54 protein-coding genes, 1 tRNA gene and 2 pseudogenes (1 of these 57 running past the window's edge) are annotated in these 55,629 nt (G+C 70.1%); 20 read left to right on the top strand and 37 right to left on the bottom strand.

What is annotated here, in order from left to right:
* From ABD366_RS21135 to ABD366_RS21125, 3 genes are all read right to left on the bottom strand, one after another.
* Window positions 1-421 carry the beginning of an SRPBCC family protein gene (locus ABD366_RS21135; protein ID WP_324769987.1) on the bottom strand. The gene continues 422 nt to the left of window position 1, outside the view, so 421 of the gene's 843 nt are visible here — the first part of the coding sequence; it begins with the start codon at window positions 419-421; its stop codon lies beyond the left edge, outside the window.
* Window positions 422-827: 406 nt separating this feature from the next.
* Entirely contained in the window at window positions 828-2,366 is a 1,539-nt protein-coding gene (locus tag ABD366_RS21130; RefSeq protein WP_344442246.1) for a polyamine aminopropyltransferase, read from the bottom strand.
* 99 nt (window positions 2,367-2,465) lie between these two features.
* Window positions 2,466-2,990, bottom strand: a complete 525-nt coding sequence (locus ABD366_RS21125) for a DUF2617 family protein (protein ID WP_324775223.1) — start codon at window positions 2,988-2,990, stop codon at window positions 2,466-2,468.
* A gap of 295 nt (window positions 2,991-3,285) precedes the next feature.
* Here ABD366_RS21125 and ABD366_RS21120 point away from each other — a divergent pair, with 295 nt between their 5' ends.
* The 5 genes from ABD366_RS21120 (at window position 3,286) to ABD366_RS21100 (ending at window position 9,789) form a co-directional block, all read left to right on the top strand.
* Window positions 3,286-3,459 (top strand): hypothetical protein, encoded by a 174-nt coding sequence (locus ABD366_RS21120; protein WP_324775221.1) that lies wholly within the window; start codon window positions 3,286-3,288, stop codon window positions 3,457-3,459.
* Window positions 3,460-3,896: 437 nt separating this feature from the next.
* Entirely contained in the window at window positions 3,897-5,057 is a 1,161-nt protein-coding gene (locus ABD366_RS21115) for a pyridoxal phosphate-dependent aminotransferase (protein ID WP_324775219.1), read from the top strand.
* Window positions 5,058-5,301: 244 nt separating this feature from the next.
* The gene (locus ABD366_RS21110; RefSeq protein WP_324775217.1) at window positions 5,302-7,218 is read left to right on the top strand and encodes a cobalamin-dependent protein; all 1,917 of its coding nucleotides are present in this window, start codon (window positions 5,302-5,304) and stop codon (window positions 7,216-7,218) included.
* A complete protein-coding gene (locus tag ABD366_RS21105) occupies window positions 7,205-8,986 on the top strand; it encodes a non-ribosomal peptide synthetase (RefSeq protein ID WP_324775215.1) in 1,782 nt (593 codons plus the stop codon). Before ABD366_RS21110 ends, ABD366_RS21105 begins: the two co-directional genes overlap by 14 nt.
* On the top strand, window positions 8,983-9,789 hold the full coding sequence (locus tag ABD366_RS21100; protein ID WP_324775213.1) for a thioesterase II family protein: 807 nt from the start codon (window positions 8,983-8,985) through the stop codon (window positions 9,787-9,789). Before ABD366_RS21105 ends, ABD366_RS21100 begins: the two co-directional genes overlap by 4 nt.
* A 61-nt stretch (window positions 9,790-9,850) precedes the next feature.
* Here the strand turns inward: ABD366_RS21100 and ABD366_RS21095 are convergent, their stop codons facing one another.
* Complete coding sequence (locus ABD366_RS21095) at window positions 9,851-11,068, bottom strand: cytochrome P450 family protein (RefSeq protein WP_324775211.1); 1,218 nt, start codon at window positions 11,066-11,068, stop codon at window positions 9,851-9,853.
* Between the two features lie 39 nt (window positions 11,069-11,107).
* A complete protein-coding gene (locus tag ABD366_RS21090; RefSeq protein WP_324775209.1) occupies window positions 11,108-12,037 on the bottom strand; it encodes a DMT family transporter in 930 nt (309 codons plus the stop codon).
* A gap of 160 nt (window positions 12,038-12,197) precedes the next feature.
* On the opposite strand from ABD366_RS21090, the gene ABD366_RS21085 reads away from it, so the two are divergent.
* Window positions 12,198-12,650, top strand: a complete 453-nt coding sequence (locus tag ABD366_RS21085; protein ID WP_324775207.1) for an Lrp/AsnC family transcriptional regulator — start codon at window positions 12,198-12,200, stop codon at window positions 12,648-12,650.
* Here the strand turns inward: ABD366_RS21085 and ABD366_RS21080 are convergent.
* The 9 genes from ABD366_RS21080 to ABD366_RS21040 all read right to left on the bottom strand — a co-directional run bounded on the left by ABD366_RS21080 (window position 12,634) and on the right by ABD366_RS21040 (window position 19,812).
* A complete protein-coding gene (locus ABD366_RS21080; RefSeq protein ID WP_324775205.1) occupies window positions 12,634-13,710 on the bottom strand; it encodes a histidinol-phosphate transaminase in 1,077 nt (358 codons plus the stop codon). The genes ABD366_RS21085 and ABD366_RS21080 overlap by 17 nt on opposite strands.
* A 33-nt stretch (window positions 13,711-13,743) precedes the next feature.
* Window positions 13,744-14,730 (bottom strand): ornithine cyclodeaminase family protein, encoded by a 987-nt coding sequence (locus ABD366_RS21075; protein WP_324775203.1) that lies wholly within the window; start codon window positions 14,728-14,730, stop codon window positions 13,744-13,746.
* A 25-nt stretch (window positions 14,731-14,755) separates the two neighbouring features.
* Window positions 14,756-15,349: a prephenate dehydratase domain-containing protein gene (locus tag ABD366_RS21070; protein WP_324775201.1), complete on the bottom strand. Its 594-nt coding sequence runs from the start codon at window positions 15,347-15,349 to the stop codon at window positions 14,756-14,758.
* Window positions 15,350-15,375: 26 nt separating this feature from the next.
* On the bottom strand, window positions 15,376-16,353 hold the full coding sequence (locus ABD366_RS21065; protein WP_324775199.1) for a branched-chain amino acid transaminase: 978 nt from the start codon (window positions 16,351-16,353) through the stop codon (window positions 15,376-15,378).
* Window positions 16,350-17,771: a phenylacetate--CoA ligase family protein gene (locus tag ABD366_RS21060; RefSeq protein ID WP_324775197.1), complete on the bottom strand. Its 1,422-nt coding sequence runs from the start codon at window positions 17,769-17,771 to the stop codon at window positions 16,350-16,352. The genes ABD366_RS21065 and ABD366_RS21060 overlap by 4 nt, the downstream gene beginning before the upstream one ends.
* A gap of 25 nt (window positions 17,772-17,796) precedes the next feature.
* Window positions 17,797-18,213 carry a DUF2000 domain-containing protein gene (locus ABD366_RS21055; RefSeq protein ID WP_324775231.1) on the bottom strand — a complete coding sequence of 139 codons (417 nt, stop codon included), beginning with the start codon at window positions 18,211-18,213 and terminating at the stop codon, window positions 17,797-17,799.
* A 92-nt stretch (window positions 18,214-18,305) separates the two neighbouring features.
* A complete protein-coding gene (locus ABD366_RS21050; RefSeq protein ID WP_324775195.1) occupies window positions 18,306-18,599 on the bottom strand; it encodes a Dabb family protein in 294 nt (97 codons plus the stop codon).
* Window positions 18,596-19,504: a menaquinone biosynthesis protein gene (locus tag ABD366_RS21045; protein WP_324775193.1), complete on the bottom strand. Its 909-nt coding sequence runs from the start codon at window positions 19,502-19,504 to the stop codon at window positions 18,596-18,598. The genes ABD366_RS21050 and ABD366_RS21045 overlap by 4 nt, the downstream gene beginning before the upstream one ends.
* Window positions 19,501-19,812 (bottom strand): chorismate mutase, encoded by a 312-nt coding sequence (locus tag ABD366_RS21040; RefSeq protein ID WP_324775191.1) that lies wholly within the window; start codon window positions 19,810-19,812, stop codon window positions 19,501-19,503. Before ABD366_RS21040 ends, ABD366_RS21045 begins: the two co-directional genes overlap by 4 nt.
* A 280-nt stretch (window positions 19,813-20,092) precedes the next feature.
* Here ABD366_RS21040 and ABD366_RS21035 point away from each other — a divergent pair, with 280 nt between their 5' ends.
* Complete coding sequence (locus ABD366_RS21035; RefSeq protein WP_324775189.1) at window positions 20,093-21,286, top strand: hypothetical protein; 1,194 nt, start codon at window positions 20,093-20,095, stop codon at window positions 21,284-21,286.
* 10 nt (window positions 21,287-21,296) lie between these two features.
* Here ABD366_RS21035 and ABD366_RS21030 read toward each other — a convergent pair whose 3' ends face one another.
* Window positions 21,297-21,830 (bottom strand): YbjN domain-containing protein, encoded by a 534-nt coding sequence (locus ABD366_RS21030; protein WP_324775186.1) that lies wholly within the window; start codon window positions 21,828-21,830, stop codon window positions 21,297-21,299.
* Window positions 21,831-22,012: 182 nt separating this feature from the next.
* Entirely contained in the window at window positions 22,013-24,610 is a 2,598-nt protein-coding gene (gene clpB / locus ABD366_RS21025) for an ATP-dependent chaperone ClpB (RefSeq protein WP_324775229.1), read from the bottom strand.
* Between the two features lie 127 nt (window positions 24,611-24,737).
* On the opposite strand from clpB, the gene ABD366_RS21020 reads away from it, so the two are divergent.
* On the top strand, window positions 24,738-25,163 hold the full coding sequence (locus tag ABD366_RS21020) for a pyridoxamine 5'-phosphate oxidase family protein (RefSeq protein WP_324775184.1): 426 nt from the start codon (window positions 24,738-24,740) through the stop codon (window positions 25,161-25,163).
* A gap of 112 nt (window positions 25,164-25,275) precedes the next feature.
* Here the strand turns inward: ABD366_RS21020 and ABD366_RS21015 are convergent, their stop codons facing one another.
* Together ABD366_RS21015 and ABD366_RS21010 are read right to left on the bottom strand one after the other, a co-directional pair.
* Window positions 25,276-25,620 (bottom strand): hypothetical protein, encoded by a 345-nt coding sequence (locus ABD366_RS21015; RefSeq protein WP_324775182.1) that lies wholly within the window; start codon window positions 25,618-25,620, stop codon window positions 25,276-25,278.
* On the bottom strand, window positions 25,617-25,958 hold the full coding sequence (locus ABD366_RS21010) for a hypothetical protein (protein WP_324775180.1): 342 nt from the start codon (window positions 25,956-25,958) through the stop codon (window positions 25,617-25,619). The genes ABD366_RS21015 and ABD366_RS21010 overlap by 4 nt, the downstream gene beginning before the upstream one ends.
* A gap of 131 nt (window positions 25,959-26,089) precedes the next feature.
* On the opposite strand from ABD366_RS21010, the gene ABD366_RS21005 reads away from it, so the two are divergent.
* Window positions 26,090-27,073, top strand: a complete 984-nt coding sequence (locus ABD366_RS21005) for a helix-turn-helix transcriptional regulator (RefSeq protein WP_324775178.1) — start codon at window positions 26,090-26,092, stop codon at window positions 27,071-27,073.
* Window positions 27,074-27,116: 43 nt separating this feature from the next.
* Window positions 27,117-28,094, top strand: coding sequence for a helix-turn-helix transcriptional regulator (locus tag ABD366_RS21000; RefSeq protein WP_324775176.1), 978 nt, complete (start codon window positions 27,117-27,119; stop codon window positions 28,092-28,094).
* Between the two features lie 57 nt (window positions 28,095-28,151).
* Here ABD366_RS21000 and ABD366_RS20995 read toward each other — a convergent pair whose 3' ends face one another.
* The 3 genes from ABD366_RS20995 to ABD366_RS20985 all read right to left on the bottom strand — a co-directional run bounded on the left by ABD366_RS20995 (window position 28,152) and on the right by ABD366_RS20985 (window position 30,735).
* A complete protein-coding gene (locus ABD366_RS20995; protein WP_324775174.1) occupies window positions 28,152-29,273 on the bottom strand; it encodes a sugar ABC transporter substrate-binding protein in 1,122 nt (373 codons plus the stop codon).
* A gap of 193 nt (window positions 29,274-29,466) precedes the next feature.
* Entirely contained in the window at window positions 29,467-29,847 is a 381-nt protein-coding gene (locus tag ABD366_RS20990) for a nuclear transport factor 2 family protein (protein WP_324775172.1), read from the bottom strand.
* A 468-nt stretch (window positions 29,848-30,315) separates the two neighbouring features.
* Window positions 30,316-30,735 carry an ATP-binding protein gene (locus ABD366_RS20985; RefSeq protein WP_324775170.1) on the bottom strand — a complete coding sequence of 140 codons (420 nt, stop codon included), beginning with the start codon at window positions 30,733-30,735 and terminating at the stop codon, window positions 30,316-30,318.
* A gap of 167 nt (window positions 30,736-30,902) precedes the next feature.
* Between ABD366_RS20985 and ABD366_RS20980 the strand changes: the two genes are divergently transcribed.
* The gene (locus ABD366_RS20980; RefSeq protein WP_324775168.1) at window positions 30,903-31,751 is read left to right on the top strand and encodes a helix-turn-helix domain-containing protein; all 849 of its coding nucleotides are present in this window, start codon (window positions 30,903-30,905) and stop codon (window positions 31,749-31,751) included.
* On the top strand, window positions 31,748-31,975 hold the full coding sequence (locus ABD366_RS20975) for a DUF397 domain-containing protein (RefSeq protein WP_324775166.1): 228 nt from the start codon (window positions 31,748-31,750) through the stop codon (window positions 31,973-31,975). Before ABD366_RS20980 ends, ABD366_RS20975 begins: the two co-directional genes overlap by 4 nt.
* Here the strand turns inward: ABD366_RS20975 and ABD366_RS20970 are convergent.
* The 6 genes from ABD366_RS20970 to dnaK form a co-directional block, all read right to left on the bottom strand.
* Window positions 31,942-32,460, bottom strand: coding sequence for a GNAT family N-acetyltransferase (locus tag ABD366_RS20970; RefSeq protein ID WP_324775164.1), 519 nt, complete (start codon window positions 32,458-32,460; stop codon window positions 31,942-31,944). The genes ABD366_RS20975 and ABD366_RS20970 overlap by 34 nt on opposite strands.
* A 47-nt stretch (window positions 32,461-32,507) precedes the next feature.
* Window positions 32,508-33,371 carry a hypothetical protein gene (locus ABD366_RS20965; protein WP_324775162.1) on the bottom strand — a complete coding sequence of 288 codons (864 nt, stop codon included), beginning with the start codon at window positions 33,369-33,371 and terminating at the stop codon, window positions 32,508-32,510.
* 119 nt (window positions 33,372-33,490) lie between these two features.
* The gene (locus ABD366_RS20960; protein ID WP_324775160.1) at window positions 33,491-33,943 is read right to left on the bottom strand and encodes a heat shock protein transcriptional repressor HspR; all 453 of its coding nucleotides are present in this window, start codon (window positions 33,941-33,943) and stop codon (window positions 33,491-33,493) included.
* 5 nt (window positions 33,944-33,948) lie between these two features.
* Window positions 33,949-35,142, bottom strand: a complete 1,194-nt coding sequence (dnaJ, locus tag ABD366_RS20955; RefSeq protein WP_324775158.1) for a molecular chaperone DnaJ — start codon at window positions 35,140-35,142, stop codon at window positions 33,949-33,951.
* A 48-nt stretch (window positions 35,143-35,190) separates the two neighbouring features.
* Window positions 35,191-35,886, bottom strand: coding sequence for a nucleotide exchange factor GrpE (grpE, locus tag ABD366_RS20950; RefSeq protein WP_324775156.1), 696 nt, complete (start codon window positions 35,884-35,886; stop codon window positions 35,191-35,193).
* Entirely contained in the window at window positions 35,886-37,757 is a 1,872-nt protein-coding gene (dnaK, locus tag ABD366_RS20945; protein ID WP_324775154.1) for a molecular chaperone DnaK, read from the bottom strand. The genes grpE and dnaK overlap by 1 nt, the downstream gene beginning before the upstream one ends.
* Window positions 37,758-37,982: 225 nt before the next feature.
* Between dnaK and ABD366_RS20940 the strand changes: the two genes are divergently transcribed.
* Window positions 37,983-38,822 (top strand): glycosyltransferase family 2 protein, encoded by an 840-nt coding sequence (locus tag ABD366_RS20940; protein WP_324775227.1) that lies wholly within the window; start codon window positions 37,983-37,985, stop codon window positions 38,820-38,822.
* A 77-nt stretch (window positions 38,823-38,899) separates the two neighbouring features.
* On the opposite strand, the gene ABD366_RS20935 is transcribed toward ABD366_RS20940, so the two are convergent.
* From ABD366_RS20935 to ABD366_RS20920, 4 genes are all read right to left on the bottom strand, one after another.
* Window positions 38,900-40,042, bottom strand: a complete 1,143-nt coding sequence (locus tag ABD366_RS20935) for a glycosyltransferase family 4 protein (RefSeq protein WP_324775152.1) — start codon at window positions 40,040-40,042, stop codon at window positions 38,900-38,902.
* Window positions 40,039-40,455 (bottom strand): class I SAM-dependent methyltransferase, encoded by a 417-nt coding sequence (locus ABD366_RS20930; RefSeq protein ID WP_324775150.1) that lies wholly within the window; start codon window positions 40,453-40,455, stop codon window positions 40,039-40,041. The genes ABD366_RS20935 and ABD366_RS20930 overlap by 4 nt, the downstream gene beginning before the upstream one ends.
* Before the next feature lie 172 nt (window positions 40,456-40,627).
* A complete protein-coding gene (locus tag ABD366_RS20925; protein WP_344442239.1) occupies window positions 40,628-41,674 on the bottom strand; it encodes an MraY family glycosyltransferase in 1,047 nt (348 codons plus the stop codon).
* A 2-nt stretch (window positions 41,675-41,676) separates the two neighbouring features.
* Window positions 41,677-42,570 (bottom strand): NAD-dependent epimerase/dehydratase family protein, encoded by an 894-nt coding sequence (locus tag ABD366_RS20920; RefSeq protein ID WP_324771271.1) that lies wholly within the window; start codon window positions 42,568-42,570, stop codon window positions 41,677-41,679.
* A 330-nt stretch (window positions 42,571-42,900) separates the two neighbouring features.
* Here ABD366_RS20920 and ABD366_RS20915 point away from each other — a divergent pair, with 330 nt between their 5' ends.
* The 3 genes from ABD366_RS20915 (at window position 42,901) to ABD366_RS20905 (ending at window position 47,644) form a co-directional block, all read left to right on the top strand.
* Window positions 42,901-45,183 (top strand): (Fe-S)-binding protein, encoded by a 2,283-nt coding sequence (locus ABD366_RS20915; RefSeq protein WP_324771270.1) that lies wholly within the window; start codon window positions 42,901-42,903, stop codon window positions 45,181-45,183.
* Window positions 45,184-45,395: 212 nt separating this feature from the next.
* The gene (locus ABD366_RS20910; RefSeq protein WP_324771269.1) at window positions 45,396-46,667 is read left to right on the top strand and encodes an FG-GAP repeat domain-containing protein; all 1,272 of its coding nucleotides are present in this window, start codon (window positions 45,396-45,398) and stop codon (window positions 46,665-46,667) included.
* Between the two features lie 164 nt (window positions 46,668-46,831).
* Complete coding sequence (locus tag ABD366_RS20905; protein WP_324771268.1) at window positions 46,832-47,644, top strand: Yip1 family protein; 813 nt, start codon at window positions 46,832-46,834, stop codon at window positions 47,642-47,644.
* Between the two features lie 57 nt (window positions 47,645-47,701).
* Here ABD366_RS20905 and ABD366_RS20900 read toward each other — a convergent pair whose 3' ends face one another.
* The 3 genes from ABD366_RS20900 to dcd form a co-directional block, all read right to left on the bottom strand.
* Window positions 47,702-49,243 (bottom strand): FG-GAP-like repeat-containing protein, encoded by a 1,542-nt coding sequence (locus ABD366_RS20900; protein WP_324771267.1) that lies wholly within the window; start codon window positions 49,241-49,243, stop codon window positions 47,702-47,704.
* Window positions 49,244-49,419: 176 nt separating this feature from the next.
* Window positions 49,420-49,953, bottom strand: a complete 534-nt coding sequence (locus tag ABD366_RS20895; RefSeq protein WP_324771266.1) for a phosphoribosyltransferase — start codon at window positions 49,951-49,953, stop codon at window positions 49,420-49,422.
* A gap of 11 nt (window positions 49,954-49,964) precedes the next feature.
* Complete coding sequence (dcd, locus tag ABD366_RS20890) at window positions 49,965-50,540, bottom strand: dCTP deaminase (protein WP_324771265.1); 576 nt, start codon at window positions 50,538-50,540, stop codon at window positions 49,965-49,967.
* A 568-nt stretch (window positions 50,541-51,108) separates the two neighbouring features.
* Here dcd and ABD366_RS20885 point away from each other — a divergent pair.
* The 4 genes from ABD366_RS20885 to ABD366_RS20870 all read left to right on the top strand — a co-directional run bounded on the left by ABD366_RS20885 (window position 51,109) and on the right by ABD366_RS20870 (window position 53,356).
* A tRNA-Gly gene (locus tag ABD366_RS20885) sits at window positions 51,109-51,182 on the top strand.
* A gap of 183 nt (window positions 51,183-51,365) precedes the next feature.
* Entirely contained in the window at window positions 51,366-51,932 is a 567-nt protein-coding gene (locus ABD366_RS20880; protein WP_324771264.1) for a Uma2 family endonuclease, read from the top strand.
* Window positions 51,933-52,186: 254 nt separating this feature from the next.
* On the top strand, window positions 52,187-52,642 hold the full coding sequence (locus ABD366_RS20875; protein WP_324771263.1) for a hypothetical protein: 456 nt from the start codon (window positions 52,187-52,189) through the stop codon (window positions 52,640-52,642).
* 498 nt (window positions 52,643-53,140) lie between these two features.
* Window positions 53,141-53,356: a DUF6243 family protein gene (locus tag ABD366_RS20870; RefSeq protein ID WP_324771262.1), complete on the top strand. Its 216-nt coding sequence runs from the start codon at window positions 53,141-53,143 to the stop codon at window positions 53,354-53,356.
* 690 nt (window positions 53,357-54,046) lie between these two features.
* On the opposite strand, the pseudogene ABD366_RS20865 reads toward ABD366_RS20870, so the two are convergent.
* From ABD366_RS20865 to ABD366_RS20855, 3 genes and pseudogenes are all read right to left on the bottom strand, one after another.
* Window positions 54,047-54,199 (bottom strand): annotated as a pseudogene (locus tag ABD366_RS20865) (YdcF family protein); the annotation flags it as partial.
* A gap of 148 nt (window positions 54,200-54,347) precedes the next feature.
* Window positions 54,348-54,560: pseudogene (locus tag ABD366_RS20860) on the bottom strand (ATP-binding protein); the annotation flags it as partial.
* Window positions 54,561-54,822: 262 nt separating this feature from the next.
* The gene (locus ABD366_RS20855; RefSeq protein WP_324771260.1) at window positions 54,823-55,563 is read right to left on the bottom strand and encodes a GntR family transcriptional regulator; all 741 of its coding nucleotides are present in this window, start codon (window positions 55,561-55,563) and stop codon (window positions 54,823-54,825) included.
* Window positions 55,564-55,629 lie beyond the last annotated feature (66 nt).

The following is a 55,629-nucleotide window of genomic DNA, read 5'->3' as shown; positions in this document are numbered from 1 at the left end:
GCTCCTGGCCGGCCGCGCCGAGATTCCCGGCGAAACGGTTCAGCAGCCGGTTGGCCGCCGAGACCACGGCCTCCTGCGGAAGATCGGCCACACGGCCGTCACCCGAGGCGGTGCCGGTGAAGGTGAGCGCGGAGCCGCCGTCGGCCGCGGTGACCCGGGCGGTCAGCGCGAACTTCACGCCGCCCGTGCCGCGGGCCTCGGTCCCCTCGCCGGTCACCGTGTACGAGCCGTCGGGCGCCTCTGCGACGCGGACGCTGCCGCGGTACGTGATGGTGTGCCCGTCGATACGTACCTTGAGGCGGCCTCCCTCACCCGACGCGTCGCGCTGGAACCCGGGCAGGGCCCGGGCCACGCGTAGGGGGTCGCAGAGGACCGCCCGTAGGGACTCCGCCGGAACCGGAACGAACACCTCATGCTCCATACCACCCGAGCGTAGCGACTCCGTCGGTTTCGGGGGTCCCTCTTGGGCGGAGCGGCTTCGGTTTCGTTCGCCCGGGGGCGGGTGGCGCTGCCGGTTTCGTCGCGGGGCGCGGGCCCGGTGGGGCTTCTCGCGCAGTTCCCCGCGCCCCTTGACGGGTTGTTCTGCGGGTGCGGCGCCATCGTGGTTGCTCGCGCAGTTCCCCGCGCCCCTGAGATGCGCACTGCGTGCGCCATCTCATGGAGCGGCGGCGAAGCCGCATGCTTCGGGGGCGCGGGGAACTGCGCGACCAGCCACCGCCGGGCCCGCGGGCGACGAACCACCCCTCGGGGCGGCGAAGCCGCATGTCTATAGGGGCGCGGGGAACTGCGTGGCCGGCCGGCGCCGGGACCGGCGGTGATGGGGACGGTCAGCCCCCGTAGCGCGGATGCACAAGCGTCGACGGGGTGGCGGGCCGGCCCGGTCGGAGTACGCGGGCCGCGTCGATGCGCGGCTCCCCCCACCCCCCCACCACAAACCCCGCCGCACCCCCACCCCCCCGATACGCCACCACCCGCAACCCCGCCCCCCGCACCGTCGACACAACCGTCCGGAACCGGTCCGACGGGACGTCACCGCCGTGCACCACCACCCGCCCGGACCCCCCGAGCACCCGCCCCACCAGCCCGTAGAACTCCTGCGAGTACAGCCTCGTACTGTCCGCGCGGCCGGGGTCCGGCAGATCGCAGATCACCACGTCGTAGCGGAGGGCCCGGGAGGCCGCCTCCCGGAGTCCGTCGAACACGTCCCCGGTCGCCACCCGCACCCGCGGATCACTCAGCGCCCCCCGGTTCAGCGCGCGCAGCCCCGGATCGGTCCGGGCGAGCCGCACGACCCCGGGATCGGTGTCGATGACGTCCACCCGGCGGACCCCGGGACGGCGGAGCACCTCGCGCACGGCGAGCCCGTCGCCCCCGCCGAGGACGAGGACCCGCGCGTGCGGGCCGCCGCGCATCGCGGGCCCGACGAGCGCCGCGTGGTAGCGGGCCTCGTCCCGGCCGCTGATCCGCAGCCGCCCGTCGAGGTACAGGTCGAGGGGGCCGTGCCTGCCCCCGGTGAGGACGACCTCCTGCACCGCGGTCCGCTCGGCGACCCGCACGTGCGCCCCGAACATGGCCTCCCGCGCGGCCCGCTCGAAGTCGTCGACGAGGACCCAGGCGGCGGCGAGCAGGCTCAGCACCGTGACGTTGGCGACGAGCAGCAGCCAGCGGCCCCGTACGCTCAGATCCCGCCGGAGCAGGCCGAGTACGAGCGCGCCTCCCGCCACCGCGTTGACCGCGCCGGTCAGCAGCGCGCCGGTCAGCTGGCCGAGCATGGGCAGCAGCAGGAAGGGGAAGGCGAGGCCGCCCACCAGCGCGCCCACGTAGTCCGCGGCGAAGAGGTCGGCGACCGCGCCGCCCGCGTCCTGGCGTCTGATCCGCTGGATGAGGACCATCAGCAGGGGCACCTCGGCGCCGATCAGGATGCCGATGCCGAGCGCGAAGGCCACCAGGAGCCAGCGCGAACCGTCGGACCACGCCCCGTCCCGGCCGCCGGTCCAGGCGAACACCGCGTAGAGCGCTATCGCGCTACAGCCGCCGACGAGCGCGAGCGCGGCCTCGACCAGGCCGAACCCGACGGCGGCGCGCGGCCGCAGCCGCTTGGCGGCGAGCGAGCCGAGCCCCATCGCGAAGACCATGACGGACAGCACGACGGAGGCCTGGGTGACCGAGTCGCCGATGAAGTACGTGGCGAGCGCGACCAGTTCGAGCTCGTAGACGAGCCCGCAGGCCGCGCAGACGAAGACGCAGACGAGCACGAGGGCCCGGCCCGTGCCCGGTTTCACCGGGAGGGGCGCCCGGCCGCGCTCGCCCACGGGCCGGGTCACTCCGGGTCCCGCGGGCGGGGCGGACACGTGCGGTTCGATCACGACTGGAACGCTACGTCACCGTTCGACCCCGCCTCGTCACCCACACGTGTGGAACCGGCGCATCCCGCGCATACTTCCGCCGTGTCCGCCGGGGGCGGTCTACAGCGCGACGGCGACCGGCGCCCGTACGCCCACCCTGCTGCGGGTGGCGACGAGTTGGCCGTCCTGCGGATAGGCGTGCCAGGTACGCCACTGCACCTGGCCCTCGTGGTACTGGGCGAGCATCGCCGTGAAGGCGTGCGGGCTGCCCGGGAAGACGCCCGCCAGCCCGTTGGGATGGTCGGCGACCAGGGCCAGCAACTCCTGTGCTCGTGCGCCGAACTGGCTGTCCGTCAGGTGTTCGACGCGGGCGGCGAATTCGTACTCCCAGTCGCCGACGCGCTTGGCGACGCCGAGGGGGAGCGGGGTGCTGCTGCCGGGGATACAGGCGACGGTCTCCGAGCAGCTGCCGTGCTCCTCCTGGAGAAGCACCTGGTGGGAGGCGCCGAGAAGCCTCAACTGGAGGGTCGCCCCGGCGAGTTCGAGGTCGAGGGTGGCGAGGGCGGGGAGCGGCTCGCGGCCCAGGGTCCAGGCCAGATCGGCCGCGCTCGTGTCGGAGTAGGCGGTGTTCAGGGTCGTGAGCATGGGTCGGCTCCACTAGCACGCAAAGGGAGAGGGGGCCGGCTACGCCAATGGGACCGGCTCGTGCCCACGCGAACGCGTTGAGTACGTAGTACGAGGGCTGAGTTGACGGTTAGAAGGGAATCATGGGCGGCGACGCCCTCACAGCGTTTTTACCCAACTTCGGAGGGTTTCCATCCCCCCGAGGGCTCCACAGTTCAACTGTTCAACTGCCGCCGTCACCTTTCGCGCCCAACTCCCCACTGCCGGGTGTCAAGGGGAACGTGCGTGCGTGCGGTCCGCGCGGACCGACTGCCCCGTGTCAGTCGCCTCCGAGCGGGCCGCACGTCCCGGACCCCGGGCCCGGCGTCAGCTGCCGCCGCCGCACCCGCCTCCGCCCCCGCAGGAGCTGCTGCTGCTGCCGCCCCCGCAGGAGGAGGACGAGCCGCCGCACGAGGAATTGCCGCCGCACGACGAGTGGTGCCCATGGTGATGTCCGGACGAACCGGATGAACCGGAGTAACCGGATGAACCCGTGGTGCCGCCGACCCCGCCGGCCCACCAGCTGCTGCTCCTGCCGCTGCTCCTGCTGCCCCGCCTGCCGCGGGAGCCGCTCCTGTTCGACGTACGCGGGTGGCCGCTCCCGCCCGCCCTGGCCGTTCCGACGACGATGGCGACGACCAGGACCACGAAGACCACGATGAAGACGACCTCCATCACCGGCCCTCCTTCCTCTTCCCCCGATTACCCCCGAGTCCCCCGAGGGGCGCCCCGAGCGGGCGTGCCAGGGGGATGCCCTCGCCCGTACGCGGCCAAAGCAGAGTTGAGCAACTCCAGAGGTTCGGCGCGGGCCCTCGGCGGAGGAGGAGCCCGCGTCCGACAGGATGGGACGTTCACGAGCGGCACCGAGCGCGAGGAGATGGTGGGCACATGAACGACAGGCCTCTGCTGAACCGCAGGCTGGACGGGTTCGGGACGACGATCTTCGCGGAGATGTCGGCCCTGGCGGTGCGGACCGGGGCGATCAATCTCGGGCAGGGCTTCCCGGACACCGACGGCCCGCAGGAGGTGCGCGAGGCTGCCGTACGGGCGCTGCGCGACGGCCGGGGCAACCAGTACCCGCCCGGCCCCGGCGTCCCCGAACTGCGCACGGCCGTCACCGAGCACCAGCAGCGCTTCTACGGACTGGCCTTCGACCCCGACACCGAGGTCCTGGTCACCGCCGGCGCGACCGAGGCCATCGCCGCCACGATGCTCGCGCTCCTGGAGCCCGGCGACGAGGTCATCGCCTTCGAGCCCTACTACGACTCGTACGCGGCCTGCATCAGCATGGCCGGCGCCACCCGCGTCCCGCTGACGCTGCGCGCCCCCGACTTCCGCCCGGATCTCGACGCGCTGCGCGACGCGGTGACCGACCGGACCCGTCTGCTGCTGCTCAACTCCCCGCACAACCCGACGGGCATGGTGCTGACGCGGGTGGAGCTGACGGCCATCGCCGAGCTTGCGGTCGAGCGCGATCTGATCGTGGTGACGGACGAGGTGTACGAGCACCTGACCTACGACGGCGCCGAGCACATCCCGCTCATCTCCCTGCCCGGCATGCGCGACCGTACGGTCGCCATCTCCTCCGCGGGCAAGACCTACTCCTTCACGGGCTGGAAGGTCGGCTGGATCACCGGTTCCGCGCCGCTGGTCGGGGCGGTCCGCACGGCGAAGCAGTTCCTGACGTACGTGTCGTCCGGCCCGTTCCAGTACGCGGTCGCCGAGGCGCTGCGGCTGCCGGACGCCTACTTCACCGGGTTCCGCGAGGGCATGCGGGCCAAGCGCGACATCCTCGCCGACGGGCTCACGGCGGCGGGCTTCGAGGTCTTCCGCCCGCAGGGCACGTACTTCATCACGACCGACATCGCCGGTCTCGGGGAGAAGGACGCGCCGGCCTTCTGCCGTGGCCTCCCGGAGCGGTGCGGTGTGGTCGCCGTCCCGAACTCCGTCTTCTACGACGATCCGCAGGCCGGCCGCAGCCAGGTGCGCTTCGCCTTCTGCAAGAGGGACGACGTCCTGCGGGAGGCCGCGGTCCGCCTCCAGCGGTAGCCCGTCGAGCCGGCCGGCCGACGATCTCCTCGAGAAAGCCCCGTCGGCAACGAACGAAGTTCATCCTGAATCGCTTCGCTCTCCGGACATCGAACTAAATTCGGCACTCCACCGAATGTTCCGTTCATCCTCTAGCATGGCGCGCGGCAGTCCGGCCAACTGCCTGGAATTCCCGATTCCACTCTCCCGAGAGGCGAGCGAAGTGAAGAAGGTTCTGCTCGTTGAGTTATCCGTTTTCGAGCGCATGACCCCCTTGGCCTCCGGCTATCTCCAGGCGTATGCCACAACGGATTCCGTGGTGCGCGACGCGTATCTGTTCGAGCGGTACACGACGGTCGCGAAGACGCCACGGGACGAAATAGCCCGGGACCTTCTCAGGTCGGACGCCGAGGTGTACGGCTTCAGTTGCTACGTGTGGAACATGGGTTTGGTGCGGTTCCTCATAAAGGCGCTCAGGCAGGCGAAGCCGGACGCGCACATCATTCTCGGCGGCCCTCAGGTGATGTCGCAGGCCCAGCGCTATCTGGACAGCACCGACGAGCGGACCGTCATCTGCAACGGTGAAGGGGAGATCACCTTCACCCAGTACCTGCGGGCGCTGACCGAATCGAGTCCGCGTCTCGACGAGGTCGACGGACTCAGCTTCTACCGCGACCGCGAACTGGTGACGACCACGAAGCAGTCCAGGATCAAGAACCTGGACGACGTGCCCTCGCCGTTCCTGACGGGGGTCTTCGACTCCGCCTACAGCATCGCCATCCTGGAGACGAACCGCGGCTGCCCCTACCACTGCGGGTTCTGCTTCTGGGGCGCCGCGACCAACGACCGGGTGCACCGGTTCGACGAGGAGCGGGTCCGCGAAGAGATCAAGTGGACGGCGGAGAACGAGATACTTTTCCTCTTCATCGCCGACGCGAACTGGGGAATGCTCAGCCGGGACATCGACATCTCCCGCCACATCACGGACTGCGCACTGGAGCACGGGGCCCCGAACGTCGTCTACTTCTCCGCCGCGAAGAACAAGCCGCACGCGGTCACGGAGATCACCAGCATCTTCCAGAACGCCAACCTCATCGCCTCCCAGCCCGTCTCGCTGCAGACCCTGGAGCCGAAAAGCCTCGATCTGATCGCCCGCTCCAACATCAAACTGAGCGCGTTCGCCGAGATCCAGGAAGACCTGCGCGAGAAGCAGATCAGTTCCTACATCGAACTGATCTGGCCACTGCCGGGGGAAACCCTGGACTCCTTCCGGCGCGGTATCGGCACCCTGTGCGAGAACGAGGCGCAGACCGTGATCGCGTATCCGCATCTGCTCCTCAACAACACCCCCATTTTCCACAGCGCGGAGAAAATGGGGATCGTGAGCAGGGCGGCCGGAGGCGGTGCCGCCGAGGCCGAGGTCGTCATCGGCACGAAAGAGGTCTCCGTACCGGAATTCGTCGAAGGCATGTATTACTTCTATGCCTTCCACGCGCTGCACAACACGCGCAGCCTCCGGGCCGTGAGCCGCTACCTCGTGAAGCAGCGGGGAATGCGCTACCAGGACATCTTCGCCGCCTTCGCCGCGTACCTGCGGCAACAGGGGGAGGACGACCCCGTCCTCGGGTACGCGGAGCGCTCCATCCGCGAGGCGGACTACTACGACGTGAACAACTACGGCTACTACATCCACTCCGTACTGCACGAGCACCGGGAGGTCTTCACCGGGCACGTGCGGCGTTTCGCGGAGAGCCAGACGTGGTGGGCCGACAGCAAGGTACGGGCCCTGTTCGAGATCGACATGCTGAACCGGCCCTACATGTACAGCAACACGCCCATGGACGTGAGCGCCGAGGACTTCCAGGAACTCCGGCTGCTGGGGAACGGGCCCCGTAGCCACACCGTCCAGGTCCCGGCGGAGTATCTGGCCGATCTGGCCGACGCCGTCCAGGTCCAGGGAATGCCGGCGGACGGCGTGTTCAAGGTCGAGCACAAGCGGCTCCAGTACCCCTTCATGCCGACGCAGAGCCGCGACCACAGCGGCTCCTACTGCCACGGAATGATCGAGAAGGTCGGGAACGTCATGCCGTTCTGGCTCCCGGCCGACACCGGCCGGCCGCTCGACACCGACCGGGACGCGTCCTTCGGCGAGAAAGGAATCCACGCCCATGCCGCGCTCTGACACAGGTTCGCTCTGCGATCTCTTCGCGGAGCACGTCGTGCGCAGTCCCGACGCGCCCGCCGTGGCCTACGGCCCCACCGCCCTGACGTACCGGCAGCTCGATCGGGTGACCAACTCGCTCGCCGCCCGGCTGCGGGAGCTCGGCGTGCAGACCGACCGGCTGGTCGCGATCCGGGCCGAGCGCAGCGTGAGCCTCGTCGTGGGCATGCTCGCCACCGTCAAGGCCGGCGGCGCCTATCTGACGCTGGACCCGGCGCTTCCCGCCGCCCGCTCACGCACGGTCCTGGAGGAGTCCAAGCCGGTGGCGCTCCTCGCGGAGGCCGGCGGCGAGGACCCCAGCGGCCTCGGCATCCCGGTGCTCACGGTCGCCGGGCACCTCGGGGACGCGGTGTGGGACAGCGCCGCGCACGACGCCCGCGTGGACGGCGGCGCGACCCCCGACGACCTCGCCTACGTGGTCTACACGTCGGGGTCGTCCGGTACGCCGAAGGGCATCTGCGTCACGCACTTCAACGTGGCCCAGCGCACGCGGGACGTCGACTACCTCCGGTTCGACCCGGGGGACCGGGTGGCGCAGATCTCGAACGCGTCCTTCGACGCCGCCACGATCGAGGTGTGGGGGGCGTTGCTCAACGGCGCCGAGCTCATCGGCTTCGACCGCGACACCATCCTCTCGCCCGGTCTGCTGGCGAGAGCCCTGCGCGAGCGGCGGATCGACACCATGGTCGTGGCGACCCCGCTCTTCAACCAGCTGGCGGCGGACGACCCGGCGACGTTCGCCACGGTCTCCCAGGTGCTCGTCGGCGGCGACGTCATGGGCGTGAGCCAGGCCAACGCCGTCGCCGCGCTGCCGAATTGCACGCTGCTCAACGGTTACGGTCCGGCCGAATGCACGACGCTCGCCACCGCGCACCACGTCACGCCGATGCCCCCGGACCAGCTGCGCGTACCGATCGGCCGCCCCATCTCGAACACCACGTGCTACGTCCTCGACGAGGCGCTGCGACCCCGGCCGGCCGGGGTGCCCGGCGAGCTCTACATCGGCGGCGACGCCGTGGCGCGCGGCTACCTGGACCGTCCGGACCTGACGGACGAGCGGTTCCTCCCCGACCCCTTCGCGACCGAGCCCGGGATGCGGATGTACGCGACCGGCGACCAGGTCCTCCAACTGCCGGACGGCACACTGGACTTCCTCGGCCGGACCGACTTCCAGGTGAAGGTCCGCGGTTTCCGGGTCGAGACGAACGAGGTCGACGCGACGCTTCTCCAGCACCCCGCGGTCGCGGAAGCGGTGACGGTGGCCGACACCGACGCGCAGACCGGGGACAAGTCGCTCGTCAGTTACTACGTGACGACCGCCGCCGGGACGGCGCCGGAGACGGACGATGTGCTGTCGTTCCTGCGGGACCGGCTGCCCGAGTACATGGTCCCGGCCCGGCTGATCCGCCTCCCCGAGCTGCCGAAGAACGCCAACATGAAGATCGACCGGGCGCGGCTCCCGGCCCCGGAGAAGCCCTCGCCGGTGACGGCCGGGGCCGCCACCGGGGAGCTGGACGACGAGATCACCGCCCTCATCGGGCAGCTCCTGAACGTGCCGCACTTCGGCCGTGAGGAGAACTTCTTCGACGCCGGCGGCCAGTCGATGCTCGCGATCCGGCTGCTCACCCAGGTGGGCCGGCGCTTCGACGTGGCCATGACGCTGGCGGAGTTCTTCGAGGACCCCACGGCGCGCGGCATCGCCGACCACATCAGGGAAGCGCGTTCATGACGGGGACGACCGGCGAGACGTGGGCGACCGACGAGACGTGGTTCCCGCCGTGCAGGCCGGTATCGGCTCCCCCGCTCGTGCTCGACGCGGACGCGGTCCAGCTGTTCTGCCTGCCGCACGCGGGGGCCGGTGCCTCGGCCTACCGGGACTGGCCCGACGCGCTGGCCCCGGGCATCGAGGTGATCCCCGTGCAGTTGCCGGGCCGGGAGAGCCGCCACCGAGAGCCGGCCCGCCGCTCGGCCGCGGAGCTGGTCGGCGAGCTGACCGGCCCCCTGGCGAGCCGCGCGGGGCCGGACTACGCCCTGTTCGGGCACAGCATGGGCGCGCTGCTCAGCTACGAACTGGCGCACGCGCTCTCCGCACTCGGCAAACCTCCACGCCATCTGTTCGTCTCGGGGCTCGGCGGACCGCATCTGCCGTTCGTGGGGCCCCTGTTGCACGAGAAGACGGACGCGGAGCTGATCACGGCCGTCGCCGCGATGGAGGGGACCTCTGCGGAGGTGCTCGCCGTGCCGGAGCTGGTGGAGCTGCTGCTTCCGCTGCTCCGGGCGGACCTCACGGTGTGGGAGACGTACGAACCGCGCCCGCGTGCGTCGCTGCGGGTGCCGGTCCCGATCACGGCGCTCGGCGGCCGTCAGGACCCCGGCGTGGGCCTGGACCGCCTCGGCGCGTGGCAGGAGCTGACCTCGGCCGGCTTCCGTGCAGAGGTCTTCGACGGCGGGCACTTCTACCACCACGACGCTCCGGACGAGGTGGCCGCGGTCGTGCGCAGGACGCTGCTGGAGCCCAGCCCGGTGCGGTAGCCGCGGCGCAACCAGGCTTCAGCGAAAGCGAAAGCGAAAGCGGAAGCGGAAGCGGCACGGCTCAGCGCAGCCGGACCGGGAGGCCTTCCAGCCCGTGGATGAGGCTGGAGGGCCGCCACCGCAGCACCGACTCCGGTACGGCCAGCCGCAGTTCGGGGAACCGAGCCAGCAGCGAGCCGAACGCGATCTCGCCCTCCAGGCGGGCCAGGGGCGCGCCGAGGCAGTAGTGGATCCCGTGCCCGAAGCCCAGGTGGCCCGACCGGTCCCGGTCCACGTCGAGGCGGTCGGCGTCGGGGAACCGGGTCGGGTCCCAGTTCGCCGACGCCGAGGCGAGCATGACCCATTCCTTGGCGGGGACGGTGACGCCGCCGATGGTCACCGGTTCCAGGGTGAACCGTTCGGTGGCGTGGTTCAGCGGGTTCGCGTACCGCAGCAGCTCCTCGACCGCCGAGGGCAGCAGCGCGGGGTCGTCCCGCAGCCGCTTCAGTTCGCCCGGGTGGGTCAGCAGCGCCAGGGTTCCGTTGGTGATCAGGTTGAGCATCGTCTCGTGCCCGGCGACGAGCAGCAGGAACATCATCGAGAGCAGCTCGTGCTCGGAGAGCGAGTCCCCGGAGTCGCGGGCTGCGATGAGCGCCGAGAGCAGGTCGTCCGCCGGCTGGGTGCGGCGCTGTGTGACCAGGCCCGTGAAGTACTCGTACATGGCGACGGCGGCCGCGCGCGCTTCCTTGCGGGTGCCCCGCGAGGACAGCAGCGTCTCCGACCACGCGCGGAACGATGCCCGGTCGCCGACCGGAATGCCGATCAGTTCGCAGATCACGGTCACCGACAGCGGGAACGCGAACGCCTCGATCAACTCCGTCTGCGCGGGGCCGTCCGCCATCGCGTCCAGGAGTTCGTCGGTGACGGCCGAGATCCGCGGTCGCAGGGCGGCCACCCGGCGCGGGGTGAACGCCTTCACCACCAGGCGGCGCAGCCGGGTGTGGTCGGGCGGGTCGAGGTTGAGCATGTGCTGGTCGAGGTAGGCCTGCACGGGGTCGACGTTGATGTCGAAGTCCTCGGGCGTCATGTGGGCCACCCAGTCCTTGGCCACCCGGGGGTCGGCCAGGGCGGCGCGCACGTCCTCGTACCGGGTGACGAGCCAGACGCGTACGCCTTCGGTCGTGATGACCGGGGTGACCGGCGAGGACGAGCGCAGCCGCGCGAACAGGCCCTGCGGATCCTGGAAGAAGGAATCGTCCAGCCGCTCGGGCGCGGTTGTCCCTTCCGCTCCTGCGTGCATCGGGGCGACCACCTCAACTGGTAGGGGCGCGGCGGACAGTTAACCGACCGGCGTGCGGTCGACAACTGGCGGCGCGGGTACGGGAGTTCTGCGCTCGACCATGCCGAGCGCCACACCGGCGATGATGATGACGCCGCCGAGGACCTGCGGGAGCCGGACCGACTCCCCGTTGATCACCACTGCGCCCAGGACACCGAAGACGGGCACCAGGTTGAGGATGTTGACCGCGACGCTCGAGGTCATGCGGCTCAGGCCGTAGTTGTAGAGGAGGAAGCCGCCGACGGAACACGCGACGGCCAGATAGGCCAGCAGCACCGTCGACGTGGTGCCCGGCATCCGCCAGTCCCCGGCCTCCAGGAGCGAGGCGAGCAGGAAGCCGCCGGCGCCGGCCATGGTCTGGTAGTAGGTGAGGTTGAGCGAGTCCTGGCCGCGGCCCGCGGACTTGGCCAGCACGTTGTACCCGGCCCACACCAGGCCGCCGAGCAGCAGCAGGATGTCGCCGAGCCAGCGTCCGCCGCCGCCGACCTCCGCTCCGTTGCGTACGACGAGGAAGGCGCCCAGCGTGGCGAGCAGCACGCCGCCGACCCGGAAGAGCGGCATCCTCATCCGGAAGATCACCAGCTCCAGGAGCATGGTCATCAGCGGGTACGTGGCCACGATGAGGGAGGCGTCGGAGGCGGTGGACAGCTCCACGCCGATGTTCTCCAGCACGAAGTAGGCCGTGATGCCGAGCAGTCCGCTGAGGTAGATCAGCCGCCGCTGCCGGGCGTCCGGCCGCGCGGCCCCGTTCCGGCGCATGCGCACCATGATCCCCAGCAGGACGGCGGCGAGTGTGAAGCGGATGGCGCCGATGCTCAGCGGCCCGACGTCCGACAGCACTTCCTTGGTCACCGCGTAGGAACTGCTCCAGAACAGCGCCGCCGCCACGACGGCGCAGATCGCCCAGGCCCTGGCCTTCCCCTCGTCCACTGCTGGCCTCCCCTTTTCCACCGCCACTCCCCGGCTCCGCCCGGAGTGCGCGGCAGAGAAGCGAACCATCAGCGGATTCGCCCCGGTAAGGCTAGCAATATAGACAGAACTAAGGCACCATTACCGAACATAATTCGGCTGCCGGGGAGCGTGCGGGAACATGGACGAACTTGATTCGGCGTTGCTGCGGCTTCTGCAGCAGGACGGTCGGCGCACCAACCGCGACCTCGCGGAGAAACTGGGGATCGCACCCTCCACGTGCCTGGAGCGCGTGCGCGCCCTGCGGGAGCGCGGCGCGCTGCTCGGGTTCCACGCGGAGGTGGACCTCACCGCGCTGAACAGGGGGCTCCAGGCGATGATCGCGGTGCGGGTCAGGCCGCCGACCCGTGCGGTCATCGAGCAGTTCCAGGACTTCGTCGCGCGGATGCCGGAGGTGCTCTCCGTCTTCGTGCTGACCGGCACCGACGACTTCCTGATCCATGTGGCGGTGCGCGACGCCGACCATCTCCATTCGGTGGTCCTGGACAAGCTGACGGAACGGCAAGAGCTGGCGGACGTACGCACCTCGGTCGTCTACGGGCATCTGCGGAAGAACGTCATCGAGCCGATGTGAGACCGGCGAGGGCGGCGATCAGCTGATCGTTCGCCGCCGGGCTGCCGACCGTGATCCTCAGCCCGGTGCCGGGGAAGCAGCGGACCAGCAGCCCGCCGCGCTCCAGTTCCGCGGCGACCGGAACGGAGCGTTCGCCGAGCGGCAGCCAGAGGAAGTTCGTCTCGCTCGGCGGGAGCACCCAGCCCTGCTCGCCGAGGGCGGCGCGCAGCCGCTCCCGTTCCCCGATGACGCGCTCGACCTGCTCGAAGAGTTCGTCCTCCGCGTCCAGCGCGGCCAGGGCCGCCTCCTCCGCGATCCGGCTCACCCCGCACGGCACGGCGCACTTGCGCAGGGCTGCGGCGATCTCCGGATGGGCCACCCCGTAGCCGACCCGCAGCCCCGCAAGTCCGTAGGCCTTGGAGAAGGTGCGCAGGACGACCAGGTTGGGCCGGTCGCGATGGAGTTCGACGCCGTCCGGCGCGTCCGGGGAGCGGGAGAACTCGAAGTAGGCCTCGTCCAGGACCACCAGGACATGGCTGGGCACCCGGTCCAGGAACCGCTTGAGCTCGGCGGCGCCGACGGCCGTGCCCGTGGGGTTGTTGGGCTCGCAGAGCAGCACCATCGTGGTCCGCGGTGTGAGAGCGGCGGCCATCGCCTCCAGGTCGTGCGTCTCGTCGCTGAGCGGTACCTCCACCGGGACGGCGCCGGCCATCCGCACGACGATCGGGAACGCCTCGAACGAGGGCCAGGCGTAGACGACTTCGTCACCCGGCGAGAGCATCGCCTGCCCGATCTGCTGATAGATGCCGACCGAACCCGGGCCGGTCAGCACGTGCTCCAGCGGAACGTCCAGCTTGCGCGCGACGGCGTCCGTCAGCCGCTCCGGGAAGATCCCCGGGTACAGGTTGGTCTGCGCCGCGGCCCAGGAGATCCTGGCGAGCGCCGAGGGCAGCGGCGGATAGGGGTTCTCGTTCAGGTAGAGCCGGTGCGAGGTGCCGGTGGCGGGCGGCCGCGGCGGCTTCGGTACGTAGGCCGGTATGTCACCGAGCACGGCGCGCGGCGAGGGCGGGGTGGGGCGCACGTTTCTTTCCTCCTTGGCTAAGGCGCGGGCGGGTCAGCCGAGTTCGAAGGTCCGGCCCCGTCCCCGGGCCGCCGCCTCCTCGGCGATGGCGAAGCCGGACATGATGTCCTGCACGCCCAGACCGAGCGATTTGAAGACGGTGATCTCCTCGCTCCCGCGCCGTCCGGGATGCTCGCCGAGCAGTACTTCGCCCAGCTCCGCCTGGATGTGCCCGGGTCCGACCAGGCCCTCGGTGAGCGGCCCGCGCAGGTCCCCCGACTCGGCGAGCGCCGATTCCCGGCTGTCGACGAAGAAGGACGAGGCGGCGACGGCCTGCGAGGACAGCTCGCGGTGGTCGATGAAGGAGGCGCCGACGGCGTTGACGTGGACGCCGGGCGCGAGATCCGCCGCCTCGACGACGGGCTCCTTGGCCGCCGTCGTCGTGCAGACGAGGTCGGCGCCGGCCAGCGCCTGTGCCGCGGTGGGCGCCACTTCCACCTCGATGCCCAGCTCCTCGGCCGCCCAGACGCGGTAGGCGTCCGCGTTCTCGGGCGTACGGCTCCACACCCGGACCCGGCGCAACGTCCTGACGAGGCGCATGGCCTCCAGATGGCTGCGGGCCTGGACGCCCGAGCCGAGCACGGCGAGGTCCCCGGCGTCGGGCCGCGCCAGCGCCTCGGTGGCGACGCCGGACACGGCGGCGGTCCGCACCGCGGTCACCGCACCCGCGTCCATCATCGCCAGCGGGGCCCCGGTGTCGGGGTCGTAGACCAGGACGACGCCGATGTGCAGGTGGAGACCGCGGGCCGGGTTCTCGGGCTTGAGCACCATGGCCTTGAGCCCGTATCCCGCCAGGTTCTCCCCGGCGACGAAGCCCGGCATGGTGCCCAGCAGTCCGGTGTCCTTCTCGGGCCGCAGGATGGTGCGCAGCGGCAGTTCCACCTGTCCGCCGCTGTAGCGCCGCATGGCCTCCGCGATCACCGGGAGGGCGCGCTCGACCGGGTAGAGCTCGCGCACGGTGGCGCTGTCGATCAGGAGCATGGGGTTCCCGTCTCTCGGATGGCTCTCAGGACTCCGTGGCGGCGAGGGTGAAGACCGACCACAGCATGCGGATCGGCCGGGTGCGGGAGATGAACTCCAGCTCGTTGGCCTTGGCCGCCGGCAGCGTGGTGAGGGCCAGATCGGTCTCCCCGCGCCGCGCCTGCTCGGCCGCCGCGCTGGTGGAGGTGGCGTAGCGGATCTCCGCGACCGAGTACTGCTTCGGCAGGAGCTCCTCGACCAGCGCGACCGGCGCCGGGTGCGTGGCGATCCGGGCCTTGTCGGGGATCCGGCGGCCCGGGGAGCCGGCGATGCCGTAGAGCGGGGTGTCGAACAGGAACGCCCCCGCGAACTGCAGCGACGGGTCCATGTAGAAGCTGTGCACCGCCGCGTAGGCGTTGGCGAGCACGACATGGCTGACGGCGCCCGTGCGCAGGGCCGTGCCCGCCTCTTCGTAGGTGTCGTACAGGGCGATGTCCGGCGGTCCGCCGCGGCCGTGGTCGGCCCAGAGGTACAGCGCCGCCTGCTCACTGCTGGTGCCTGCCGGGCCGAGCGTGCCGATGGTCTCGACCGCCGGGCCGGCGGTCAGAACGGTGTCTATCCATCCTGCTGCCTGAGTCATGCAGTCCCCCCTGGAGTTGACGGCGGTCAGGCGTCGGCGGGGCCGACGGCCTGGAGCCAGTGGTGATATCGCTCGTCCTCGCCGCGGACCACACCGTGGTACGCGGTCATCAGCGCGGTGGTGAGCGGCCCGGGGACACCGTCCCCGACCGCCCGGCCGCCGATCTCGGTCACGGGCACGATCTCCGCGCCGGTCCCGGTGAGGAACACCTCGTCGGCGTTGCAGAGGTCGTCGCGGGCCAGGTCGTGGAAGTCGGTCCCGGCGCCCAGCAGTTCGGCGGCGAGAGTGACCGCCGTGTCCCTGGTGACGCCCTCCAGCAGGTCGGCCGTGACCGGCGGTGTGACCAGCCGGCCCCGGACCACCGCGAAGACGTTGGCCGTACTGGCCTCCGCCACCTGGCCGCGGCTGTTGAGGAGGATGGCGTCGTCGTACCCGGCGGCCCGGGCCTCGTCGACGGCGAGCGCGTTGTTGACGTAGCCGCCGGTGACCTTGGCGCGGACGGGCAGCACTCCGGACTCCGGCCTGCGCCAGGAGCTGATGGCGACGCGGATGCCGCTCCGGTCCGTGTAGGAGCCCATCCGGAACGCGTTGATCGACAGGGCGTCCGACACTCCGGTGAGCTGGACGCCGGGCGGCGTCCCGGGAAGCAGCGCCCGCTTGTACGCCAGGGGGCGGATGTAGGTGTCGCCGCCCGCGCCGATCCGGCGGAGCAGTTCGGCGGTCACCCCGGACAGCTGCTCGACGTCCAGGCCCACGTCGATGCGGAGCGTCCGGGCGCTTCTGAGCAGGCGCGCGTAGTGGTCGTGGCCGCGGAAGACGGCCAGGGTGCCGTCCTGCTGGGCGTAGGCGCGGATCCCCTCGAAGACGCCGGTGCCGTACTGGAGTGCCTGGGTGGTGACCGGCACCTGGGCCTGCGCCAGGGGCACGAACTCCCCGTCGTGGTAGGCCAGCGCGGCAATGGCCGGCGCCGCCGTACTCGTGTCTGTGGCTACGGCGCTGGTCACTGGGCCCTCCCGCCGGCCACGGCGAGGGCGGCGGCGCGCTCCTGGTCCGGAGCGGAGCGCCGGTCCTCCACCCGGGCGGCCTTCCAGCTGACCATGGCGCCGGTCGTGGTGACGCTGCCGACGGGGCCGTACGCGAACCGGGTCGGGACGCCGAGCCGCTCGCGCACCGCCCGCGCGATCACCGTCTCGTCGATGCGTACGCCCTCGTCGTCGGGGGGCGTCTCCAGGTGCAGGGTCAGCTCGTCCTGCCCGTCGGCCTCGTCGATGATGATCTGGTAGTCGAGGTAGCCCCTGGGGTGGGACAGCAGCAGCTCCTCCAGGTCGTAGCCGCTGATGTGGCTGCCGCCGATCGTCAGGAGGTCGCGGGTCCGCCCGAGCACCTCCAGGGTGGGGGCGGGCAGCGTGCGGTCCGCGGCGGCGGGGCCGAGTCGCACCAGGTCGCCCGTGCGGTAGCGGACCAGGGGCTTGCTGCCCTGGTAGAGCGAGGTGACGACGAGCTCTCCGGTGCGCACCCCGTCGGGGCCCGGGGCGACCGCGCGCCCGGTGTCCGGGTCGATCACCTCGTACAGGTTGAGGAGCGGGGCGGTGTACAGCGCGCCGTCGGCACCGGCCGCGCCCATCACGGACGCTTCCTGGGAGGCGTAGAGGGCGTTGTAGACCTTGGCGCCCCACACCTCGCCGATGTTCTCCAGGAGGCTGGGGGAGGCGAGTTCACCCGTGCACATCACGACGTCGAGGCGGAAGTCCCGGCGCGGGTGCAGGCCGGCCGCGTAGGCCTTCTTCGCCAGGGACAGGGCCATGCCCGGCGTACTGAACAGGCCGGTGGCGGGCAGGACGCGCAGGGTCTCCAGGGCGCGGTCGTAGCCGACCATCGGGGAGTGCGGCCACATCTTGGCGACCGCGTGCCCGAGGTTGCGGCAGACGTCGCCGAAGGTGTCGCCGAAGGCGTGCAGCTCGGTCGGGCCCGAGACGCCGATCACCTGCTCGTCGCCGAACTGCCGGAAGATCGTGTCGTAGTACACCGTCAGCGCCGTGTTGTTGTGCAGCGAGTCGGTGTTGTCCCGCGGACACGGCGTGCTGCGGCCGGTGGTACCGGTGGTCTCGTAGAAGATCCACGCCTTGGACAGGGGCAGCGAGAGCACGTTCTCGAACTCGCGCCGCAGGTCGTCCTTGGTCGTGAACGGTACGGAGGCCAGCTGCTCGGGGTCCAGAGAGGTGAGCGCGTCGGGGTCCACCGACGCCAAGTGCTTCGCGTAGAAGGGTGACTTCTCTTTCACGTACGCCAACGTGGCCCGGAACGTGTGCAGTTGATGTGCGGCGAGCTCCTCGTCGGACCAGGTGTTCGCGGCGAACGCCTGGTGCCGGTCGCGTATCTCCCGCGCGGTCCTGTCGAGTTCTTCGTTGAAGACGGTGAACATGCTTCCCTCGGGTCGATGGGGGATGTCAGCGGTACAACGGCAGGCTTCCGGTGAGCTTGTTGACCGCGCTTTTGCTGCCGCAGACGGCCACCCCGACGTAGGGCAGTTCGGCGGTGGGCAGCCCGGCCGTGCGGTCGGTGTACTCGTCGTAGCTCCGCGAGGACTGCGCCACCGCGGTGAAGTCGACGACGAAGACGTCGGGGAGGCCGGCCGCCTTCAGCACGATGTCCCGCAGGTCGGCTGCCGCGCCCTTCAGGATCGGCAGCGGGATCGCGGTGATCCCGGTGTGCGTCAGACCGTCGGCGTCCTTGACCGCGTCGCCGACGATGCCCTCGACGAACCGGCCGACGGACATCGAGAGCGCCGCCACGGTGTTCATCGCGAGCCCGGCGGCAAGGTCCTGCTCGACGACGAACGCACACTTCTCGTACTTGGCAACCACTGAGAACAACCTCGCACTCGTTCCTTTACGCGGGTCTGGACACACCTCACCCGCGTTCGATTTCTCGTCTTTTCCGCGCCGAATTCTCTATGTCACTCTTCGAGGTCCGCGATGACCCATTCGCTTATCTCCCGCCAGAGACGAATCGCTTCCTGGTGGAAGGGGTGCACCAGATAACGCTCCAGCGCGTCCTCGTCGTCCAGCAGACCGATCACCGCGAAGTCGTACGCGATGGCCCTGCCGGATATGTTCCGCCCGGCACTCCATTCATGGAGCTCCGGCACCTCACCCCCCACTTTCGCGGCGATGAGTTCGGCTTCCTGCGCCCTGGGGTCGTCCCAGGAGATCCCGGGCCTGAATTTGAAGAGCACGATATGACGGATCATGTCCGGCCTCCGAGGATCGGTATGCGCGCGGGCATCGGTATGCGTGCGGACAGGGGAGCGGGGACTTCGCCGCGGGCCGCGGCGCGTTCGGAGAATTCCTGGATCGCGGCCAGCTGGCGGTCGCCGAGCGAGTAGTCGAGAGCCCGGTAGTAGTCGAGCAGGACGCCTTCACCGAAGGCGCCGGCGCTGCTTCCGCGGGCCTCGCGGGCCGCCGCGGCCGCCACCTCCCGCGGATGCGCCCGGGCCCGCCGCACCGCGTCCGTGAGCGCGGCCCCCACCTGCGCCACCGCGTCCGGATGGTCCTGCGCGAAGGTGCGGCGTACCGCCCAGACGGCGAAGACCATGGGCAGTCCCGTCCAGTTCCGCCACATCTCACCGGTGTCGTGCACGGTGAGTCCGCCGGGCGCGTCCGCCCACAGACGCAGCGCGTCGTCGCCGATGACGACGGCGGCCCCGGCCGTCCGCGGCACCCCGCCCGGGTCGTGCCCGAGGGCGTCCCTGCGCAGGGCCCGGTAGACGGGACGCACGCCGATCGCGTCCTCCAGCAGCATCCTCGCCAGCAGTGCGGTGCTGCGACTGGCTTCGGACAGCGCGACCACCCGCCCGTCCAGCTCCTCGAGCGGGCCGCGCGAGACAAGGTGGCAGGAGCGCACCGGGCCGTCGCTGCCGATCGCGAGTCCGGGAAGCAGGCACAGGTCGTCCGCGTGCCGCAGATAGCGGACGAGGCTGACCGGGCTGATGTCCAGGTCCCCCGCGAGGAGCCCCGCGGCGAGGCGCTCCGGCGGGGCGGAGATCACGTCGATGCCGTGGGCGGCGCCGCTGTCGGACAGGCCCCAGCGGATCGGTGCGCAATTGAGGAAGGAGATGTCGCCCAGGCGCGTACGCGGACTTCCGGACGGCTTCACGAGTCGGCCCGAGCGCCGTCACCGGCCTCGGATCCTGGGGTTCTCCCTCGGCAGAGGCCGAGAATGTTCAGGGCGAGAGTCGTTCCCCCCGCACCCAGTTCGGCGGCATAGAGCGCGAGTATCACGTTCTCGCGGGAGAGCACGGTCCGTGTCCCGCCCTCGCTCATGCGCTGCCGTTGGATTTCATGTGAGACATCACGCCGACGCTTGATTAATTCCAAGATCTGAAGATCTAAAGCGTCGATCTCCTCACGTGCCTTTTTGATGTCGACAGCCGAGTCAACCGCAGTGCTTTCTTGCGACGTCACGTCAACCTCTTCGCCCGCGCATGAGTACCCATAACGGGAGCTGACCTCTCCCCCGGTTGAAGCTTGTTTCACCCTGGCACATCGCTTGAATGCCCACCACACCATGCCCACATCGCGAGACAGGTAACGAAGTTCTCACCCCTCCTCACGCGCATTCGCCATCTGCGGTGAATAAGGAATTCATGATTCCGGAATGCGGCGGGAACAGCGGACACCCGGCAGCCGCCCGTCTGGCCGCATCCGGCTCGCGGGCACGGCACGGCCGTCGCAGGGTTCGGATGTGACCGAGCCTTCCGCCGCCGTCCTCGACGGCCCCTCAGCCACCTCCGCCGGACCCCGCGCCCTGCCGCGCCCGCTCACGTCCGGAGCGGTCCGCGCCGTCGGTCTCTTCGCCGCCGCCCGGCTCACCGGCATCGTCGCCGTCACCGTCATGGCGTGGCTCAGCGGACGCGAGCCGCTGGCCCTGCTCGGCCGGTCCTGGGACTCGCGCTGGTACCTGCACATCGCCGAGGACGGATACGGCGCCCGCACCCTGCACTTCGGGCACGGTGTCGTCTTCAGCGACATGGCGTTCTTCCCGCTGTACCCGGCGCTGATCCGCGCCCTGCACGAGACCCTGCCGTTCGAGGCCGCCACCGGCGCCCTGCTGATCTCCTGGACCGCGACGCTCGCCGCCGCCCTCGGCATCTACCGGATCGGCGAACTCCTGCACGGCCGTCTCGTGGCCACGCTCCTGGTCGTCCTGTGGGGCCTGCTCCCGCACTCCTCGGTGCTGACCATGGCGTACACGGAACCCGTGCTGACGGCGCTCGGCACCTGGTCGCTGTATGCCGTGCTGAAGGGGCGCTGGGTCTGGGCCGGCTCGCTCGCGGCCCTCGCCGGACTGTCCCGGCCGAACGGTTTCGCGGTCGCCGCCGCCGTCCTGGCCACCGCCGCATGCGAGATCGTCCGGCGCCGCGGCCGCGTCCCCCACAGGCTGTGGACGGGCGCGCTGCTCGCCCCGGCCGGCTGGGCCGCGTACGTGCTGTGGGTCGGGTTCCGCAAGGGCGATCCGCTCGGCGGGTACTTCGCGGTGCAGCGCGGCTGGGGGTCGACGTTCGACTTCGGGGTCGGTTCGGCCCGCTCCGTGAAGAAGATGCTGCTGCACGGGGACCGCTTCGTGTTCCCGATGACGCTGGTGATCGTCGCGGCGGCGGTACTCCTGTACGTACTGCTGCTCCTGGACCGCCCGCCCCTGCCGCTGCTCGTCTACAGCGGCGTCCTGCTCCTCGTCGCCCTCGGCGGCTCCGGCTACTTCGAGTCCAAGCCGCGCTTCCTGCTGCCCGCGTTCCCGCTGCTGCTGCCGATGGCGTGCGCGCTGGCCAGAACGGCGAGAGCCCGGCCTGCGCACGCCCTCCTGGTGGTGGGCGCCCTGGCCGGGCTCTCGGTGACGTACGGCACGTATCTGATCGTCTACGCCCGCGCGCCCCTGTGAGGGGCTGGACTCACTCGGAGTCGTCCTCGGGCTTCTCGGCCGAGTCGACCTCGGCCTCCAGCCCGAGGTGCTCCACGAGCCAGCGGTCGAACTCGATCGCGGCGCGCACCCAGCTGACGGTCGACGACACGAAGTGCTCCAGGGAGACACCGGTGCCGATCAGCATCTGGGCCTCGCCGATGAGGCGGACCGTGCCGTCGTCGTGGGTGTGGCTGTAGACCTTGGGCCACAGCGTGCGCCGGTTCCAGTCGTCGATGGACTCCAGGAGCTGCGGCTTCACCTCGATGCCGTGCGGCCGGTCGTAGAACGTCCGCACCGAGAAGACCTGCTGGTCACCCTCGCCGCGGAACATGAAGTACGTACGGAACTCTTCCCACGGCGCGGCGAGGTCACCCTCGTCGTCGAGGACGTACTTGAGCTCCATCTGCTCCAGGAGCTGCTTGACCAGGTCCTGGTCGGGGATGACGGGGCCTGCCGGTCCCGCTCCCTGCTGCGGTTCGGGCTGTCCCCCGAAATTGGGAATCGAGGACGGGTCGATGCTCACGCTCTTGGTCCCTTCGTATGGCTGGGGCCCATCCTCTCCCATCGGGCCCCCCGGGGGGCAAGCCCGGAACCTCGTCTGCCAGGTTTCCTCGTTCGCCGTCTGCGGACAGGGTGTGGCCGGTCGCGCAGTTCCCCGCGCCCCTGGGATGCGCACTGCGTGCGGCATCCCAGGGGCCCGAGTTGTTACAGCGTCTTCTCCGTCGCCGGGCCCACGATCAGGCCGTCCCCGAACGCGTCCACGCGGACCGTGTCGCCGTCCTTGACCTCGCCGGAGAGGATCTCCTTGGCGAGGCGGTCGCCGATGGCCGTCTGGACGAGGCGGCGCAGCGGGCGGGCGCCGTACGCCGGGTCGTTGCCCTCCTCCGCCAGCCAGGTGAGCGCCGCGTCGCTGACGTCCAGCGTGAGGCGCCGCTCGGCGAGGCGCTTGGCCAGGCGGTCGAGCTGGAGCCGCGCGATGCGGCGCAGTTCGTCCTTGTCGAGGGCGGAGAAGACGACCAGGTCGTCGAGCCGGTTGAGGAACTCCGGCTTGAAGGAGGCCCGGACGACCTCCAGGACCTGCTGCTTCTTCTCCTCGGCCGAGGTGAGGGGGTCCACCAGGTACTGGGAGCCCAGGTTCGAGGTGAGGACCAGGATCGTGTTGCGGAAGTCGACCGTGCGGCCCTGGCCGTCGGTGAGACGGCCGTCGTCGAGCACCTGGAGCAGGACGTCGAAGACCTCCGGGTGCGCCTTCTCGACCTCGTCCAGGAGGACCACCGAGTACGGGCGGCGGCGTACCGCCTCCGTGAGCTGGCCGCCCTCCTCGTAGCCGACGTAGCCGGGCGGGGCTCCGACGAGCCGGGCGACGCTGTGCTTCTCGCCGTACTCGCTCATGTCGATGCGGATCATGGCCCGCTCGTCGTCGAAGAGGAAGTCGGCGAGCGCCTTGGCCAGCTCGGTCTTGCCGACACCGGTCGGGCCGAGGAAGAGGAAGGACCCGGTCGGACGGTCGGGGTCGGCGATCCCGGCGCGGGTACGGCGGACGGCGTCGGACACCGCCTGCACGGCCTCGCTCTGGCCGATGAGCCGCTTGCCCAGCTCCTCCTCCATGCGCAACAGCTTCTGCGTCTCGCCTTCGAGGAGGCGTCCCGCGGGGATACCGGTCCAGGAGGCGACGACGTCGGCGATGTCGTCCGGGCCGACCTCCTCCTTGACCATGGTGTCCTGGGACACCTCCTCCTCGGCCTCGGACGCGGCCTCCAGGTCGCGCTCCAGGGACGGGATCTCCCCGTAGAGCAGCTTGCTGGCGGTGTCGAAGTCGCCGTCGCGCTGCGCCCGTTCGGCCTGGCCGCGCAGCTCGTCGAGCTTCTCCTTCAGTTCACCGACGCGGTTGAGGGACTGCTTCTCCTTCTCCCAGCGGGCGGTGAGGCCGCGCAGCTCCTCCTCCTTGTCGGCGAGGTCGCGCCGCAGCTTCTCCAGGCGCTGCCGGCTGGCCGGGTCGGTCTCCTTGCCGATCGCCAGCTCCTCCATCTTCAACCGGTCGACGGCGCGCTGGAGTTCGTCGATCTCGACGGGCGAGGAGTCGATCTCCATACGCAGCCGGGACGCGGCCTCGTCGACGAGGTCGATGGCCTTGTCGGGCAGGAAGCGGGAGGTGATGTAGCGGTCGGAGAGCGTGGCGGCCGCGACGAGCGCGCTGTCGGCGATCTGGACTTTGTGGTGCGCCTCGTACCGCCCCTTGAGGCCGCGCAGGATCGCGATGGAGTCCTCGACGCTCGGCTCGGCGACAAGGACCTGCTGGAACCGCCGCTCCAGAGCGGGGTCCTTCTCGATGCGCTCGCGGTACTCGTCGAGGGTCGTCGCGCCGACCATGCGCAGCTCACCGCGGGCGAGCATGGGCTTCAGCATGTTCCCCGCGTCCATGGCGGAGTCACCGCCCGCGCCCGCGCCGACGACGGTGTGCAGCTCGTCGATGAACGTGATGATCTGCCCGTCGCTCTCCTTGATCTCGGAGAGGACGGTCTTGAGGCGCTCCTCGAACTCGCCGCGGTACTTCGCCCCCGCGACCATGGCACCGAGGTCGAGGGAGACGAGCCGCTTGTCCTTGAGGGACTCGGGGACGTCGCCCTTCACGATGCGCTGGGCGAGCCCCTCGACGACGGCGGTCTTGCCTACGCCGGGCTCACCGATGAGCACAGGGTTGTTCTTCGTGCGCCGCGACAGCACCTGTACGACGCGGCGGATCTCCTGGTCGCGCCCGATGACGGGGTCGAGCCGTCCCTCGCGCGCGGCGGCGGTGAAATCGGTACCGAACTTCTCCAGGGCCTTGTACGAGCCCTCGGGGTCGGGTGTGGTCACCCGGCGCCCTCCCCTGCTCTTCGTGAATGCCTCGGCCAGCTTCTTCGTGGTGGCCCCATTGTCGGCCAGTACCTCGCCCGCGGCCCCGCCCTTGGCGGCGATACCGATCAGCAGATGCTCGGTGGAGAGGAAGTCGTCGCCCAGCTCCTTGGCCCGCTCCGCGGCGTCGGCGACGACGGCGAGCAGTTCGCGGTTGGGCTGCGGCGGCGCGACCGTCGATCCGGTGACGCTGGGCAGCGAGCCGACGACGCGCTCGGCCCCCGCCCTGACCTGCGCCTGGTCGGCGTCGACGGCGGACAGCAGATCGGTGATGTTCTCGTTGTCCTGCCCTTCGAGCAGGGCAAGGAGCAAGTGCGCCGGGGTCAGATCCGGGTGCCCCCCGGACACGGCCCGGCTGGTGGCCGCGTTGATCGCGTCACGGCTCCGGTTCGTCAGCTCGGCGTCCACGTAACTGTTCTCCTTCTCCTCCACGTCACGGGCAACTCTGACCTATTCAGCGTACACAAAGTTGAGTCTATTCCGCTCAAGGTGGCCGAGGGCGCCGACGAGGGCGGTCGGGGATAGATTCCGGACCATGGCCAAACAGATCGACCTGGACTCCCCCGGCACCTCCTTCCTCGGCTTCTGGCAGGAACGGCACCTGTGCACCCTGACGACCCTGCGCGCGGACGGCACGCCGCACGTCGTACCGGTCGGCGTGACGTACGACGCCGGGGAGCGGGTGGCCAGGGTCATCACGAACAAGGCCAGCCGGAAGATCGCCCACATCCTGTCGGCGCCGGCCGGCACTCCGGCGCGGGTCGCGGTCTGCCAGGTCGACGGCCGGCGCTGGACCACCCTGGAGGGGACGGCGAGCGTGCGCACGGACCCGGTGCTGGTGGCGGACGCCGAGCGCCGCTATGCCGAGCGGTACTCGCGCCCGCCGCGCCCCAACCCCGACCGGGTGGTCATCGAGATCGCCGTGGACCGGGGCACGGGCAACGCCGTCTTCGACGAGTAGCCGGTACCGAGATCTCTACACAAAACTGCAGCGGCGCCACCGTGTTCAGGTCCACGGTGACGCCGCTGCGGGGGGAAGCACCTGCGCGATCTACTACGACGGGGGAATCGCGTCAGGCACTGCGGGGGGTGGCAGAGGTGGTACTGGTGTGCGGGGCCTCGGGTCCCGCGTCCCCGACCAGCTGGTGGTCACGCTGGTCGAGGTTGACGAAGATCATCCCGTACCGGACGACCGTCCGTACCGGCTGCGGGGCGCCGCGGGGGCGCCGCAGACACCGGTAGGCCCGAAGGTCGTCGTCGTCGTCCCGCACCACGATGATCGGCTCCCCGAAGAGGGTGACCATGAGCGAGTCACCCGGGTTCGGGACGGCCGTCACGAGGTCGATCGTGTGCCACCCGGACCGGTAGGCGATCGCCATCTCGCGGCGTAGGGATCTGTCGTCCGGTGGGGTGATCATTCGGCGGCGTCCGTGGGTGCGGCGTTCCAGACAGGGTCATCGGATGCCTGCTGCGCCGTGGGGGCGGCGTTCCAGACCGGGTCGGGAGCCTGCTGCGCCGTGGGGGCGGCGTTCCAGACCGGGTCGGGCGCCTGCTGCGCCGTGGGGGCGGCGTTCCAGACCGGGTCCTGAGGTGCCTTCTGCGCCGTCGGCGCGAAGTTCCAGATCGCGTCGCCGGGCGCCGCCTGCACCGTCGTCGGCGCGGAGTTCCAGATCGCGTCCGCCGGGCCAACCGCACCGAAGACCAACCCGGCGGAGAAGGCGCCAGCAAGTGCTACGCCAAGTATTCCCTTACGCATAGTGGGTTTTGTCCTCACTTCCATGGCTTCTCTCCCCCGGCTCTCCATGACGATGGCTCATTCAGCCACGCAAACACCACAGGGTCGATGCATCATGTTCCTGCACGTTCAGGACCCTGGGGGGTGGAGCAATGCCATCAACAAGCTCAAACCGGGCACATCCACACGCCACAACCGAGTTGTGCGACGCGGGAAAACAGTTGTACGCGGCCGCTCTGCGCTCCGGCCGCATCGCCCGCACGGAAGTGAGCGCGGCTCCCTGCCTCCTGGACCTCGCCCTCCTGCATCCTGACGCAGAGGACCCCGCTTGGCTCCGCCCCGTTCTACCCTCCGCCGCACTTTCACAGCGTCTTCAACCTCTTGAACGCGAAATCCAGGAACGCCGGATGCTCGCGGTCGAGCTGACCGACACCTTCGAGCCATTTTTGGCCATCAGCGCACAGTCGCAGCCGACCACCCACACCATCACGGTCCTGGAGGGCAAGGACCGGATCAACGCGGCGATCGAAATGGCCCTCGCCGACTGCACCACGGAGATGCTCACGGTGCAGCCCGGCGGCGGCCGGGACGAGCACACGCTGACCAAAGCACTGCAGATGGGGAAGGAGATCACCGACCGCGGCATCACCATGCGCACGCTCTATCAGCACACCGCGAGGCACAGCCACGGCACCCTCGCCTACGCGGAAGCGCTCGCCCAGGGGAACGTGGAAATACGCACGCTCGAGGAGCTCATCGAGCGGCTGATCATCATCGACCGTTCGGTCGCGTTCATTCCCGCTCGCGAAGACCGCCACGCCGCGCTGGAGCTGCGCCACGCCGGTCTCGTCGAGTACTTGGCCAGTGTCTTCGAACAGCTGTGGCAGCGTGCGGTGCCGCTCCTGGACGAGACCCCCTATGCTCCACCGACCGACGGCATCACGGGCGTACAGCGCTCCATCGCCAAGCTCCTCATCGACGGCCATGTCGACGAGGCCATCGCCCGCCGGCTCGGTATGAACGTACGCACGTGCCGTGCACATATCGCCAAACTGGCCGCCGCCCTCGGCAGCGGAAGCCGCGCTCAGCTCGGCTATCTGATAGCCAGGTCAGGAATTCTCGAACGGGAGAACTGACACCCCTGACAGGAATCCCTCAGCCGGTCGAAGAGAGTCACACGTGATCCCAGTCGCCCATCAGCACGGACCCGAAGAGCTCTGCGATGCCGGCTCGAGTCTGTACGCAAGGACACTGCGCGAGGGGCGTGTACGGCGCGAGGAGGCCGAGCCCGTCCCGTGTCTGGAAGCGTTCGGTCTGCTGCGCCAGGACGCCGACGATCCGGAGTGGCTGCGTCCGGTACCGCCCGCGGTCGTACTCCCCGACCTGCTGAAGGCCGTCGAGGACAGCATCGCGCACCAGCGCCGCAAGGAGGCTCTGCTGGCGGAGACGTTCGCCCCGCTGATCGACCTCGCCGCACAGCGCGCCTCGATCCCCAGCACCCCGATGATCGAGGTCCTGCTCGGCTTCCAGCGGATCAACGACGCCATCGGCGAGGCCATGACGGTCTCCTCCAAGGAGCTGCTGACCGTCCAGCCCGGCGGGCAGAGACCGCCCGAACTGCTCGCCTCCGCGCTCCCCCGGGAACAGGAACTGCTCGCCCGCGGGGGCCGTATGCGCACGCTCTACCAGCACCCGTCCCGGCACTACCCGTCGATCACCGCCCACTACGAGCAGCTGTTCGGCGACGTCCAGGTCCGCACCCTCGACGAGGTCACCGAGCGCCTCGTCATGCTGGACCGCACCGTCGCCTTCATCCCGGCGAACCCGGACCGCACCGTCGCCCTGGAGATCCGGCACCCGGCACTGATCGCCTACCTGGCGACGACCTTCGAGCGGCTCTGGCGGCTGGCCACACCGATGTACCCGAAGGCGGCCGGCGAGGAGCCGACGTCGGAGGGGATCACGACGCGGCAGTGCACCATCGCCAAGCTGCTCATCGAGGGCCACACCGACGCCGTCATCGCCGAGCGCCTGGGCATGAACATCCGCACCGTGCGTGTCCACATCGCCAAACTGGCCGCGACGCTCGGCAGCGAGAGCCGGGCCCAGCTCGGCTTCCTGATAGGGCAGTCGGGCATTCTCACGCAGGAGCACTGACCGGGCGGGGCGGGTGGGGTCACGCCCCGCGCCGGTACCGAGGACAAGGTCGGACGGCTATGTGAGGCCCGCCGCAGCGCACGCCGCCGCGTACTTCGCGGTGCAGATCTCCCGCACCGTGTAGATCCCGTCCTTCACCACGGTCTGCTTGATGTTGTCGCGCGTCAGCGCCACGACGCTCACGCTCGCCGTACGGACCTGCTTCGTCGTCGGGCTGTCCGTCCGGTCCATCGCGAGGGCCTCGAACTCGATGGTCCGGCCCTGCGCGACGCGGACCGCCATCTCGGCGGCCGTGGCGGCTTCCTCGGGGTACGGCTTGTAGACGCTCATGTACTGATCGCCGGTCAGAATCCGCTGCACCGCGGCAAGTTCGGCGTCCTGGCCGGTGATGGGGGGCATCTTGGTGATCCCGGCCTCCTTGAGCGCGGCGATCACCCCGCCCGCCATGCCGTCGTTGGCCGAGTACACGCCGGCGATGTCGGAGGCGCCGATCGCCGCGATGGCCTGCTCCATGTTGGCCTTGGCGTTCTGCGGCTTCCAGGCCACGGTGTCGTACGACTTGGCGATCGTCACCGACTCCGAGAGCTCCGCGCGGGCGCTCTCCTTGAAGTCGACGGCGTTCGGGTCGGTCGGCGAGCCGTTGATCATGACGATCTTGCTGTTCTTGGTGGCCTTGTCGCCGAGGGCCTGGACGAGCTCCTTGCCCTGGGTCTCCCCGACGAGCCCGTTGTCGAAGCCGACGTACGCGTCCACCGGCCCCTCGGCGAGACGGTCGTACGCGATGACGTGGATGCCCGCGTCCTTCGCCTTCTGGACCGAGGCGGTGATCGTCTTCGCCTCGACGGCGTCCACGATCAGCGCGTCCACCTTCTTGGCGATCATCTGGTCCACCTGCCGGTTCTGCAGGTCGGCGTCGTTCCCGGCATTGGCGTAGACCAGCTGTCCCTGGCCGTCGGTGAGTTTCGCTATCTGTCTCTCGATGTTCGGGTAGTCGAACTTCTCGTAGCGCGCGGTCTCCTTCTCCGGGAGCAGCAGACCGATCTTGACGTCGTTGCCCTTGCGCACGGGGGCGCTGCTCTCGCTGTCCCCGCCGGGCAGCACACCACCGCAGGCCGTGAGCGAGACCACCAGGACGGATGCGGCGCCGGCCAGCGCGGCACATCGCATTCGCGTGTTCATTACGGATACCTCCCTGACGTGGCCGCAACGGTGCGGCCGAGGTGGCTCGAAGCCAACTCGGCCGCCCAAGTCACGTCAAGAGGTGAAGCAACACCGCAACGAAACCGCATCCGTTACTTCCCCACATGAAGCCAGATACAGCGAATACCGGACATGTGTACCCGGCGGTAACACCCTCGCCGTGCCCTTGGCTTCAGGCCCCGTCGGGCACCCGGTCCAGGAAGCCGTGCACGGCCCGGATCCGCCCGTCCTCGGCGAGCTCGATCACGTCGAACCCGGCGACGGGCGCGCTGCCGTCCGCCTCCGACACCAGCTCCCAGCCGAACCGGGCGATCCCGTGATGCCCGTCGACCGCCCCGAGCGGCCGGAAGAAGAACCCGGGGAACTGCTCGTGCGCGGCGCCGATGACGGCCGCGACCCCGTCGTGCCCGGCGACCTCGGCCAGGGGGTCGGTGTACGCGCCGTCCTCGACCCAGGCGGCGGCGACGGCCTTGCCCAGCTCCTCGGCCCCCGACGCGTTCCAGGCCTCGAAGTAGCGGGCGACGGCGGTCTCGTAGGTACGGGTTCCGGTCATGGCTCGGCCCTCCAGAAGGGGTGTCTCGGCAGCTCATGGGACCCGGAGCCCGAGCGGAGTGCGCCGCCCGGGTTCCGGTGACTTCAGGTTGCCGGGTGCCTTGGGGCGGGGTCGATTACGTCGGAGGTAAGGACGGCGTGGACGATGCCGCCCGGGGCGTCGGAGGCCGCGCTAGGGTGCTGGGTATCCATCGGGAAGCTCCTACTTCCTCGGTGGTCAGGCCCTCGCAGTGGGATGCCAGTCCCGGCGGGGGCCGTCACATGTCTGGATTGTGGTCATGCGTTCTGTTCTGTTGTGCGTGAGCGTAGGGGGCGCAACGGGCGCGTCCGCAAGCCGAGTTGCCGACCTTCACCCGTCCGTGTCGCGACGGGAGGAGAGGTGGGGCTTGGCCTGGTTCCTTTCCCTCTCCCCCGTTCCTTTGGTGTTGCCGCCCCCGCCACCGGGGCACGGGTTTCCGTGCGCCGGTCGTCATACGAGATCGAGTTCGGCCCAGACCGTCTTGCGGGGGCTCGGACCTGCGATGACACCCCATCGGTCGGTGAGCGCCGCTACGAGGACGAGGCCGCGGCCCGACTCGTGCTCCGGCGCCGGAAGCCGAGGCTCGGGGACGGCCTCGCCCCGCGCGTCGGCGACCTCGATGCGCAGGGTGCGCCCGGCCACGTAGACGCTCAACCGGAAGTCACGGCCGGGCAGCCGTCCGTGCGTGACCGCGTTCGCGGCGAGTTCGGCGACGACGAGTGCTGCCGCGTCGAGGTCGAGAGCCAGCCCCCAGGCGTGGAGTTGCTCTACGGCGAGGAGGCGTGCGAGGCGGGCTCCGCGGGGCGTGGGTGACAGCTGGATGTGGAAGTGGCGAGCGGTGTGCGGGAGTTCGCTGATTTCCGGGTTCACGTCACTCAGCGTGGCCGCACCTGCTTACTCTGACCCGCAACATGGCCGTCACGTACGGTGACTGTCCAGCGTTTGTCCAGGGTTGTACAGGCTGTCCAAGCCGCCTTGGGGGTAGGGCCGTTGACGGTAAGTATGCGGCGAGTACGGCGGACCGGAGGTGGGCGCGGATGGCTGAGGCGACGGATGGTGACGGCTGGGAGCTGGAGCCGGGCGACGAGGAGGGCGCGGCCGTCATGGCGCTGATCGGGCGGCAGTTGAGGGCCTGGCGGGAGGCGGTCGGCCTCAAGGCGTCCGAACTCGGAGCGGCGCTGGGCTACGGAGAGGGCATCGTCTACAAGGTCGAGGGTGGGGCGCGGATCCCCCGGCCCGAGTACCTCGACAAGGCGGACGACGTACTGAAGGCGGGCGGCCGCATCAAGTCACTGAAGGAGGACGCGGCCAAGCTCCGGTATCCGAAGAAGGTGCGGGACATCGCCGAGGTCGAAGCGAAATCCGTGGAGTTGACGGCGTACTCGGACCACTATCTGCACGGTCTGCTCCAGACGGCGGAGTACGCGCAGGCGCTCATCTCTATGTGGCGCCCAGTTCTCCCCCGGGAGCAGATCGAGCGAGGTGTGGCGGCGCGCGTGGCACGACAGTCCATCTTCGAACGCGACCCGGCACCGAACCTCAGCTTCATCCAGGAAGAGGTGACCCTGCGACGACCGATCGGAGGGAAGATGGTGCTGCGGCGCCAGCTCGAACACCTGCTGGAGCTCGGGAAGTTGCAGCAGGTCGAGATCCAGGTCATGCCGACGGACAGCGAGGACCACGCCGGGATGAGCGGGGAGATGGAGGTGCTGAAGTTCATGGACGGGACAGCTCTCGGGCGCGGGGTAAGGCTCTTCGGCGGTCGCCCGGTCTCCGACCCGAAGCAACTCCGCGTCATCGAACTGCGGTGTGGCATCATCCGGGCTCAGGCTCACCCACCAGGAGAGTCACTGGCCTTCATCGAGCAAGTGCTGGGAGAACTATGAACCGCAAGACCTCCGCCGGGAGCCCTTCCGAACTGGCCTGGTTCAAGAGCAGCTACAGCAGCGGCAGCGACGACCCGAACTGCGTCGAGGTCGCCCACACCCCCGGCACCACCCACATCCGCGACTCCAAGAACACCCAGGGCCCCCGCCTCACCGTGACGGGCGCGGCCTGGGCGGAGTTTCTCGCCGGTCAGCCCTCGTACTCCGTCAGGTCGATCGCGTAGAGCCGGAAACCCTCGTCCTCCCCGGTGAAGCTCATGCCGAGCTTGTCGAGCACCTTCGCCGAGGACGTGTCGCCGGGTGCGGTGGCCGCGACGACACGGTCGATGCCGCGGTCCTGGAGGGCGAACTCCAAGGTCGCCTGGGCCGCCTCCGAGGCATACCCCTGGCCCCAGAACTGGCGTGCGAGCCGCCACTGGATGCCGATGTGCTCCGCGATCCGGGGCGGAGCGTCGGGAACGTAGAGGCCGACCGCGCCCGCGAGCTCGCCGGAGCCGAGGAGTTCGACGGCGAAGAGGCCGAAGCCCTCGTCGCCCCACTCCTCCTCCCAGCGCTCGATGTCCTCGGCACTCTCGTCGAGGGAACGCGGGGCGCCATCGCCGATGTACTGCATCACGACAGGGTCGGCCTGGATGTCGGCGAGCGGCGCCAGGTCGTCGTCGGGCGACCAGCGGCGCAGGAGGAGGCGAGGGGTACGGATCTCGGTCATGGGTCCATCCTGCGGCATGCCCCAGGACGGCGCGGAGAGCGGCCCGGCTACGGGAGAGCGCCCTTGTCCGGACGCCAGTCCAGGGCCAGTGCCTGCACCCCCTGCGCGGCGCCGGCGATCCGGGAGGACAGGGCGGGCTCGGCGCCATGCTGCCGGTACCTCGTGTCCAGTTCCAGCACCACCGTTGCCAGGACCTCGACCTGCCCGAGAAGTTCGCGCAACCGGCTGCCGGCCTCCGCGCCCCGGCCCGCGGCGGTCACCAGGGCACGCCACTTCAGGTTCTCCAGGTCGAGGTCCAGCTCGTCGAGAGCGACGAAGCCTGCGTCCTTGATCGCGCGACAACCGCGGATCGCGTCGCACGCGTGCAGCACCTGGACGGCCAGCGCGCCCTCGGCGCTGTCCAGGTCCCGCCGGAGCACGTAACGGTGATGCATGCGGCGCAACACCTCCGCCTGCGAGGTGACACCGCGCACGACCGCTCTCCCCCGGCTGGGCACGGCGTCGTTCCACAGCGGCGCATGCTCGAAGTGGTCGCCGTCGCGTCCGAACACGACCCGGTGCAGATGCTTCCACTGCCCGTACGGGAGGTCCGGGTCGGTCATCACCGGTTCGTCCAGGCGCCGGGCGTAGTCCGCGACGTACAGCTCGATGAGCTCTTCGAGGGCCGTGCTCCGCGCCGCCGGCACGGTGTCCCGCACCTCGGGTCCGCTCCGGCCCGCCGGGTCGGCCTCGACGGTCTCCCCGTCCAGGCGCGGCAGCACGGTGTTCGTCAGCGCGCGGGCCGCCGCCGACAACTCCCGCGCCCGCGCGGGCTGCGGATGCTCCGCCGCCGCCTCCCACAGCCCGGCAGCCATCCGCCGCAGCCCCCGGACCAGCTCATCGACCCGCGCCTCGACATCCTGCTCAGTCATGTGCCCCCCTGCTCCATGGCCGATAACTGTGGATTCAAGCAAGCGACGGCGGGCCTGTACAGAGAAAGGGCCCGGAGTCCAAGACTCCGGGCCCTCTCACCTGTTCCGAGCGAAGAGCGTCACTGCTCGGACGACCGCTTGGGCCGCCACACCACCAGCGCACTGGTCTGCTGGACCTCCTGGTACGGGACCAGGTCGCGGCGGTACGAGGCGTGTACCGCCGCCTCACGTTGCTGCATCGTGGCGGCGGCTCCCTCCACGGCGGCGGAGAGCTCCGCCACGCGGGACTGGAGCGCCGCCACCTGGTTCTCCAGCTCGATGATGCGCTTGATGCCCGCGAGATTGATGCCCTCGTCCTGCGACAACTGCTGGACGGTGCGCAGCAGTTCGATGTCGCGGGCCGAGTAGCGCCGGCCACGGCCCGCCGTGCGGCCGGGTGAGACCAGGCCGAGGCGGTCGTACTGGCGCAGTGTCTGCGGGTGCAGGCCGGATAGCTGGGCCGCCACCGAAATGACGTACACCGGGGTTTCCTCGGTGAGTTCGTACGGGTTGGTGCGACGCCGGCCGTCCATCTCGCTCAAGCTCCCTTCGCGGCCTGAAACAGTTCTGCCCGCACATCGGTGTCCTCAGTCGCCTTGCGGAACGACTCGAGGGCCGAACGGGCCTCGTCGGAAAGGTCCTGCTCCTGGGGGACGGCCACCTCGACCGTGACCAGGAGGTCGCCACGCGTGCCGTCCTTGCGGACGGCGCCCTTGCCGCGGGCCCGCATCGTCCGCCCGTTCGGCGTGCCCGGGGGCAGCTTCAGGGTGACGGCGGGGCCGCCGAGCGTGGGCACCTTGACCTCGCCGCCGAGCGTCGCCTCGGTGAACGTGACGGGCACGGTCACCGTGAGGTTGTCGCCCTTGCGGCCGAAGACGGGGTGCGAGTCGACGTGGACCACCACGTACAAGTCGCCTGCGGGGCCGCCCCGTTCACCGGGAGCGCCCTTGCCGCGCAGGCGGATGCGCTGGCCGTCGGAGACACCGGCGGGGATGCGGACCTGCATGGTGCGCGAGGACTTGGCCCGGCCGGAGCCCTTGCAGACCTCGCAAGGCGTTTCGGCGATGAGGCCGCGGCCCTTGCAGTCCACACACGGGTCGGTGAGGGAGAAGCCGCCACCGCCGCCCCGCGAGACCTGCCCGGTGCCGACGCAGGTCGGGCACACGCGCGGCGTGCCGTTCTTGTCGCCGGTGCCGGAGCACGCCTTGCAGGGGGACTGGGACGACATGCGCAGTGGAACCGTCGCGCCGTCCACGGCCTCGGTGAAGCTGAGCGACACCTCGGACTCGATGTCCTGGCCGCGGCGCGGCTGGGTACGGGTACCCGCGCCCGCGCCGCCCCGGTTGAACAGGCCGCCGAAGACATCGCCGATGCCGCCGCCGAACCCGCCCTGGCCCTGGCTCTGGCCCTGGGCGCCGCCACCGAAGAGGTCGCCCAGGTCGAAGTTGAACGATCCGCCGCCGCCCCCGCCGGGTCCCGGACGGAACCCGCCGTTGCCGAACAGGGCGCGCGCCTCGTCGTACTCCTTGCGCTTCTTGGGGTCCCCGAGGACGTCGTTCGCCTCGGAGATCTCCTTGAAGCGCTCCTCCGCCTTCTCGTTGCCCTTGTTGGCGTCGGGGTGGTTCTCCCGGGCGAGCTTGCGGTACGCCTTCTTGATCTCGGCGTCGGTGGCGTCCTTGGGGACGCCGAGGACCTTGTAGTAGTCCTTCTCGATGAAGTCCTTGGTGCTCATCGGCCTCGACGTCCCTCCTCACTCACATCAGTTTCTCCGCGGATGACGTCAGCCCTCGTCCGGGCCACCGCTCTCCTTCTCCGCGTCCGCCTCGGGGGCGTCGGCGGTGTCCGACGTGCCCGCCTGCGCGCCCGGCTGCGGCTCGGCCACGGCCACCCGCGCGGGGCGGATGGTCCGGTCACCGATCTTGTAACCCGGCTGCAGGATCGCCACACAGGTCGTCTCGGTGACGTCCGGCGCGTAGCTGTGCATCAGGGCCTCGTGGACCGTCGGGTCGAAGGGCTCGCCCTCCTTGCCGAACTGCTGGAGGCCCAGCTTGGCCGCGACCGTCTCGAGCGACTCCGCGACGGACTTGAAGCCGCCGACGAGCTCGCCGTGCTCACGGGCCCGGCCGACGTCGTCGAGGATGGGCAGCAGCTCGGTCAGGAGGCTCGCCACGGCGATCTCCTTGACCTGCACGCGGTCCCGCTCCACACGGCGCCGGTAGTTCTGGTACTCGGCCTGGAGGCGCTGGAGGTCCGCGGTGCGCTCGTTGAGCGCGGTACGCACCTGGTCCAGCTGGGCCGTCAGGGCCACGTCCTGCGCGGACGCGGCCGCCTTGCTCGTGTCCCCGGCCGGGGCCGCCGGGCCCTCCTGGAGGGAGGACTCGGGGGCCTTCGGCTCGGCGTCATCAGCGGTGGCGCCGGAGGGGACGTCGGGCTGCTCGGCGTTCTCGTCGCCGAGACCCGGGGTCTCCTCGGTCATCAGGCGGCGCCACCCTTCGCGTCGTTCGGCTTCTCGTCGTCGACGATCTCGGCGTCGACCACGTCGTCGTCCTTGCCCATGTTCGGGCCGGCGGCACCCTCGGCACCCGGGGCTGCGCCCTCGGCACCCTGCGCGCCCTGGGCGTCGGCGTACATGGCCTGGCCCAGCTTCTGCGAGACGGCGGCGACCTTCTCGGTGGCGGTGCGGATCTCGGCCGAGTCCTCGCCCTTGAGCTTTTCCTTCAGCTCGGTGACGGCTTCCTCGACCTCGGTCTTGACGTCACCGGGGACCTTGTCGGCGTTGTCCGCGAGGAACTTCTCCGTCTGGTAGACGAGCTGCTCGCCCTGGTTGCGCGACTCGGCGGCCTCGCGGCGGGCGTGGTCCTCCTCCGCGTACTTCTCGGCCTCTTCGCGCATCCGGTTGACCTCGTCCTTCGGCAGCGAGGAGCCACCGGTGACGGTCATCTTCTGCTCCTTGCCCGTGCCGAGGTCCTTGGCCGTGACGTGCATGATGCCGTTCGCGTCGATGTCGAAGGCGACCTCGATCTGCGGGACACCGCGCGGGGCCGGCGGCAGGCCCGTCAGCTCGAACATTCCGAGCTTCTTGTTGTACGCCGCGATCTCGCGCTCGCCCTGGTAGACCTGGATCTGCACCGACGGCTGGTTGTCCTCGGCCGTCGTGAAGATCTCGGAACGCTTGGTCGGGATCGTGGTGTTGCGCTCGATGAGCTTCGTCATGATCCCTCCCTTGGTCTCGATGCCGAGGGACAGCGGGGTGACGTCGAGGAGCAGGACGTCCTTGACCTCGCCCTTGAGGACACCGGCCTGGAGGGCGGCGCCGATGGCGACGACCTCGTCCGGGTTCACGCCCTTGTTCGCCTCGTTGCCGCCCGTCAGTTCCTTGACGAGGTCGGCGACGGCGGGCATACGGGTCGAGCCACCGACGAGAACGACGTGGTCGATCTCGGAGAGCTGGATGCCCGCGTCCTTGATGACGTTGTGGAACGGCGTCTTGCAGCGCTCCAGAAGGTCGGACGTGAGCTGCTGGAACTGGGCGCGCGTGAGCTTCTCGTCCAGGTGCAGCGGGCCCTCGGCGGACGCCGTGATGTAGGGCAGGTTGATCGTGGTCTCGGTCGAGGACGAGAGCTCGATCTTCGCCTTCTCGGCGGCCTCGCGCAGACGCTGCAGCGCCATCTTGTCCTTGGCGAGGTCCACGCCGTGGCCGTTGTTGAACTGCTTGACCAGGTAGTCGACGACGCGCTGGTCCCAGTCGTCACCACCGAGGTGGTTGTCACCGTTGGTGGCCTTCACCTCGACGACGCCGTCGCCGATCTCCAGGAGGGACACGTCGAAGGTGCCGCCACCGAGGTCGAAGACGAGGATCGTCTGGTCGTCCTTGTCGAGGCCGTACGCCAGGGCGGCGGCCGTCGGCTCGTTGACGATACGCAGGACGTTCAGGCCCGCGATCTCGCCGGCCTCCTTCGTCGCCTGACGCTCCGAGTCGTTGAAGTACGCCGGGACGGTGATGACCGCGTCGGTCACCTTCTCGCCCAGGTAGGACTCCGCGTCGCGCTTCAGCTTCTGCAGGATGAAGGCGCTCATCTGCTGCGGGTTGAAGTCCTTGCCATCCAGGTTGACCTTCCAGTCAGTGCCCATGTGGCGCTTGACGGAGCGGATGGTCCGGTCCACGTTCGTGACCGCCTGGCGCTTGGCGACCTCGCCGACGAGCACCTCGCCGTTCTTGGCGAAGGCGACGACGGACGGCGTGGTCCTGGCGCCCTCGGCGTTGGTGATGACGGTGGGCTCGCCGCCTTCGAGAACGCTGACGACGGAGTTAGTCGTGCCCAGGTCGATGCCGACCGCACGTGCCATTTCGATTCCTCCAGCTGATACTTGAGTGGAACTGACTCAAGACTGCAACACCACCCCCCTCCCCGTCAACAGACATGAGCCGCACCCACTCAACTTTTATCCTGCGCTTATGGGCAGTCTTCTGGGAAAGCCGCTCTGACCAGCGCGTTCGCTCAGCTGCTGGCGGGCCGTACGACGCAAGGAGCCCTCGTGGAACTGCCCCGGGTAGCCGTCGTAGCCGTCCTGATGGTCAGCCACAACCGTCGCACCACCACCCTCGCGGCCCTCGACGCGCTCGCCGCACAGCGCGGCCTTCCCGCCGGGACGCACGTACGGGTCCATCTGGTCGACGCGGGCTCCACCGACGGCACCGCACCGGCCGTGCGCCGCGCCCACCCCGGCGTCCAGGTGACGGCCGTCGGGCCCGACGTCTACTGGGGCCAGGGCACGCGCCTCGCCAGCCGCAACAGCCGCGCGGCCGGCATCCCGGAACCCACGCACCAGCTGTGGCTCGACGACGGCGTCCGCCTCGCGCCGGACGCGCTGGCCCGCCTCCTGGACGTGTCGGCGGACTTCGACGAACAGGCCGTCGTCGTGGGCGCCGTCCGGCGCGACGGCGTCACCGCCCGCTCGGGCCGCCGCCGGCACGGCCGCACCCTCGCCCTCGTCGAACCGTCCGAGGGCCCCGAGCCCTGCGACACGTACGACGGCGACGTGGTCCTGCTGCCCTGGGCCGTACGGGAGCGGGTCGGCGACATCGACAAGGTCTTCCGGCACGGCATGGGCGACTACGACCACGGCTTCCGGGCCCGTCGCGCGGGCGTCGCCGCCTATGTCGCCCCGCGTCCCGTAGGCGACCGCCACGCCGGTGAGCGTCCGGCGGGCCGCGCCCCGTACGGGTCCCGCGAACCCGGCATCGGCGTACGCGAGGCGCTGCGGCGGCGGGCCTCCCAGCCGGAGCTGCCGGTGTGGCAGTGGTGGGTGTACTGCTGGCGGCACACGGGCGTGCGGGCGCCGGTGCTGATGGTGGCGCCGTACGTGGTGACCGTGGCGCGGGCGCTCGCGGCGGGACGCGCCACGCCTTGAGGCCTGTCTTTGAATTCCCTTCTGCGCCCCGACGCCGGGTCAGCCATCGGGCCAGTTGTCCCGTCAGCCGTCAGCCGTCAGCCGTCAGCCGGCTCTGTGAGGGCGGCGTACAGGCGCTCGGTCCGCTCGACCCACGCCTCCTCCCCGTACCGCTTCGCGTAGACCCCGCGGCAGTGCGCGCGCAAGGTGGGGAAGATCCGTTCGGCGGCGTCCAGGGCCGCGGGCAGTTCGGCGTCCCACGCGGTGACGGTGCCCGTGCCGTCGGCGCGCACGGCACGCGGCGCGGCCGACCCCTCGAAGGCGAGCACGGGCAGTCCCGCCGCCAGGGCCTCCGGGTAGACGTGCGGCACGGTGCCCGCCACCCAGCGGCCGGGCAGGACGAGGCCCCGGTATCCGGGCAGCGCGCGGCGCAGCGCGGGCCGTTCGACGACGCCGAGGAACCGTACGGACGCGGGCGCCGCCGCCCGGCACGCGGGCTCCGACGGGCCCGCGCCCACGACGTCGAGCCGCCGTCCCGCGGGCCAGCGGCGCAGCAGGCCGAGGATGTTCTCCTCCGGGGCGAGCCGCCCGACGACCACCCAGGCACCGTCCCCCTCCGCGGCCTGCGCATCGTCCGCCGCGGGCACGTAGTTGGGCACCACCGTGAGCCGTTCCGCCGGGAGTCCGGCCCGCTCGTAGGTGGACCGGCTCAGCTCGGAGAGCACGATCACGCGGTCGGCGCGCCGCAGCAGCGGGTCCTGCCGGATCCCGCCGCGGGACGCCCAGGCGAGCGGCAGCGTGGCGAGCGGCCCGCTCCACCGGCAGCCGTGCCGCATCCCGGCCCACCGGTCGCCGTCGACGCACCGGGCGCAGGGCGCGCCGTCCGGGTCCTGGCCGGCCGCCGCGCACAGCGGGCGGTAGTTGTGCAGGGTCGCCACCAAGGGGCGGGTCCACTCGGCGGTCCAGGAGCGGCCGGGGCCGGGGGGCAGGGTGTGGACGTGCACCACGTCCGGTGCGAAGGCGCGCAGCACGGGCAGCGGACCGCGGCCGTACCCGGTGGCGAGGGTGACGGCACGGCGGGCCGCGTACCGGGAGGCGGTGCGCGGACCGTCGGTCCGGGTGGCGAACAGGCGGACCTCGTGGCCCGCGCGGCCGAGGGCGGCGGCCTGGTCGAGCACGGCCTCGTCCTCGCCGCCGGGCACGGACGGGCCGTGGAAACCGTGGACCAGCGCGACCTTCACGCGAACACCGCCTCCTTTGCCACCCCGGTCCGTACGAGGGCCAGGTCGACGCCGAACTCCCCTGCCCCGGCGAGTACTTGAGGCAGTTCCGGCTCCGAGTCGACCTGGAGCAGCACCCGTTCCCCGGGCGCCACGACGTCCTCCCACACCCCGTCCAGGCGCCGCACCCACGCACGGTCCCGGTCGCCGAGCGCGTACGGCAGCACGTGCCAGTCCACGTCGCGGGCGGCAGCCCTGCGCACTCCGGCCCGTGGCCCGCCGAACGGCTCGAAGGAGACGATCCGCCCCCGGTAGCCGCGCCGCCGCAGCGCCCGCCCGAAGGCACCGTCCTGACCGCCGGAGTCCAGCACCAGATCGATCTCGAAGTGGGCGATTTGCCGCACCAGTTCCCGCATCCGACCGAGACCCGTCATACGTCTGCTCCCTTGCGTCTGCGCTTACCTGTACGTCTTCGTGCGCGTGGCTTACCTGTACGTCTTCGTGCGCGTGTGGGGATGGGAATCGGGGATGGGGATACGGGGACGGGGCGGGCCAGGGAGATCGCGCGCCGGGCCCCTCGTGTCACCCGGCGCCGGGCCCCTCGTGTCACCCGGCGTCGGCCCGCAGCAGGTCCGCCCGCTCGACCGGCGCCGCCCGCACCCGTCTGCGGCCCCCATAGACCGGCACGCGCAACAGCAGCACCACGGACACCAGCGCGGCCCCGCCCAGCCACCAGAGCACCGACGGCCCCACGGCTCCGCGGTGCAGCAGCACCCCGGTGGCCGTGCCGAGCGTGGCGGCGGCGCCGAGTACGACCGCCACGCCGGGCGGGGTGAGCCCGAGCCGGCGCAACCGGTGCGCGATGTGGTCCGGGCCGGGGCGCAGCACCCCGCGCCCGGCCAGCCGCCGTGCCACGACCACCAGCACCGCGTCGGCGGTCGCGACGACGGTCAGCGCGAACAGCGCGGCGGGCGTGGTCTCCCGCGCGTGCCCGACGTTCACGAGCAGGGCCGCGCAGGCCACGAGGAACCCGGTGAACAGCGCGCCGCTGCCGCCGGGGAGGACCCGGGCCGGATGCCAGTTCAGGGTGAGGAACCCGGTGAGCGAGGCGGCGAGCAGGCCGAGGACGACAGCGAGCGAGCCGGATCCCTGCGCCCCCGCGCACACGCACAGGCCGAGCGCGGTGACGACGCCGACCACGCCGAGGGCACCGTCGAAGGCGGCCGGCAGTGTGAAGGCGTTCGTCACGAAGAGGATCCACAGCACGGCCAACGCGCCCGTGGCGAAGCCGAGTTGGGTACCGTGCACGACCACGCTGGCCGCCCCCGCCTCCACGATGATGCGGGCCCGCGCCCCCATCGGCCGCAGGTCGTCGAGGAGGCCGAGGAGGGCGACGGCGCCCGCGGCGAGCAGCAGGGTGCCGGTGCCGGAGTCCAGCGGGACGAGTCCGGAGGCGGCTCCCGCACCCGCGACGACGGCCGTGGCACCGGCCACCGCGACCCCGCCGAGGCGCGGCACGGACCGGGTCTGCGCCGCCCGCCCGCCGCGCCGGGCGACGCCGAACGAGGTGCGCGCCGCCAAAACCCGCAGCGCCGCGGTCAGTCCGGCGGCGAGCGGCAGCGCGGTCGCCGCGGCGGCGATCCCGTACAGCACGTTCAGAACCGGGCCGGGGCGGCGACGGCGGCGGCAGCGGGCGGGAACAGCGCGGGGGCCGCGGGCCCCGGCACCGAGCCGCGCGCGTCGGCCAGTGCGGCGTCGACGATCTCCGCGAGCCCGAGTTTGGGCTCCCAGCCGGTGAGCGCACGAAACCCGCCGGTGACGTCCGGCCCCCGCGTCGCCATCCCGTCCCGCCGCTCACCGACGCCCCCGTCCTCGTCCTCGTACGGCAGGAACCGCAGCGGTGACGCGGTGCCGGAGCGTTCGGCGACGAGGGCCGCCAGTTCGGCGGTGGTGGTCTCCTGGGCGCCGCCGATGTCGAGGATCTCGCCGCTCGTGTCGGGGAGGGCGAGCAGGCGCAGGAGTCCGTCGACGGCGTCGGCGACGTGTGTGAGGCGGCGGCGCCCGGTGCCGTCCCCGTGGACGGTGAGCGGCCGGCCCGCGACGGCCTGCGCGGCGAGGCGCGGCACGAGGGCGCCGGGCGACTGGCGCGGCCCGGCGGTGTCGGGGAGGCGGGCCACCGTGACCGGCAGCCCGTGCTCGCGGTGGTGGCCGAGCGCGAGGAGTTCGTCGCTCGCGCGGGAGGGGGCGAGCAGCAGCGGGAGGCCGTACCGGCAGGCGGTCTCGGCGACGAGCCGGACGTCGACCGGGGCCAGCTGGACCACCGCGTCGCAGCGGCCGGTCAGCTCGTCGAGGAGGCGCCCGTCCAGGACCGACCCGCGGACGAACCGCAGCTTGCGGTCGGGCCAGGCGGCGGCGAGATTGGCGCGGTGGCCGCCGGACAGGTCGTCGAGGACGACGACGGTGTGGCCCCGGTCGATCAGCGCGTCGGTCAGGTGCGAGCCGATGAAGCCCGCGCCTCCGGTGACCAGGTACGTCAGGGGTGCGGTCATCGTGTGGGGCCCCTCATGAGGTGCGGTATCGGGGTGACACCGGGCGGTATCGGGGTGACACCGGCGGGCCACGCCCGGTCGGAGCCCTACATAAGCTATTCCGTTATGTCCAAATATGGGGTGAATAACACGATCAGCTTTGGCGAGGGCTCCCGGGAGGACCTCCCGGAGGCCCCTGGCGAGGGCACCCTCAGCGACGCAGATCACGACCCGGGCGACTACATTGCGATCGCGTAAGTGGGTAGTCTCAGACGGACTGCATAAGTTACCGCTTAGTAATCACGAGTACGTCAAAGAAGAGACCACCTCGCAGGCCCGAGGAGCCCCCAAATGCAACTCGCCGCGATCATCGTGTCGCTGGTTCTGATCGTGGTCGGTGTGGCCCTGTTCGCCCGCGCCGTCCTGCAGATCTACAACTTCATGCGGCTCGGCCAGAACGTGCCCGCGGGCACCCGCACCGACGAACCCGTCCAGCGCACCGTCACCGTGGCCAGGGAGTTCCTCGGCCACACCCGGATGAACCGCTGGGGCATCGTCGGTGTCGCGCACTGGTTCGTGGCGGTGGGCTTCTTCTCGCTGCTGCTGACGATCGTCAACGCCATCGGCCAGCTGTTCCAGGCCGACTGGCTGCTGCCGGTCATCGGCGAGTGGGCGCCGTACAACGTCTTCGTCGAGTTCATCGGCACGATGACGATCCTCGGGATCCTGGTCCTGATCGTGATCCGCCAGCTGAGCCTGCCGCACAAGCCGGGCCGCAAGTCCCGCTTCGCCGGCTCCAACTTCGGCCAGGCGTACTTCGTCGAGGCCGTCATCCTCATCGTCGGCGTCTGCATCTTCATGCTGCACGCCCTCGAAGGCGCCCAGCACCACGTCGACAGCTACGAAGCCTCGTTCTTCATCTCGTACCCGGTGATCAACTGGCTCGAGGGCATGGACGTCTCCACGCTCCAGAACCTCACCTACTTCTTCGCCGGGCTGAAGATCGCGACCTCCTTCATCTGGATGATCACGGTCGCCCTGAAGACCGACATGGGCGTCGCCTGGCACCGCTTCCTCGCGTTCCCGAACATCTGGTTCAAGCGCAGGGCCGACGGTGACACCGCGCTCGGCGAGCTGCTGCCGATGACCTCGCAGGGCGAGGCGATCGACTGGGAGGACCCGGCCGAGGACGCCGTCTTCGGTGTCTCCCAGGTCGAGCAGTTCTCCTGGAAGGGCCTGCTCGACTTCTCCACCTGCACCGAGTGCGGCCGCTGCCAGTCGCAGTGCCCCGCCTGGAACACCGGCAAGCCCCTCTCCCCCAAGCTCCTGATCATGTCGCTGCGCGACCACGCGCACGCCAAGGCCCCGTACCTGCTCGCGGGTGGCGGCAAGGACATGGAGGGCAACGAGAAGGCGACCGAGGAGCAGCTCAAGGACGTGCCCGCCGCCGCTCTCGCGGAGGCCGAACGCCCGCTCATCGGCACGCTCGAGGAGAACGGCGTCATCGACCCGGACGTCCTGTGGTCCTGCACCACCTGCGGCGCCTGCGTCGAGCAGTGCCCGGTCGACATCGAGCACATCGACCACATCGTCGACATGCGCCGCTACCAGGTGATGATCGAGTCCGCGTTCCCGTCCGAGGCGGGCACGATGCTCAAGAACCTGGAGAAGAAGGGCAACCCCTGGGGCCTGGCGAAGAAGCAGCGCCTGGAGTGGCTCAAGGAGCTCGACTTCGAGGTGCCGGTCGTCGGCAAGGACATCGAGGACCTCACCGAGGTCGAGTACCTGTACTGGGTCGGCTGCGCGGGTTCGCTCGAGGACCGCGCCAAGAAGACGACGAAGGCCTTCGCCGAGCTGCTCCACATCGCGGGCGTCAAGTTCGCGATCATGGGCGGCGACGAGAAGTGCACCGGTGACTCCGCCCGCCGCCTGGGCAACGAGCCGCTGTTCCAGCAGCTCGGCCAGGAGAACGTCATGTCGCTGAACATGGCCTTCGGCGAGGAGTACGACGACGACGGCAAGGTGACCACCGAGTCGAAGAAGCCGAAGACGGCGAAGAAGATCGTCGCGACCTGCCCGCACTGCCTCAACACGATCGGCAACGAGTACCCGCAGATCGGTGGCGACTACGAGGTCATCCACCACACCCAGCTGCTCCAGCACCTGGTGGACGAGGGCAAGCTCGTCCCGGTGACGCCGGTCGAGGGCATCATCACGTACCACGACCCGTGCTACCTGGGCCGCCACAACAAGATCTACTCCCCGCCGCGCGAGATCATCGCCAACGTGCCCGGTCTGCGCAACGAGGAGATGCACCGCCACAAGGAGCGCGGCTTCTGCTGCGGCGCCGGCGGCGCGCGGATGTGGATGGAGGAGCGGATCGGCAAGCGCATCAACAACGAGCGTGTCGACGAAGCCCTCTCGCTCAACCCGGACATCGTCTCCACCGCCTGCCCGTTCTGTCTCGTCATGCTGACCGACTCGGTCAACGGCAAGAAGAACGACGGCAAGGCCAAGGAGTCCGTCCAGGTCGTCGACGTCGCGCAGTTGCTGCTCGACTCGGTGAAGACCCCGGCCGACCCGGCGGGCGAGCCGGAGACCGAGGACGCTCCGGAGCCGGAGCCCGTGAAGTAGCCGCATTCCGTACGCGGTTTCCGTACGCGGTCGAGGGCGCCCCAGCTGTACGGGGCGCCCTCTTCGCTGTCCGGCACCGGCACCCGGCGTGACCAACCCGGCACCCCCCGCCCCTTAACGATCCCTGCCCCCGTCGGCATCATGAGACGGAACGGACACACACGCACACACACGACGCAGAGCCGGCACACACGGCGGGGCGGGGCTTGCTGATGACGGGCACACAGGCACACGGCTGCCAAAGACGGGCGCTGGGCGCCTTGTTACTGGCTGCCTCGCTCACCGCCTGCGGCGGCGGCCACGACGACACCGACGCCGACGCCTCCCACCGCCCCGTGGCCGTGGCGGGCAAGGCACAGCGCGCGGCCCAGCCCGTACCCCGCGGCTCCGGCAGCAAGGTGCCGTACGACTTCAACGGCGACGGCGCCCCCGACCTCGTACTCGACGAGCTGGCGCACGACGGGCTCGGCGACGACGCCGGCATCGGGATCGTGTACGGCCGCAAGGGCCACGGACTGGTCCCGGGGGCACGGCAGTTGCTCTCCCCGGCGAAGTACGCGGCGCCGACGAAGGGGCAGGCCCCCGCGGCGTTCGGCTCCGAGGCGAGCTGCGATCTCGACCAGGACGGATTCGCGGACCTCGTCGTCTCGACGGACCCGCCCTACGACGGGCAGGGACAGCCGCCCGTCCCCCTCCAGCTCCTCTTCGGCTCGCCCACCGGCATCTCCGGCAAGGGCGTGAAGCTGCGCATCCCGGCGCAGGCACGTTTCGGCAACGACTGGCCGGACCAGCCCGTCTGCGGCGACTTCGACGGCGACGGCAGGGACGACCTCGTCGTGCACGCCAGCGCGGACCGGCTCACCTTCCTGCCGGGCCCGTTCACCCGCGCCGGCGCCGCACGCGGCACGGCCCGCATCGCGCAGGCCGCGGGCAACGTCCCGGTCGGCCCGGCCGCCGACCTCGACGGCGACGGGACCGACGACGTCCTGGTCCGCGCCCACTCCGGCACCGCCCGCTCGGCCCTCGTCCGCGGCGGCCCCCAGGGCCCCGGCGCGCCGGGCACGGCCTACCCGGCGGGCTCGGACGTCGCCTTCGGCCGGTTCGGCGGCGGGTCCTCGCGGGCCGCGGCCGTGCTCACCTCCTCCGGCCTGAAGGTGGCCGCGGGAGGCACCCTGAAGGTGTCCGGCACCGCGCTCGACGCCGGCGACCTCGACGGGGACGGCCGCACCGACCTGATCGTCTCGGGCGGCAAGGACGTACGGCTGGTCCGCGGCGGAACCCGACCGGTGCCCGGCACACCGGGCACGGGCCGCGTCGTGGCGGTAGCCGACTTCGACGGCGACGGCCGCGACGACGTGGTGCTCCAGCGCACCGACGAGGCGGCCCCCGACAAGGACACGGTCGTGGTCCTGCGGGGTGCGCGCACGGCGTCCCTGCTCACCGCAGCCCCCCAACTCACCTTCAACACAGCCGAGTTCAACTAGCCCCTTCGGGCAGTTCTTCGGCCAGTCCCATCGGATGAGCAACCCCGCACAACCCTTACATGCCCCTCATCCGGGCCCTTAGGGGATGTCACAGCTCAGACGCAATGCCGGGCCCTGACCCCGGGTCCGGCATCGCGCCCCGCGAAACCAGGTACGTTCGACACGTGGCTGGATTCAGGAACGGACGCGGCCGGGACAACCGCGAAGCGCCGCAGGGGCAACCGCAGCACTACGGAGGCCAGCAGTGGCCCCAGGGCGGCAACGGGCACGGCGAGCCGGAGTACTTCGGCGACCCCGGCGCGCCCCAGCACCCGCAGGGCGGCTACGACCCGTACGCGGCGAACAACCCGGGCCACACGCAGGCGTTCTCGGTGCACGACGACGCCTACACCCAGGGCGCCACGTACCAGGCGGGGTCGGCGCCCGGCCCGGTCGGCCCGCGCCTGCACTGGAAGCAGCTGCTCAGCGGCGTGATCCTGCGCCCCGGGCCCACGTATCTCCAGATGCGCGACTACGCGATGTGGGCCCCGGCCCTCATCGTCACGTTCCTCTACGGCCTGCTGGCGGTCTTCGGTTTCGACGGCGCCCGCGAGGACGTGATCAAGGCCACGCTCGGCACGGCGATCCCCTACGTCCTGTTCACGGGCATCGCGATCACGCTCAGCTTCTTCGTGCTCGGCGTGGTCACCCACACGCTGGCCCGCCAGCTCGGCGGCGACGGCGCCTGGCAGCCCACGGTCGGCCTCTCCATGCTGATCGCGTGCCTCACGGACGCCCCGCGCCTGATCGTCGGCATGTTCCTCGGCGGCGACGAGGGCTTCGTCCAGCTCCTCGGCTGGGCTACCTGGCTGGCGGCCGGCGCCCTGCTCACCACCATGGTCTCCAAGTCGCACGACCTGCCCTGGCCGAAGGCGCTCGCGGCGTCCGCGATCCAGCTGATCGCGCTGCTGTCGATCATCAAGCTCGGCACGTTCTGAGCGGTCTGACGGGTATCCCCTGCCGGGCCCCGGCCCGGCAGGGAACAGGACGGATCACTAGTTCCAGGACCTGATGTCCTTCAGCGGCCGCGAGTTGTGCAGCGAGGAGCCGAACTGCGGGTACCCCACCGGGTCCATGTCGGCCTCCTTGCCGCGCAGCCGGACCACGCCGGTCACCTCGGCGCTCGCCTTCTGCCCGTCCGAGGGCAGCACGGTCACCGAACCGTCGCCGCCGTCGTCCCACACGGCGCCGACCGCCACGTCCGCCCGGTGGTCCCCGTTCAGGTCGTTCATCAGCAGGTTCGAGCCCCACATGTGGAGGCCCCAAGACCCGGGGACACCCGGGCTGGCCTGGTGGAAGTACTGCACACGGTCGGTGGTGTCGGCGCCCTCGGCGCTGCCGTACAGCAGCGTGACCGAGCCCGCGCCGTAGTACATCCGGCCGTCGCTGCCCCGGTAGTCCTCCTGCTGGGCGCCGACCGCCAGGTCCGCCTTGCCGTCGCCGTCGACGTCGCCGAGCGCGACGGCGCCACCGAACTTGTCCCAGTCCTCCGAGTCGCCGGGTACGTTCCCCGACTCCTGGGTGATGGTCTCCGTACGGTCCGAGACGCCCTTGGCGGAACCGTAGTTGACAACGACCCGGCCGCCGATCGGCCCGTCCGGCGTGGTCCGCCCCCAGAAGGCGCCGATGGCGATGTCACCGAAGCCGTCGCCGTCGATGTCGCCGATGGCCGTGCTCTCACCGCCGGAGAGCCGCTTGCTGCCGACCGCGGTCAGGCCACTCGCCGAACCCGGCAGATAGTAGTTGGCGTTGTTGTACACGCCCGCCGCGTCCGCCTTGTTGCTCAGACCGTCGACGATCAGGTCCGTACGGCCGTCGTTGTTGACGTCCCCCGCGGTCAGGCCCAGGATCCCCGCGTCCACGGCACCGCGCAGCGGCAGGGCGCGCGAGGAAACCGCGCCCGGCGTGCCGTCCTTGGCGATACCGCCCGAGAGGATGTCCAGGGTGTCGGAGGAGGAGCCGATGACCAGGTCGGTCTTCCCGTCCCCGTCGAAGTCACCGGCGGCGAGCGCGGCACCGAAGTTGTCATGCCGGGTCGGGGCGGGGTCGGCAAGGACCGTCCCTCCGGTCAGACCCTCCGGGGAGCCCCACAGAATCTGCACTTCGCCGTTGTCGGCATCGCCGGGCACGTCCTCGTGCGGCGCGGACACCGCGAGGTCCGCGAAGCCGTCCGCGTCGAAGTCACCGGTGGCGGTCGACGCGCCGAACAGGTCCTTCGCCTCCGAGCTCCCGAGTCCGTTGGCCTTGTCCTGGTCCACATACGTGTGCCGCGCGGGCGACACCCCGTCGGCCCCGCCGTAGTACGCGACGACGGAGCCGGCGCCGAAGATCCCGTCGGTGCCCTTGCCGAAGACCTTGCCGCCGACCCTGGTGCCCGGCGCACCGACCGCGAGGTCCTGCACCCCGTCCCCGTTGAAGTCGCTGGGGACACCGGAACCCGCGGCGAGGGCCGCGCCCGGCGCCACGGTGAGCAGCCCTCCCGCCACTGCGGCGACTACGGATGCGGCGATCACGGCGCGGCGATACCTGTGTTGCACGGCAGTTCTCCTGATGTTCGTTCAGCGGACGACAACACCAGCAAGACCTTTGAGGTCCGACGATGGTTGTCCCCTGAACACACCGAGCACAGGAGCGCGAGCCGCGCTGCGTGAACCGCTCTGCGTGAACCGCTCTGCGTGAACCGCTCTACGTGAACCGCTCTACGTGAACCGCTCTACGCGTCGAGCACCTGCCCGGCGCGCTTGACGACGGGCTCTTCGACACTCCACGGGAAGTTGATCCAGTCATCGGTCCGCTTCCACACGTACTCGCACTTCACGAGGGAGTGGGACTTCTCATAGATGACGGCGGAGCGGACCTCGGCCACGGTGTCGAGGCAGAAGTCGTGGACGAGCTTCAGCGTCTTCCCGGTGTCGGCGACATCATCAGTGATCAGCACCTTCTTGTCACTGAAGTCGATGGCGTTCGGGACGGGAGCGAGCATGACCGGCATCTCCAGCGTGGTCCCCACCCCCGTGTAGAACTCGACGTTCACCAGGTGGATGTTCTTGCAGTCGAGCGCGTACGCGAGCCCGCCGGCGACGAAGACACCGCCGCGCGCGATGCTCAGCACGACGTCGGGCTCGTAGCCGTCGTCGGCGATGGTCTGGGCGAGCTCGCGCACGGCGACGCCGAACCTGTCGTAGGAAAGGTTCTCGCGCACGTCATTCACGTCACTCACGCCACTCACATCGCTCACGTCACTCATGTCGCTGCTGCTCACACCTGGGTCCGATGGAAATTGAGGAAGGAACGGGACGCGGTCGGCCCGCGCTGTCCCTGGTAACGCGACCCGTAGCGCTCGCTGCCGTACGGGTGCTCGGCGGGCGACGACAGCCGGAACATGCACAGCTGCCCGATCTTCATGCCCGGCCAGAGCTTGATGGGGAGCGTCGCGAGGTTCGACAGCTCAAGCGTGACGTGCCCGCTGAACCCCGGGTCGATGAACCCGGCGGTGGAGTGCGTCACGAGCCCGAGCCGCCCCAGCGAACTCTTTCCCTCGAGCCGCGAGGCGAGATCGTCGGGAAGCGAGATGACCTCGTACGTCGACGCGAGCACGAACTCGCCCGGGTGCAGGATGAACGGCTCGTCGCCCTCGGGCTCCACGAGCCGCGTCAGGTCGGCCTGCTCCACGCTGGGGTCGATGTGCGGGTACTTGTGGTTCTCGAACACCCGGAAGTAGCGGTCGAGACGTACGTCGATGCTCGACGGCTGCACCATGGATTCGTCATAGGGATCGATCCGGACCCGCCCGGCGTCGATCTCGGCCCGGATGTCCTTGTCTGAGAGAAGCACGTAGCGAGGATACGCAGAGCGCGCGAGCCCGCCACAATCGGCTGGCCCGCGCGCTTGTCTGCTTCTACCGGCGCCTTTGCTGCCACCGGCGCTTCACTGCTACCGCATCCGCTCTTGCTGCTGCTTCCGCTACCGCTTCCCAGATCCCACAGGAACGGCATGTCGCAGTCGAGCACAGCGCGGACACCGGATGAGCCGGCCCGGACCGAGACGGTCCGCCTGCTGCATCGGGAACGAAGCGGTGCTGAACACGTGCCCTTCGGCACAACGGACGACGGTGCGCTCCATCTGGTCCATCAAAGTCCCGGAGTCCCTTCCCCACGAGCCATGTGGCCAGTTTCCTGGCCGACGACGAAAGCCACGTTACGGGATGAAAGGGACGGCATTCCAGGCGGCACTCCGCCCCTGGACAACCCTCTCGCGGTCCTCCGCACCGTACGCCTCAACTCCCTTCACCCGCAGTCACATCCACGCCCCGCAACGCAGTCGGGCCCCGAGGCGACAGCGCCCGGGACCCGGCATGAGGTAGAGTAACGGCCAGTACATCGCCGCTTCGGCGGGCGTACGTGCGGGTGTAGTTTAGTGGTAGAACATCAGCTTCCCAAGCTGAGAGTGCGAGTTCGATTCTCGTCACCCGCTCCACAGCTCGATATGAAACCCCCAGGTCATCGACCCGGGGGTTCTTTGTTGCCCGGCGGGCCCGTACGCAGCACACGGCGAGGGTCGCCGAGGGACCGAACAGCGCCTGAAGCGTTGGACGAGCCGGGGACAGTACGCTGCCTCCAGCGGGATCGAGCCCGCGGCACAGTGTCCGGGAGGCATGTCATGACTGCCGAGATGGTGGCCCCGGCGTGGATGCATGAGCAGATCACGGCGGAGGACTACGAGTCGTGGTCCGAGAAGCAGTGCGCCGGCATTGAGATCGTGGACGGAATGGTCGTCGTGAGTCCTAGCGCGTCCAAGCGGCACAATCGGCTGGCCCGGATCCTGGCGAACGCCCTGGAGGCCGCCGCAGGTCCCGACTGGAACGCCGACACCGACTTCGATGTCCGGCTGCAGGACATCCCGCTCACCAATCGTCGCCCCGACGTCGTCGTCTACCGCGCGGACACGATCGACGTCACTCCCACCCGACCCGAGCACGTGCTTCTGGTGGCTGAGGTGGTGTCGCCGGGATCGGAGACCACCGACCGGATCGTGAAGGTCGACCAGTACGCCAAGGCGGGCATCGGTTTCTACTGGCGGATCGAGCAGGCCGTGACGGGCGTGCCCCTGGTTTATACATACGTCCTCGATCCCGCGACGAGGACGTACCGGGACGGGGACGTGTACACCGGGACTGTGAAGGTCGCCGCCCCCTTCCCCGTAGAGGTCGACCTCGGCCAGGTCTGAACCGGCTGTGCCGCAGGGCAAGGGTCGTCCGGTCTGCACCGAGGCGGCAGGCAGGATCCTGTGATCGTGCGGAGGCAACGCGTGCCAGATGCCTGCCCGACCGGCGAACCCTGCAACAACCAGCCGGCCACGCGTCGCGGACGTTAGCCACAGGCACCGACATCGGGACCTGCCAGTCGTGCCGGACTACCCGAGCTTCTCAAGCTGAGGGCTCGCATTCCCACTGAGTGGGTGCGCTCACTAGGGTGCGCGGAATGCGATATCTGACGGGGGCCTTCGATGTCGGTGCTTTGAAGCGGGGCCGGCCAGTTGAGCAGTTTCTTGGGCCGGTCGCCGCTTCCGGCCGCATCGGTGTCAGTTACGTCGAGGTCCGCCCAGCGCGGGGAGCTTACGAGGTCTATGTCCATACCGTTGAGGACGTGGGCCACGAGAGCTTCTTCGACCTGGTCCAGTTCCCGCCGTTCGACGCGGACGCTGAAGAGGAAGACTTCGGCCGTCTCGTAGCCACGGTCCAGGATCCGATGAGCGCTCTGAGTTCCGCCAAGGAATTCACGGGCGCGGTGCGGGAGCGTTGGGTCAGCGGGGGCATGGCCGAGGCCGAATACGCCGACTTCGTTCGAGCGGATCGGCCTTTGTCTGCGTCTCCCGATGGGTTCCCCTGGCCAAGTTCAGCCCCGCCGTCTGGCACCCACGGTGACATCAACGGCTGACATCAACGGCAGCGAACGGCGATGGCCCTGGCCGGCCACAGGCGTCTGTTCGGTCATCGCGACGGCCGAGCAAGACAGCCCATAGATCGAACTCCTGAAGCAGGTGTTGCAGGTTCGACTCCTGCCAAGGGCACACGCCCAAGGGCCGCTCAGAGGTTTTGATCCTCCTGGGCCGACCCCTAGCCATGATCACGGTCGTGCCAGACGTCCACTAGGAATCCACGTCGCCGCGCTGCTTGCGTATGCGTAGGTCAGGGGCCAGTCGGGGCTCACTGGGCCGCCTGTTCCGGGCGCTCGCCAGAGACCCGGCCGACGCCGGGGGAAACGAAACGGCTGGCGCGCGGGGCCGACGGAACCGGGTAACGTCCTTGTCATGTTCTTCCAGACGCCGATTTACGAGTGAGAGTGTGACGGGCCCCCGCCGACGTCCTTCGACGTCGCCGCCCGTCCCCCACCGATGAATCCGTAGATCACTTCACATCACCGCCGGGAGAACCCGTGACCGACAGCAAGAACATCAACAACCCCGTGGGCCAGGGCGGCGGCAAGCGCAAGAAGCAGTCCCGCGCCGAACGGCAGAACAACGGTCCGCACCGCAACCTCGACCGCCAGCGTGCGGCCGACCAGAAGGCGGAGCTGGTGCGCAAGATGCGCGAGAAGACAGGCGCGGCCGAGGGGACCGGTCAGCCGGACGACGACGCCGCACAGAGCTGACGCACCACTGCCGCAGGGCTACGGATCAGGTGTTGTCACTGATCCGTAGCCCTGCCTTTCGCCGGCGTGCGTAGCTCTTCAGGTCCTGCGTGACGGTCATGACGTCCGCCGCACGGATCCGGATGGGCCCGCAGCGAGGAAAGCCGCCGCAGACGGGGCCCCCGCCCTGTGCGTCAGTTCCTCCGGCGACGCCCCTGCCCGTAGGGGCCGTGGCGATCATGTTCCCGCCATGCCTCGTCGTAGGGGTCGCGGTCCTCGTCGCCTGCGTTGTCTCCAGGAGCCGCGATGCGTTCCCCCTTGTTGACCTTGGCCAGCAGCGAGGCGAGGGGATCAGGGGGACCATCGCTGAAACGATCGGAGCCGCGCTCGGACGGCACCCCCGGCTCTGACCTGTCGTACCGCGCCCGTGATGTACCACTCATGAGTAGCCCCCTCCGGCTCACTGAGATACACGTGAGATCTTCCCTGTGAAGGTCGCGGGTAACCCGACTCCGGCCTTGCCGGTGCTGTGCAATCTTGCCGGCGACCGATCGCCCGGCATACACAGTCACCAGACCTCAACCTCCGTCCTCACAGGGCTCGTTCGCATTGCCGGCGAGCCTGGGGATGTGCGCCGTCGCGCCGGAAGACCTCCGGCTACCGGCCCCGTACTTCTGGCGCAAGGTCGATGCGGCTCTGCGACGGGCCGGGCACCGTGGTGGGGGTGATGCCGGCGTCGGCCGGGACCTGGCGAGAGAGGGTGATGTTCTGGCCGGTGTTCGCGGCGTTGGGCTCCAGTAGGACCGCGGAGGCGTGGACGTCGAGGTCGATGGCATGCTGGCGAAAGTGCGCCGCCTCACCGCGCGCGGCCTGGCCGAGGACGCGGAACGGGCTAGGATCCGGCCGCCCACCGCATAGACCCGGGCCACGCCACCGGCCAAGTGCTTGATTGTCTGTCAACGCTGCCACACACAACACACGTCATTGCTGGGTGGCCAAGCGTTGGCGATCAGGGCTCCTCCGCCCGCCCGTAGAGGACGGCATTGGTGACCAGCTCCGAGAGCAGCAGCCCGCAGTCATCCATCGAGCAGGCCGGGCTGTAGGGAGCGATAAACTTTCGGAACCAGCGTCGGGCCCGGGGGACGGACTCCGGCGCCGGCTGCAGAAGTATGGTGCCGAGCTGCTGGGTGTCGAAGTCGCTACGGCCGACAGGGGTTCCATCCATCCGCGCTCACTCCTTACAGCTGCCGTTCATTCGAGGCAGCGCCGTTTTATCGGTGTGACACGAACTCGGTCGTTCGCCAGTGGTCCAGGGCGCCAGAGCGGGCGGGAGCCGAACGCGGTTCCCGACGAGCTGTCCCGCGCGTCCCGGTCCGGCCATCGACTTGCCGCGTCGTATCGCAGACCACTAAGTGGCCTTAGCCACTTGGTGGATAGTGGCATTGGCCACTTGCGGTGCGCAAGCGATTCGGGACACGCCACTCACATCAGGTGAGCGGATAGCCCTGCTCGAAGGCCCACTTGTTGGGCGGATATGTGGCTTCGGCGAACTCCAGCGGGCGGTCCTGGAGGTCGCGTACGACGTGGTGCACGACCAGTACCGCGGCAAGGGACGGGAGATGCAGGTCCGTCGCTTCCGCCTCGGAGGCCCGCCTTGCGCACATGCGCTCCTCGGCGTAACTCCCCTTGCGCCCGGTCATGTTCTCGACGTAGAGCAACGTGCCCTCCTGGATCCGTTCCGGTTCGAGGAGCTTGGGGGCTCGTTGCCCGACGTCCGGTGGGAACCACGAGGTAGACAGCGTGATGGGGCCGTCCTGGTTGTGGGTGATGCGTCGCCGGTGCATGGCCCTGCGGTCCTTCGCGAGGCCCAGCGCCTCAATGACATGATCCGGGGCATCGAGCCACCCGGCCGACGTGATCACCGCATACTCTCCGGGTGCGTAGATCTTGCCCGTCTGTCGGGCACGTCCGTACAACTCCCGGGCCCGGCGGTTCACTTCGAGGCTGCGTACGTACGTGCCGGACCCCTGCCGCTTCTCGACGAGCCCTTGGTGACTCAGTGCTTCCAGCGACCGCGCGGCCGTTGGCCGGGAGACACTCCAGTCCGCCGCCAACTGCCGCTCCGAGGCCACCTCGTCTCCTGGCCGCAGGTCTCCCCGAAGGATCTGATCGCGGATGAAGTGCGCGATCTGGAGATACTTCGGCTGAGTCTCCTCGATCTGAGGCATGTACGTGTGCCCTCCGCATCTAAGTGGCCAAAGCCTTTGGCCACTATAGGGTGAGTGGTCAACTTC

Source organism: Streptomyces kunmingensis, from assembly GCF_039533535.1.
Classification (GTDB): domain Bacteria; phylum Actinomycetota; class Actinomycetes; order Streptomycetales; family Streptomycetaceae; genus Streptomyces; species Streptomyces kunmingensis.
Note: the sequence above shows the minus strand (reverse complement) of the source record. Positions and strands in the feature narration are given on the sequence as shown.

What these genes read in the sequence shown, in the direction of transcription:
- ABD366_RS21125 (WP_324775223.1), bottom strand. Translation starts at nt 2,990, where the DNA reads ATGCTCACGACCCTGAACACCGCCTACTCCGACACGAGCGCGGCCGAT.
- ABD366_RS21115 (WP_324775219.1), top strand. Translation starts at nt 3,897, where the DNA reads ATGAACGACAGGCCTCTGCTGAACCGCAGGCTGGACGGGTTCGGGACG.
- ABD366_RS21110 (WP_324775217.1), top strand. Translation starts at nt 5,302, where the DNA reads ATGACCCCCTTGGCCTCCGGCTATCTCCAGGCGTATGCCACAACGGAT.
- ABD366_RS21105 (WP_324775215.1), top strand. Translation starts at nt 7,205, where the DNA reads ATGCCGCGCTCTGACACAGGTTCGCTCTGCGATCTCTTCGCGGAGCAC.
- ABD366_RS21100 (WP_324775213.1), top strand. Translation starts at nt 8,983, where the DNA reads ATGACGGGGACGACCGGCGAGACGTGGGCGACCGACGAGACGTGGTTC.
- ABD366_RS21095 (WP_324775211.1), bottom strand. Translation starts at nt 11,068, where the DNA reads ATGCACGCAGGAGCGGAAGGGACAACCGCGCCCGAGCGGCTGGACGAT.
- ABD366_RS21085 (WP_324775207.1), top strand. Translation starts at nt 12,198, where the DNA reads ATGGACGAACTTGATTCGGCGTTGCTGCGGCTTCTGCAGCAGGACGGT.
- ABD366_RS21075 (WP_324775203.1), bottom strand. Translation starts at nt 14,730, where the DNA reads ATGCTCCTGATCGACAGCGCCACCGTGCGCGAGCTCTACCCGGTCGAG.
- ABD366_RS21070 (WP_324775201.1), bottom strand. Translation starts at nt 15,349, where the DNA reads ATGACTCAGGCAGCAGGATGGATAGACACCGTTCTGACCGCCGGCCCG.
- ABD366_RS21060 (WP_324775197.1), bottom strand. Translation starts at nt 17,771, where the DNA reads ATGTTCACCGTCTTCAACGAAGAACTCGACAGGACCGCGCGGGAGATA.
- ABD366_RS21050 (WP_324775195.1), bottom strand. Translation starts at nt 18,599, where the DNA reads ATGATCCGTCATATCGTGCTCTTCAAATTCAGGCCCGGGATCTCCTGG.
- ABD366_RS21020 (WP_324775184.1), top strand. Translation starts at nt 24,738, where the DNA reads ATGGCCAAACAGATCGACCTGGACTCCCCCGGCACCTCCTTCCTCGGC.
- ABD366_RS21015 (WP_324775182.1), bottom strand. Translation starts at nt 25,620, where the DNA reads ATGATCACCCCACCGGACGACAGATCCCTACGCCGCGAGATGGCGATC.
- ABD366_RS21010 (WP_324775180.1), bottom strand. Translation starts at nt 25,958, where the DNA reads ATGCGTAAGGGAATACTTGGCGTAGCACTTGCTGGCGCCTTCTCCGCC.
- ABD366_RS21005 (WP_324775178.1), top strand. Translation starts at nt 26,090, where the DNA reads ATGCCATCAACAAGCTCAAACCGGGCACATCCACACGCCACAACCGAG.
- ABD366_RS20995 (WP_324775174.1), bottom strand. Translation starts at nt 29,273, where the DNA reads ATGAACACGCGAATGCGATGTGCCGCGCTGGCCGGCGCCGCATCCGTC.
- ABD366_RS20990 (WP_324775172.1), bottom strand. Translation starts at nt 29,847, where the DNA reads ATGACCGGAACCCGTACCTACGAGACCGCCGTCGCCCGCTACTTCGAG.
- ABD366_RS20980 (WP_324775168.1), top strand. Translation starts at nt 30,903, where the DNA reads ATGGCTGAGGCGACGGATGGTGACGGCTGGGAGCTGGAGCCGGGCGAC.
- ABD366_RS20975 (WP_324775166.1), top strand. Translation starts at nt 31,748, where the DNA reads ATGAACCGCAAGACCTCCGCCGGGAGCCCTTCCGAACTGGCCTGGTTC.
- ABD366_RS20970 (WP_324775164.1), bottom strand. Translation starts at nt 32,460, where the DNA reads ATGACCGAGATCCGTACCCCTCGCCTCCTCCTGCGCCGCTGGTCGCCC.
- ABD366_RS20965 (WP_324775162.1), bottom strand. Translation starts at nt 33,371, where the DNA reads ATGACTGAGCAGGATGTCGAGGCGCGGGTCGATGAGCTGGTCCGGGGG.
- ABD366_RS20960 (WP_324775160.1), bottom strand. Translation starts at nt 33,943, where the DNA reads ATGGACGGCCGGCGTCGCACCAACCCGTACGAACTCACCGAGGAAACC.
- dnaJ (WP_324775158.1), bottom strand. Translation starts at nt 35,142, where the DNA reads ATGAGCACCAAGGACTTCATCGAGAAGGACTACTACAAGGTCCTCGGC.
- grpE (WP_324775156.1), bottom strand. Translation starts at nt 35,886, where the DNA reads ATGACCGAGGAGACCCCGGGTCTCGGCGACGAGAACGCCGAGCAGCCC.
- dnaK (WP_324775154.1), bottom strand. Translation starts at nt 37,757, where the DNA reads ATGGCACGTGCGGTCGGCATCGACCTGGGCACGACTAACTCCGTCGTC.
- ABD366_RS20940 (WP_324775227.1), top strand. Translation starts at nt 37,983, where the DNA reads ATGGTCAGCCACAACCGTCGCACCACCACCCTCGCGGCCCTCGACGCG.
- ABD366_RS20930 (WP_324775150.1), bottom strand. Translation starts at nt 40,455, where the DNA reads ATGACGGGTCTCGGTCGGATGCGGGAACTGGTGCGGCAAATCGCCCAC.
- ABD366_RS20920 (WP_324771271.1), bottom strand. Translation starts at nt 42,570, where the DNA reads ATGACCGCACCCCTGACGTACCTGGTCACCGGAGGCGCGGGCTTCATC.
- ABD366_RS20915 (WP_324771270.1), top strand. Translation starts at nt 42,901, where the DNA reads ATGCAACTCGCCGCGATCATCGTGTCGCTGGTTCTGATCGTGGTCGGT.
- ABD366_RS20910 (WP_324771269.1), top strand. Translation starts at nt 45,396, where the DNA reads ATGACGGGCACACAGGCACACGGCTGCCAAAGACGGGCGCTGGGCGCC.
- ABD366_RS20895 (WP_324771266.1), bottom strand. Translation starts at nt 49,953, where the DNA reads ATGAGTGACGTGAGCGATGTGAGTGGCGTGAGTGACGTGAATGACGTG.
- ABD366_RS20880 (WP_324771264.1), top strand. Translation starts at nt 51,366, where the DNA reads ATGACTGCCGAGATGGTGGCCCCGGCGTGGATGCATGAGCAGATCACG.
- ABD366_RS20875 (WP_324771263.1), top strand. Translation starts at nt 52,187, where the DNA reads ATGCGATATCTGACGGGGGCCTTCGATGTCGGTGCTTTGAAGCGGGGC.
- ABD366_RS20855 (WP_324771260.1), bottom strand. Translation starts at nt 55,563, where the DNA reads ATGCCTCAGATCGAGGAGACTCAGCCGAAGTATCTCCAGATCGCGCAC.